A 57,671-nucleotide genomic window follows, 5' to 3' on the forward strand; every position below is an offset into this window, starting at 1 on the left:
GCGAGAGCGGCGGTCGTAGGCGACCCACAAGGCATCGCGACCGGGCGTCGAGTCATTGTGGAGCCAGGTCCCGACCCCTGGTTGGGTCGGGACCGGTCGAACGCAGGACGGCCGGGGCGCCGAAGGCAATACTCGTCGCCAATTTTTTGCTCCTTTTGGAGACTTGGAGGTCCCAAAAGGTTTCGTAAAAAATGGCGACGCAATCGTTGTAGAACGTTCTCGATCCGTTAACGGGAGCAGGAGCGGGGACTTATGATTTGGGTGATTTCAACGGCCGAGCAAAACGTCTTTGGCTTGATTGATCTTCGCTGCGAGATAGTCGGAGCCGCCCCGGTCGGGATGTATTCTCTGCATCAGGCGGCGATGGGCATCGATGATGATTTCGCGAGAGGAGCCAGAAGCGATGCCTAGGACACGATACGCTTCATCGGTTGTCATTTTGCCATGGTCATGGCCAGCGGTTCGGCTCTCATGCTCCTGCCAGGATGCGTCATGGACGCGCTCCATATAAGCCTTCAGCAGTGAAGCGGATTCTGGGTCGTTGCGGGCATAGTCGTCGTACAGTTCGTTCAGTTGCCCTAGTGTCAAATCGTGCAAGCTGCGGCCGGCATAAAGCCCCGTCAGCACTTCGCCCATGATTTCGCCGGTTATATGGTCGAGCCGCATGCGCAGAAAATGCGACTCCACAAACGAACTGTTACGGCCGCCGCCGGAAGCCGCCTGTTGGGTTGCGGTTCGTTGGTGCTGCCAGCGCCGTAACAGCGGCGCGTATTGAACCAAGAGTTGGACGAGAAGAGGCGCAAGCCGGAATACCGCAGCGATTAGAGCGCCAACCAGCGGAACCAGCCAGACCAGCCGTCCGGTTGCAGCCAGGAATAACAGCGCCAAAACCCCTGCCCAGAGCAGACCGCGCCGGAATTTCTTGGTTGGCGCGGCGGATGGCGTGGAGTCGAGAAAACGGCGGACCGTCAGCACCGCAAGAATAATGACAGCGATCAGCAGGGTGAGTTGAATCAAGGCTTTGCCATCTGATGGGTCAATTGCAGAACGACCCCGCCTCGGGTGCGGCCGAAGTTTTCCAAGGCTTTCAACCCGCCTGCGGCATAGACCGCCACGGCACTGAGCAGATCGCGGAGTTGCCGAGCGCTTCCGGCGTCGAAGCGGCAATGGGCGCCCTGAGTCAGCTTGGCAACCTGCTTGAACGCGAGTTCGGCGGTAGGATCGAAACCTTCCTGAAAGAGAAATGCTCTCATGCCTAGGATTCCCAACTCTCCCGCCGCCTTGCAAAGATAGTCGACGTTTTCTTCCATGCTGTCGCCGACGAATACCAAGGCGTCAACCTTGCTTTTCCGCGTTTCCTGCAAGGCATGCTCCAGAACCTTGCCGATCTGGGTGTATCCTCCGACGCATTCCACGTCAGCCATGCGTCGCCGCAATTCTTCGGCGCGGATTAGCCAAGGGAAGGCCTCGAAGTCCGCAATTCCCCTATAGAAGCAGAGCTGGATCTCCAAGCCGCCGAGAGCCGCCGCCGCATCGAACATCTCCGACTGGATGCGGCGTGCTTCCTGCCAGGTGGGTTCGCGGCTAGCCGTAGCGTCTAGGGCAAAGACAAGTCTTCCTTTGCGTCCTGCCGGTTTGACGTTAGGCGTTTGCGTGAGTTTTTTCAAAAATGCCTGGATGTCACTGCTGCTGGATTGTGACGGAAGCTTTTTCGAGTCGCTCATGGCTGGATTCGAGTGGCGCAGTACAACACGGATTATTCTATCCGGCACATAATCGTTCGGGGAAAATCGCGACCGGACAGGTTTTACTTGCGAACACTTAGACCATCCGGAAAAGGATTTGGCTGCAATAGCTCATGCGCGCATTTGTCGCGACCCCACATCGCAAATATAGCCATCAAGCGTGATAAAGTGGAGTAATTCTTACTCGCTCCGATAATGCTGTGGAGCTTACAAATTAACTGTTTGCATTGCGTTGACAACATGGTAATTTGCGCCTGCTCCATAGTGTTCGTTTATGAACCCCGGAGGCGATAAGAACTTAAGAGGAGGTAGAGCATAATGTCCGAAGATAATAATAACCCAAGTAAGGCGGTTCAAGGTGTCCTCGACACCTTGAAGAGCAACCCGAAAGCTCTTTATGCCGCGATCGGCGCAGTGATGGTGATCATCCTCGTTTTAGCAATGAGCGGTGGCGGCGAAGAGGTGCAGATCAAGACGTCTGTTTCCGTCGGCCAGCAGGTGACTCTGGATAACCCGAACGGCGGGGGTTCGCATTTGACGACCACGCCCGGGTTGGTGAGCACATCGGAAGCCGAAGAGGACCAGGAGCAAAGCGTATGCGTCACCAAGGCAGGGACCAAAGGAACGGTTGAAGAAGAAATGGTAGTCGGTCAATTGCCGTTCGTGAAAGTGAAAGTGCTGGACGGAGACTGCCAAGGGAAGAGCGGTTGGACGTCTAAAGTCAACGTCAAGGGCGGCTGATCGAAACGGCGATGAGCGCCACGGTCATTCGCCCATCGCCGTTTCATGTTTTCTCATACTCATAATTCTCGCAGCACGCGCATCGGGCTGTTTTTTACCACTGATCGCGTATTCATATAACCTGCCAGCCCAACCACCAGCGCTCCTAAAACGGGGGTGGCCAACCAGGTTTCCCAGTGGAACCGATAGGCCAAGTCAAACACCCGGCTGAACAATATCCACGAGATTACCTCGCTGATTGCCGAAGCCAGGATGCCGGCTAAAAATCCCAGCGCGGCGAATTCCACCCATTGCGCATTCCGTAACAAGCGCCGGTTGGCGCCCATGGTCCTCAGCAGTACGTCTTCGTGAATGCGCTCATCCATAGTCGCCCGAACCGCGGCGAATAACACGGTAAACCCTGCCGCCAAAGCCAGCAGCAAGACGTACTCGATGGCGTGTGTTACCTGCTGCAAAATCATTTGAAACTGTTTCAGCAGCGCGTCCACTTCCAGGATTGTCATGCTCGGGAAGGATTTGGTCAGCCGCCCCAGCACCGGCTTCAGGTCCGTCGGCACATAAAAGCTGGTGAGCCAGGTGTGCGGATAGGCATCGAGGCTTCCGGGCGAAAAAATCATGAAGAAATTGGGGGTCATGGTATCCCAGCGTACGCTGCGGGTGCCGATCGCAGTAGCTGCCAATGGTTGACCTGCAATGTTGAAAGTGAGTTTGTCACCCAGATCGATCCCGAGACTCTCGGCAAGCTCAGCCTCCACCGAAACGGTAAGCGGACCACTTCCATCTACCCATTTTCCCTGAACCACCCGGTTGTCCGGTGGCAGCTTCGACGCCCAGGTGAGGCTCAGCTCGCGATTGATGGAGGATTCGGCCCGTGAGTCCTTGTGCACGATCGCAAAGACGTCTTTGCCGTTGATGGCGGTCAGCCGACCGCGCACGATGGGGTAGTACTCGCTGCTGGCGATACCCTCTTGGCTCAAGGCCTCGCGGAATCTTTCCAGATCGGTGTCAAACAAGTTAAGGGCGAAATGATTGGGCGTGTTTGCCGGTAATTGCCGCTTCCATTCCTGCAGCAGCTCGGTACGGACCAAGAGGCTGACCAGCATGGCCACGAGGGTGATGCTGAAGGCCAGTATCTGACTCACCCCGAGCCGTGGGTGGCGGGTCAAATGCTGGAGGCCAAAGCGCCACGACAGTGAAACGTACGGCAAGAGTAAGCGGCCGAGACCCAGCAACCACAAGCCGATGAGGCTGAATACGGCCACCGCCGTACCGCCTATGGCCAGCACGCTGGCGGTCATGATCCAATCGCGGGTATAGCGCCAGAGGAGAGCGCTTAGGGTAAGAGCGGCGAACCCGTACACCACCCAGGCGCTGGACGGTAAAGGTTCGAGATCGCGTCGTAACACTCGCAAGGGAGCCAATCGCCTGAGTCTGAGTATGGGCGGCAGGGCGAAGCCGAACAGGATCAGGAGTCCGGTGGCCGCGCCGAACATCACCGCGTGCCAGTCGGGACTGGCCAACGTGTGCGGCAGCAGGGAGCGCAGTAAATGTATGACGCCTTCCTGGGCCAGATAACCTAAGGCACAGCCGAGCGAACTGGCGATGAGGCCGACAGCCAAAAACTGGCTCAAGTAAATCCATAGGATATCCCGTTCGCGAGCCCCCAAGCATTTGAACATGGCGGTCATGTCGTAGTGCCGTTCGGTATAGCGGCGCGCACTCATGGCAATGGCGACACCCGAAATCAACACCACCGCGATACTGGTCAATCCCAGATAGCGTTCGGCGCGGTTCAGGGCATTGCCCAGTTCGGGCCGATCTTCGTGCACGTCGAGGATGCGTTGGCCCGGATGCAGCTGGGGTTTGAGCCAGCGCTTGAATGCGCGTAGCGCTCGTTCGTCACCGGCAAACAATTCGTAATAATGAACGTGACTGCCGGGTTGGATGACCCGAGTTTCGGCGACATCGGCTTGGTTCATCAGTACCCGGGCCGAGAGGCTGTAGAGGTCGCCGCGACGGTCCGGCTCATGGGTGAGAATGCGAGTGACGCGCAGCGGCTTTTCACCCACGGTGATTTTGCTGCCCAGATTCAAACCCAATGTCGCCAGCACGCGCTGTTCCACCCAGGTCTCGCCGCGATTCGGGATCTCGCGGGTTTCGGTGGCTAGCGCGATGCCGCCCAGGGTGGTGCGAAGCGAGCCGCGCAACGGATAACCGTTTTCGACCGCTTTAACGCCTACTAAAAGCAACTCGTCGTTTTCGATCAATACGCTGGAAAACTCGGTGGTGCGGGCTGCTTGCAGCCCGTGCGACGATGCCTCCTGCCGCCAGGAATCCGGCGGTTCCTGATGACCACCGACAACGAGATCAGCCGCCAAGAACTCTGCCGTCTGGAGATTCATCGTGCGGACTAGCCTATCGCCCAGTAGGCTAACCGCGCTGGAGCTGGCTACCGCGATCAGCAGCGCCACCATCAGGATGGTCAATTCGCCGCTGCGCCAATCGCGTGCGACCAGTTTCAGGGCAAGTTTGAAATTTTTAGCCACGGCTGGATCTCGTCATTTTCAGCATGCCGGCGATGCTTGATAAAAGACAAATTTGCCGGAAATAAATTCGGACGCGCGAAGCATACCCGGCGGGGCTCGCGTCAGGAAAGAGTGCGGAATGCTAAGCTTTAACGAAGATAATCAAAAAGAGACAATCCCTGTACCTTGACATATGCCTGCTGAGCGGCCTGTAGCGCAACTTGCTGGATATTGAACCGGCTGATCGCTTCTGCGTAGTCCAGATCCTGGATATTGGACAAAGTCGCTTGAGTATCGACTATGAACCTGCTTTGCAGGTCTTCCTGCTCGTCCAGTGCGTTCAGCCGTGCGCCGACGCTTGCTCGGGTATCCAAAATGTTTTGCAGCGCCGCGTCGATATCGGTCAGTGCGGCATTAGCCGCATCGTGGAAAGTCAAGTCGGCGCCTGTGCTTGATTGCGGGTTGGTGAAGCCGAGGTCGGTCAGGACTCCATCGCTATCGTTACTGACGGTCACGGACGAGGTGGCCCCGGCGGTTGCCGAAACGAATTCAATCGACCCCGCTCGATGCTGAGCGGCGACCGTTCCGCTCAAAGCAGTGGCGCCGATGCCGGCATTTATGGCGGTGACGAGATCGTCGGCAGATGCATAGTTCGCGGCGGCGACGGACACCGTATCCGCCGCGCCGCCGTCGACCGCCAGATCGAAAGTCACAGCACCGCCGCTGTAGTCGATGCCGGAGGACAGATCCTGCGTTCCGAGGACAGCGCTGTGAGATGCGGTGAAGTTTCCGGTCAAGGCCTGGGTCAGGGAATGCAAGGTATTGAGTATGCTCTGCTTGCCCCCGGAGGCGGCTATGGCATTGGCTCCCGAGCTTGAAGAAACATTCTCGAATACGGCGAATCCGGAATCGCCATCGGCCATGGGCCGTTGCGGGCCGATTTGCAGGAGACGCTGATTCTTGTCGCCTTGATAGACATAGCTCGGCGGGGTCCGGCTATTGTCGAATGCGAATGGGACGGCGTCAGAGCGAAAGCCGGCGAAAATATATTCGCCGTTGGCGTCCCGCGTATTCGCCAGTCCGAGCGTTTCGTCCAAAAGCTGTTGCATTTCCTTTGCGATGGCCTGGCGATCGCTGGAGCTAAGCGAGTCGTTGAGGCTCTGGACAGTCAATTCGCGTGCACGCTGCAGCACGTTGTCCGCTCCCGCCAACGTGGACTCCTCAAATTCCAATCTTGACCGGGTTGCCTGAATGTTGGACTGAAACTGTCGGTTGCTTTCCAGCGATTCATTTAAGTCCAGTGCACGCACCGCGGCACTAGGGTCATCCGCGGGAGTCAGGAGGCGCTGGCCGGTGGAGAGCTGCAATTGCGTTTTGGAGAGCTTGGCTTGCTGGCCAAGGATCGCATTGATGCCGAACTGTTCCATCAAGGACGTTGAAATGCGCATGCTTATCTCCTCACGGCTCCGATCAGCGCATCGAACATATCGTTCATAGCGGGAATCAATTGTGCGGCGGCCTGATAGGCCTGTTGATACCGTAACAGGTTGGCCGCTTCCTCATCGAGATTCACGCCCGACACCGAATCGCGCGCCTGTTTCGCGTGGTCCAGCAATTGTCTCTGTGCAGTACTATCGATCTCAGCGGCGTGGGTCAGCGTGCCTACGTCGCCGACGATGTCGTTGTAGGCGTCCTGATAGGTGGCTTTCCCGCCCAGAAGGGATGGCGTCGTCTGTAGCTGAGCCAGGGCGCGGGCGTTGGTGTTATCGCCGGGTCCCGTGAAAGGCGATCCTGCCGCCGCGATTTCTCGCGGGTCGGTCAGCGAAGCGGCCAGATCGCCGGCCACTCGCCGGAACGGGCGAATGAGAAAGCTGTCGTTGGCCGCCGCGGAGCCGCTTCCGATGCCAATGCTCAAGCCGTCTACGGCGAAGGTTCCGGTGGCATTGGTGAACTGGGTGTTGTCGCTCAGACGGGTGAGGGTGTAATCGGTACCGTCATAATCCAACCGGTAATCGGTCGCCGTCAAATCGGCGGGACCGTTGCCGGCGCTGTTGTCGAAGGCGATAGACAACACGGCGTTGCCGCCATTCGTCTGCTTATTGAACGAGCTGTATTGGCCGATCGCCGGGTTCGTGACGTCGGTGAAAAAATTGGCACCGGCATTTCCGTTCAAGTCGGAGCCAGCCGAGTGCTGGGCGTTAAATAGGGCCGCGAGCCCCACGGCGATGCGCCCTAGCGCGTTTTGGGCCGGGTCGAGTATTTCGCTGCCGAAGCGCAATAATCCACCAATTTCTCCGCCGCTGATGGCGCTGGTAATAACAACGGCGCTAGAGCCTCCGACCGTAATGGCGATGTCTTTCTGGTCGGGATCGTAAGCCGAGTCTTGCAGGCTCAACTGGCTTGCCATCGAGCCCATGACCAGTGCCTGTCCGCTGCCGATAAAGACGTTCAAAGAGCCGTCCTTTTGTTCAAACAGGCTGGTGTTCACTTTCTGCGCCAATTGCTCGGCCAGCAGGTTACGCTGATCGAGCAGATCATTGGGCGGTTTGCCCGCTTGGCCATAGGCCACGACGATACGCTCGTTTAGAGCGGCGATCCCCTTGGCCAGGCCGTTGATCTCATCGAGATTGGTGCTCAAGTTTTGATTCACTTGGCTCCGCAGGTCGTCCATGCGGTCATTCAGAACATTAAAACGCCGTGCCAGCGTTTCGCCCTCGGTCAACATCACGCGCCGCGCGGCGATCGATGTGGGATCGTTGACCACGTCCTGGACCGAATTGAAAAACGATTGAAGCGAGGGCGACAGGCTGGCATCGGGATCCGCGATGAAGTTGTCGACCTGTGTGGCCATCTGGTGGTAAGTCTCCAATTCCGCATGGGTGGAGAGACTGCTCCGGAGCTGAGTGTTGAGAAAACTATCATAGGAGCGAGTGATAGACGCAATGTCGACGCCGTTTCCGACAAAACCCGCACCGGTAAACGAGGGCAAGCGTTCGACTTGCTCCGTTCTCTGCCGGCTGTAACCTTCGGTGTTAACGTTGGCGATGTTGTGCCCGGTCGTCGTCAGTCCGCGCTGAGCCGCCATCAATCCGGATGTCGCTATGCCAAGAAGTCCGCCAGCCATAATTAACCACTCGAATGAATAATGCTCTTACACTCGTTATCGGCACTGATCGTTCTAACTGAAGACCGAATCAGGCAACGGGTAACGTTTCAAACGCACGATGTTCCTCGTATATGGATAGAACCTTGCGTGCATAGTTGGGATCCGTGGCGTAGCCGGCCTTCTGCAAGGAAGCCATGAATTGTCGCGGATTATCGGTATGTTCCAACGCCGCCGCGTAACGGGGATTGGTCTTAAGGAAATTCACGTAATCCCGAAAACTCTCGGCATAGTCGTTGTAGGCGCGGAATGCCGCTCTGTCGCGTACGGCGATACCGTCGGCGTATTCGAGGGTCCGGGCGGTCACGTGCTGGCCGGTCCAGTGCCGATCGGCCTTGATGCCGAAGAGATTATGGCTGTGTCCGTCATTCCCTCGCGCCGCCATCGTTTTTCCCCAGCCTGTTTCCAAGGCGGCCTGTGCCAAGAGCAGCTTGGGATCGACGCCCAGTTCGGCGGCAGCTTCCTGAGCGTGAGGCCAGAGCGCGGTTACAAATTCCTTGGGATTGGCGAACGGTTCGGTTTGGGGTGAGCTTTGGGCGGTCCGAAGCCGAGCGGTCGCTTTATCGGTCATCTTGGCTGCGGTTCCGTACTCCACTTTCAAACCTTCGGCTGTCATGTGTTCAGATGGCCCCGCATCAATCCTGGGAAGCGCATTATCGCGGTATTCGTCGAGGCTCATGCCGGGTTTTGGGTCACTGGAAGATTTGTCGCCGCCCAGCTGCTGAACCAGCATATCGGAAAAGCCGAGGCTGGACCGCTTGCCTAGTTCCACTGCCAATTGCTGATCGTACATATCGCGAAACATCTGGGACTGCTTGCCGTCCATTAGCCCGCCCTTGGGCACGGCCTCTCGCATGCTCTTCAAGGCCATTTGAATGAACAGCGACTCGAATTGCCGGGCGGTTTCACCGAGTGCTGCCTTCGGGTCATGCTTAGCCTGATTCTTGAGCTGGGCGGTGCCCTTGAAGTCGGTATACACATCGGCCATGCCCGTTTGCTTTATCATGCCGGTTCTCCTAAATCACGATCAGCTCGGCGCGGAGTGCTCCGGCGCTTTTCAAAGCTTCCAGGATGGCGACGAGATCGCTTGGCGCAGCGCCTACGCGATTGACAGCTTGCACGATTTCATCGAGCGATACCCCGGGATTGAAAACGAACATACGGTTCGCTTCCTCGTTTACGGTCAAGTCGGATCGGGGCACCACGGCGGTCGAACCTCCGGAGAGGGGCGGGGGCTGGCTGACGATGGGTTTTTCGCTGATGGTGACCGAGAGATTGCCGTGGGTCACGGCGGCTGGTTGAACCCGGACATGGCTGCTGATCACGACCGTGCCGGTGCGTGAATTGACGATGACCTTGGCGGGGGCCTCAGCCGGGCTGACTTCCAGATTTTCGATCATGGACGTGAACGAGACCCGCTGGGCCGGATCGCGCGGCGCGTTGACCTGAACGGATGCCGCATCCAACGGACGCGCCACGCTTCCGCCATAGGTTCGGTTGATGATGTCGGCTACTTGGTTGGCGGTGGTGAAATCGGGCGTATGCAAGTTGAGCATCAGATTGCTGCCTTGGGCGAAACCCGTCGGGACTTCGCGCTCCACCGTGGCGCCATTTGGAATTCTGCCGGAACTGGGCACGTTGACGGTGATCTTGGAACCGTCCTGACCCTGCGCGCTTAGCCCCCCGACCACGAGATTGCCTTGGGCAAGCGCATAGATCTGGCCGTCGGCGCCCTTGAGCGGCGTCATCAAGAGGCTGCCGCCGCGGAGACTCGTGGCGTCGCCCAGCGATGAAACATTGACGTCGATCGTCTGTCCGGGCTTGGCAAAGGCCGGCAGATCGGCCTGTATGGAAACGGCGGCGATATTTTTCGATTTGAGGTCGATGCCGGGTGGCACGGTCACGCCTAGTTGGAGCAGCATATTGCGCAAGGTTTGGCTGGTGAACCGGTTCTTGTCGCCGGTGCGGTTCAAGCCGACGACCAGGCCGTAGCCGATCAACTGGTTGCTGCGAACGCCGGCGACCGAGGCGATATCTTTAACCCGCTCCGCCATCGCCTGGGATTGCGGCAGGGCAAAGGCCAGAAGACCGATCTTAAAGACTGCGCGCAGAGAGAACATACCCACGGCCTTACCTCAATCGATCAGAAGGGAAACAGTATGCTGGTGAAAAACCGTTGCAGCCAACCCATACGGTTGACGTCGGCCACTACGCCTTCTCCGTTGTAAATAAAGGTCGCATCGGCAACTTTTGTGGAGTCCACGGTATTGCTAGTATCGAGGTCCACCGGGCGCACCAGTCCCGAGAGCTTGATGTATTCATTGCCCTGGTTCAGGCCCACGCGCTTTTCACCCTGCACCCGGAGATTGCCGTTGGGCAGCACTTCCACCACGGTAACGCTGATGTTCCCGGTCAAGAGATTGCTCTGATTGCTCTCGCCTTTGCCTTCGAACTTGTGCGTCGATTCCAGGCTGCTGGATACGTTGTAACCGAGGATTTCAGCCGCTTCCTGCCCCATCAGCATGGGGGCTTTTACCTGGGTGGTCGCCGAACGGTCGGCCTTGGTATCCGCGTCTTTCTGGGCATTCGTTCTTTCCACCAGCCGGATGGTGAGGGTGTCGCCGACCCGTCGCGCCTTATGGTCTTCGAACAGCCGCATGTCGTAGCCCGACTGAAAAATCGCCCCGGGATTCTGCATGGGCGGCGTCATGTCCTCGGGACGGGCCGGCGCGTAGGCAGGATCCCGCCGCGGCGGCGGATTGAGGATGGCGGCACAGCCGTTCAGCGTCAGCAGGATGAGAAAGAGGGCCGTGGACTTCATCGAATCAGCACATCAGAGCGTATTAGAGGCAAAGCCCAGCATTTCGTCCGTGGTGGCGATGGCTTTGGAGTTCATCTCATAAGCGCGCTGGGTTTCGATCATATTGACCAACTCCTCCACGACGTTAACGTTCGAAGTTTCCAGAGAACCCTGGACTACTTTTCCGATTCCGTCTTCTCCCGGCGTGCCGACAATCGGGGCGCCGCTCGAGACCGACTCCCGGTACTGATTTTCTCCGATCGGTTCCAGCCCTGTCGGGTTGATGAAGTCCGCGAGCTGGATGTTGCCGATGACATTGGGCGTAGGGTTGCCGGGCTCCAGGACGGATACCGTGCCATCGTTGCCGATCGTGACGCTCAAGGCGCCCTGCGGCACGGTCATGGCCGGTTCCAAGGGATAGCCGCCGTTGGTGACGATTTGACCGGTGGAGTCGAGCTTGAACGAGCCGTCGCGGGTATAGGCGATATCGCCGTTCGGGGTAAGAATCTGGAAAAAACCGCGGCCGTTGATGGCAATGTCCAGAGAGTTCTGGGTCTGGAGGATATTGCCCTGCGTGTGAATTTTTTCCGTGGCGACTGTCCGAACCCCGGTACCCAGCTGTAAGCCGGACGGGAGCGTGGTGTTTTGCGTGGACTGCGCTCCCACCTGCCTGACGTTCTGATAGAGCAGGTCTTCGAAGAGCGCCCGTTCCTTTTTGAAACCGGTGGTGTTGACGTTCGCCAGATTGTGCGAAATCACCGACATATGGGTTTGCTGCGCATCCAGGCCGGTCTTGGCGATCCAAAGGGAAGGGGTGGTCATGGTCTTGAACCTCTCGGAGTGTCTTTAGCCGATCCGCATGAGTTCGGCGCTTGCGTTGCCGTTGTCTTCGACGGTCTTCATCATCTTGATCTGGTATTCGAACTCCCGCGCCAGTTCGATCATTTGCACCATTTCTTCCACGGTGCTGACATTGCTTCCTTCCAGCGAGCCGGTCACCAGTTGAACCTCGTTGGTGGCTTCCGCCGGAGCCCCGTCCTTGACCCGCATCAGCCCGTCCGTGCCTTTTTCAAGCTGGGATTTATCCGGTTTCACCAGCTTGATGCGGTCGAGCACCGCCAAGGCGGTGGCATTGGCGCCTTGCGGAATGATGCTGATCGTTCCGTCCACGCCGATTTCGACCTTTTGCGCGGGCGGAATGGCGATGGGTCCGGCGTTGCCGAGCACCGCCAAGCCGCTGCCGGTGACGAGTTGTCCCTCGGGCGTGATATGCAAATCCCCGGCCCGTGTATACGCCTCGCTGCCGTCCTTGGCTTGCACGGCCAGCCAGCCTTCGCCGTTGATGGCGACGTCGAGATCCCGCCCGGTGGTTTGCAACGAGCCAGTCGACAAATCGACGCCGGGACGCTCGGTCATGGCATAGACCCGGCTGGGGTACCCGTTCCCGAATACCGGCATCGTGCGGAGTTGCTCGAAATCGGCGCGAAAGCCCGGGGTATTCGCATTGGCCAGATTGTTGGCGTTGGATGCTTGGGCCAGCAGAATCTGCTTGGCACCGCTCATCGCGACATAAAGGCTACGGTCCATGGTCGGAGGTCCTGGCTATCGGGCGTTAACGAATATTGAGGAGCGTTTGGGTGATCGTGTTTTCCGTGGAAATGGTCTGCGCGTTCGCCTGATAAGCCTGCTGGGCGATGATGAGATTGACGAGTTGCTGCGCCAAGTCCACGTTGGCCCCCTCCAGTGCGCCGGCTTTGATGGAGCCGAAGCTGCTGGTACCGGCTACGCCATTGATCGGCACGCCCGAATTGGCGCTTTCTCCCCATTCGGTGTCGCCGAGCTTGGAGAGTCCTTGCGGGTTTTGGAAACGGACCAGGGCCACCTGCCCCAAAGGTTTGGAACCCCCGTTGCTAAAGCGGGCAAAAACGATCCCGGTGTCGTCGATGTCTACCCCCGTGAGTCGTCCGATGGTTAGGCCGTCTTGGGTCAAGGTGTTGACGCTAAATGCGCTGCCAAGCTGGGTGGAGCCGGCCAGGTCGAGCGTGAGCTGGATAGGCTGAGCACTGGGGTTGATGGTTACAGAGTCCGTCTGAAACTGGGTTGTCGCTGTGGAACCATTAACCTGGCTGAGCTTGCCATCGGAGTCGAACAATAAGGTAGTCGGGTCAGTGGTTGTGCCGCCCAGCATGTTTTGCCCGTCCACGTAGGCATGCAGTTCCCATTCGTTGGTGGTCGCGGTTTTGACGTAGTAACTGGTCGCGATGTGGGTATTCCCCAGTGAGTCGTAGATCGTGACCGAAGTGGCATGGGTATAGCTGGTGGGATCCGTCGGGTCGAAAGGCGTGGTGGCGGGCGGGGTTTGACGGGAATCGACATTGACGCCCATCGCTACGGAGCTCGTGGCTTTCGGCAGGCCTTGCGTCGAATCGAGCTGCAAGGTCTGGAATACGCCGGTACTGAAGCCTTCGGCCACTGTTTCGCCATTTGGTGCGTAAACCAGCAGCGGTTGGCCGAGGTGATTCACCACATAACCTTCTTGATCCATGTGAAAGGCGCCGGCGCGGGAATAGACCCGCTCATTGATGTTGTCGACGTTATCGCCGAGGACGAAGAAGCCTTCACCGCTGATCGCGAGATCGAGATTGTTCTCGGTGAATTCAAGGTTGCCTTGGTTGAACTGTTGCGCCACGTTAGTCACCCGTACGCCGGCGCCAGGCGTGATGGACGAAACGCCTCCCAAGCTGCTGGCATAGACGTCGGCGAATTCGGAGCGGGATTTCTTGAATCCCGTCGTATTGGCATTGGCGACGTTGTTGCCGGTTACCGAGAGCATATTGGACGCGGCATTCAAGCCACTTAAAGCAGTGTTAAAGGCCATGACTTACCTCGCTAGATGACAATAGTTATTAAAGGACAGCCCGAATATCGTTTAACGTGTAACGCCCGAGACCGCTGAGATGGACTTCCATGCCTTTCGATCCGCCCACGGTTACGCTTTCCACCGGAGCGGCGATTTGCGTTTCGAGCGCTGTGGTTCGGCCGGCAATAACGGCTTCGGCTTTGATCCTGTAAAGTCCGGGATCGGCAAAGTGCAGTTCGTCTTCCAGCTTGCCATCCCACTCGAACGACAACGGTCCTTCGGCTTGCGGCCCGAGTTCCAGCATTCGGATCAAATTACCGTTCTTGTCCGTAATTCGGACGTTAACCTGTTCGGCCTCGGACGGCACACTCAGCTCGCCCTCGATCTTGCCGTTGGCGGCCAAAATGCCTTTATCGGAAGCGATCAGCGCGGATCGCCCCACCAGGTTCGCGGCCATCAAGGCCTGTTCTTTGTTGGCGGATGCCGCAAAGTCGGAGAATGAGGATTGCAATTGCTGGATTCCCGTCACGGTGCTGAACTGGGCCAGCTGATTGACGAATTCAGTGCCGTCCTGAGGCTTGAGGGGATTCTGACTGGTCAGTTGGGTGACCATCAGCTTGAGGAAGTCCTCTTGACCCAGTTCGTTGCGTTTCCGAGTTGGCGACGCGGTTTCGGTCAGTCCGAGAGATTTAAGCGCGTTGACATCGATGCTCATGATCCGTCACCTCAGGCTTGTCCGAGACGCAAGGTCTGCAGCATCAGCTGCTTGGCGGTATTCGCCACCTCGACATTGTCCTGATAGGATCGGGATGCGGACATCATGTTGGTCATTTCTTCGATGGTGTTGACGTTCGGCTTGAAGATATAGCCATCGGCATTGGCCATCGGGTGATCCGGCGCATATTCCATGCGCAAAGGCGTTTGGCTCTCCACCACGCCGAGTACCTGCACGCCGACCGGTGCGTTACGCTTATCCGAGGCTTCCTGAAGCTGTGCCGCAAACACGGGCTGCCGGGATCGATAAGTCTGTTCGACGCTGCTGCTGACACTGTCCGCATTGGATAAATTGCTGGCCACCAGGTTGAGCCGCAGCGACTGCGCGGCCATTCCGGAGCTGGCGATATCAAAGATCTTGAACGACGACATGGTTATTCTCCCGTCAGGGCGATTCTCAAAGAGGAGATCTTGCCACTCAAAAAGTTGAGAGTGGCTTGGTATTGCACCGCGTTTTCGGCGAAACGCATCTGTTCTTGTTCGGTTTCCACCGTATTGCCGTCCAAACTAGGTTGCGACGGTACCCGATACGATGTTTCTCCCCGCGATCCGAAGGGCGTTGCCGTCAGATGCCCGGCCTGGGTAGCCGCGAGGTTGACGGGGGAGGGGGCGACGCTTTTCAGTACCGAACGGAAATCCAGATCGCGGGCTTTGTAGTTCGGCGTGTCGGCATTGGCCAAGTTGGAAGCCAATAACTCGGTGCGCTGATCGCGGAGTTTCAGCGCTAGGGGATGGATGCCGAGGGCATTATCGAAATTGATCGTCATAAACATATCCTCGTTGCCTGCTGTGCAGTACTAAGCACGAGGTATGCCACGTAAAAAGTGTCCGTCTAAACAGTAGCTTGTGAGTTATGGCTTGAAGACGGAAAAGATAAGCGGCAATTTTTCGCCACTTGGGGCGGTAAATTTGCCGGATAATGTCAGAGAGCTGGCTTTAAGCGGTAATAGCGGCAAGTGGCGCCGCGAACGATCTCATACGAATCAAGCCCGGACGGAAGGGATTCCGTGCTGCTCAGGAACAGGTAGCCGCCCGGATTGAGCACTTTGGCGATGCGCGCCAAGATATCGCGCTTCAATTCCTCGGAGAAGTAAATCAGCACGTTGCGGCAAAAGATAATGTCAAACTTCCCCAGCGCCGCGAAAGGCTTGAGTAAATTGAATTGCTGGAAGCGGACGCGATCGGCAACCTCCGGTTTGAGCTTCCATTTGTCCTGATAGCGCTCGAAGTAACGAGACTTTAGATTACCGTCCAATCCGCGCGACAATGCCATTTCGCTATAGACGGCCTGGGTGGCTTCGGCCAAAACTGATTCCGAAATGTCGGTCCCGATGATCTGTACGTTTCTTTTTATGCCGGTCCAACCGTAACGGAAGAATTCCTCGACACAGAGACCGATCGAATAAGGTTCCTGCCCTGAAGAGCAGGCTGCGGACCAAATTCTCAAGGGGCCTCCGGTTTTATTGGCCGCCCAAGCCGGCAAGAGAACGTTTCTAAGCTCCTCGAAATGGGAGTTGTCACGAAACCAAAAAGTCTCATTTGTGGTCATGGCGTCGATAATGCGGGTTCTGAGCTTCGAGGGGACGGCATCAATTCGGAGTGCGGCTATCAATTGCGCTATAGACGCATAATCACTCTCTTTCAAAAGTCCGGTCAAACGATTTTTAACCAGGTATTGCTTGCCATTGCTGAGCAATATTCCGCACGAGTCCACGAGGAATTTCTGGAAGACTGAAAATTCGTCGGGATTCAAATCCGGTTTCATGAATACTCCACTTGGCAGGCTTGTTTAACGGCTCGCGCGGCATTTCGCGCAATGATGTGCTTGCCTGGTTTCGCTTGATTCGGAACTTCTTATGTCCTTCTTGCTTCTTGGGTCGATAAAAGATGTTCTTCCAGGCGCTGTTGTACAACCCGCGCGAGATCATCCGGAACGTATTTGGCAAGAAACTTGTTGGCGCCGACTTTTTCAACCATCGTCTGATTGAAGACACCACTCAGCGAGGTATGAAGCAACACATATACATCTTTCATAGCGGGGTCTTTGCGCATCTTTGCCGTGAGCGTATAGCCGTCCATGCGCGGCATTTCCACGTCGGAAATTATCATGGCCAAGTAATCATTTAAATTTTTTCCTTCGGATACCCAGTGTTCGAGGATTTCCAGCGCCTCCTGGCCGTCTTTGGCAATCGTGCTCGTCACCTCGAGCTGGTCTAGTACACGCACGATTTGAGTACGGGCAACGACCGAATCGTCTACGACAAGCACACGCTGCTCAAGGACCTTGGTGTTCTCATCAATCACGCCGTCCGAAACGTGGTCGCTGCCACCTATGACTTCCTTCATTACTTTTTCCACGTCGATGACTTCGATGAGTTCCCTTTCGTATTGCGTCACGGCGGTAAGATAGCTTTCATTACCCGCGCCTTTCGGCGGCGGCTGGATTTGCTCCCAGCCCATATTGATGATGTGGTCGACCCCACTAACGAGGAATCCCTGGGTAGAGCGGTTGTATTCGGTGATGATGACATAGCCGCCGCCGTCGCGAGGCAGCGGGCGCGCGCCAATAGCCATGGAAAGGTCCATCACCGGTATGGTTTTGCCGCGCAAGTGGGCAACCCCGCAAATCACCGGATGGGATTTCGGCAGCTGAGTCAGGGGCGGACACTGAATGACTTCCTGCACTTTGAATACGTTAATTCCGAAGCGCTGGAAGCCACCGAGTTTGAACAGCAGCAGTTCGAGGCGATTGTGTCCGGCGAGCTTGGTTCTTTGGTCCACGCCTTCGAGTATGCCAGCCATTCTGAATCTCCGGGAAAAGTTGATCGTGACTAAAGTGTAGCGGCTGGCGGGTGATCCGCTTGAGTCCGGTTCGGCATATTACATGCATCCTCTATTTAATCATTGGAGATGTATGTATGCCAGGCAAACTAAAATTTTTGTTTCTACTCGCGTTGGCGGCTCCCGCGGCTTTCGCCGAGATTCGGCTACAGTCCCACGAGTCGATTTCGGCCGCGATAACGGCACTGATCGAGTCGGATTTCCGTCAGCGAAACCAGGAATACCAGGCGGAGCCGGTCAAGCTGGACATTCGTCTACAGCTGCCTCTGTGCGATCGGCCGTTGGATGCCTTCTTTCTTCCGGGGCGGCGCGAAAGCGGATTTCTTTCCGTCGGCGTGCGTTGCGAAGGCGGACGTCCTTGGACCATATACAACAAAGTTCAGGTCAAGGCTTTCCGGGAAGTTGTCATACTGAAAAATGCTGTGAGACAGGGTTCCGTTCTTACCGAGGCCGACCTTGGTTTGGAGAAACGAGACCTCGCGGAACTGCGCGGCGGTTATTTCACTTCTCTCGGGCAAACGGTCAATCGCCCTGTTAAGCGAACCTTGCCGGCCGGCACGGTGCTGAGCCCTGAATGGCTGTCCGTGTCGAAAATGGTTCGGCGTGGACAGAAGGTAATCATTCGGGCGGAGAGCAGTCATTTTGCCGTCAATATGTCGGGGCAGGCTCTGGCCGACGGGGAGGCCGGTCAGCGGATTCGCGTTCGCAACGACCAATCGGCGAGAATCGTGGAGGGTACCGTCATGGGACCCGGTCTGGTCTTGATCGGACTTTGAGGGCAGACAGAAAAAGGTGACTTGGCCCTAAAGTTGGCGGTCGGGGGGCCGATAACAATTTAAATGGTTCTGCCAAGAGGATGCGGTCATGGAAATTAAGCTTCAAAACACCATCAGCGGTCTCTCCACCGGGGCGACCCATAAAAAAACGAATAAAGAAACGCCGGCTGGCGTCGGGGAGTCCGATGCCTCGTCAACATCGATTGGCAGTGTGTCTCCCGAAACATCGCTTCGGCTCTCCGAGGTCACAGAGCGTTTGTTGACCGAGTCCTCGGTTGACGATGCGCGGGTGGCGCGGATTGCCGGCGCGGTTCAGTCGGGCAACTACGAAATCAATCCGCAGCGGGCGGCGGAGAAGCTCATCGCCATGGAACGGATGCTCCCTAGGTTCTCATGACCGCACACGCCCAAAAGCTTCGCGAGCTGTTCCGCCAAATGCTTGACGGACTCGGCGGAATGTTGAGCCTGTTGGAGAAGGAGTCGGAATGTCTCGCGGCGCGTGAGATCGAGGCAGTGGAGGCAGCGTCTTCGAAGAAGCAGAAACTCGCATTCCTGCTCAACGATTTAGCTGCTCGCCAGACCGGGTTTGTCCACGCGTACGGTTTGCCGTCCGACGCGGGCAACATCAATACGTTTCTGGACCGGCTCGATTCCGAACTGCCGGAGGTGGAGACCCTGCGGGCCGAGTGGCGCGAGATCGTGCGCCTGACTTTGGCCTGCAGAAGGCAGAATGAACTCAACGGCGCTTATATCGGCCTTTTGCGCCGCCACGTCGATTCCAGTTTAAATTTTCTTCACGGGTTCTCGTCGGCGGGTGCAACCTATGGGCCGGACGGATCAAGGTGCCGTGGAGAGATTTCGCGGCAGTCATTTTCGGTTTGACCCGCATGCTCGACAGGCTGAAGCGAATCTTGCGACGACCAGCCCTTAACGTAGCGGCAGAGAATTCGGATGAAGCTCCTTCGAGCCCGCGACCAATCGGCGATTACGTCATCGATCCCGTCCAGGTCTTTCGGGTTTTGAAAGATTTGCAGAAATGTCACGCGCTGCTCTCGGTTAGAGTGCCCGGAGTTCATCGGGCGTTTCTTTCATCGCTCTTGGACGTGGACGGCGAAGAAAATCTTATTGTTCTCGATGAGCTGAATCCGAACCGCGGTCACGAGCTGTTGGCGCGCCGTGATCACTTCGTGGTTGATGCCCTTCTACGAAAAGTGACGGTATCTTTTCGTGTCACCAATTTCCTCATAGGCGAACAAGACGGAATTCCGTTTTTGAAAGCCCGGATTCCAGAGGAAATTTACTACCCGCAACGGCGGAAAAGCCGTCGAATTACAGTCCATTCGGCGCTCAGAATTCCATTTCAAGCCAATTTAGCGGCAGAGCCTTACCGGCTTGACGGCAATTTGGCGAATCTGTCCGAAGGCGGACTCGCGGCTGTCGTTTCTTTGCCGCTCGAAGCAAAGCTGCCTAGAGAGTTGAAAAACTGTTACGTGTCATTTCCGGAGGGCGACGTTATCGGCTTCTCGCTTTCGATTCGTTATGAGAAGCGGATATCGAAGGAAAAACAAATGATCATCGGCGGTAGCTTCTCGGATATCGACCTGGTCGATTGTGCCAAAATTAAACAGTTTTTGGGGGCGCTGGAGCGGGATCAACTTCGGCATCGGGTTTATCCCGTTTGAAAGGCCATTCTTATGTATTGTAAAACAAGACGACCAGTCGTATAGTTAAGCCATGGCTCGAATCGGCAGCAAACAAATTACTCGCGAAAAGCTCTTGGACCAGGGGGTCGCCATGCTCATGGAGCACGGCTATCACGGCACGGGCTTGCAGGAGCTGCTGTCCAGCGTTCAGATTCCGAAGGGATCGTTTTACAACTACTTTCCCAGCAAGGAGGAATTCGGTGCGGAAGTTATTCGGCACTACATCGAGCCATTCATTCGCCAGCTGGATGATTACTTGAGTCGGCCGGAACTGGATGCGCTGTCCGCGATGAAGCGTTATTTCCGGGATTTGATCGAAGAACTGGAGCGGCGGCAGTTCAAGGGCGGATGTTTGTTGGGTAACCTGATCGGTGAGATCGGGGATACCAATGAGACGTGTATGGCCTCTCTCCGGGATGCCTTTCATCGTTACAGGGATAAGTACACGGAAGGCTTAGCTCGCGCCCAGGCGGAAGGGGCGATACGCGCCGATCTATCGGCCGAAACGATGGCGGATTTGCTCTCCGACAGTCTGCAGGGCGCTTTGCTGCGAATGAAGGTTGAGCAATCCGTGCGTCCGTTGGAGGTCTGCTTGAGCCATCTGCTCGACGATTATTTCAAACCTAAGAGTTCTTGAAAGCGAGGAGGTATGCAATGAAAAAACAGCGGATAAGAGAGAAAAAACTGATTCGGGCCTTGCGCGGTATGACGCTCGGATTGATGTCCGGATTGGCCTTAGCCGCGGTGGGTATGTCTTCCGTCAATGCGGATGAGACCTGCCTGTCGCCCTATATGGCAAAGATCACGGGCCAGGAAGATTACGTGTACGTTTGGACCCTGGGTGCAACGGGTATCGGCGACGAGCAGGACAAACTGGTGACCGTGGACGTCAATCCGAAGTCGCCCAAATACAGCAAGATCGTGGACAGTCTCTCCGTGGGCGGCCGTAACGAGGCGCACCATTCGGACTTTACCGATGACCGGAACTATCTTTGGGCGGGCGGATTGGACACCAGCAAGATTTTCATCTTCGACGTCCACTCCGATCCGGCCAAACCCAAGCTGCACAAAACGATTACCGATTTCGTCGCGAAAAGCGGCGGCGTGGTCGGACCTCACTCGTTTTACGCCTTGCCCGGACGCATGCTGATCACGGGCTTGTCGAACAACAAGGATCACGGCGGACGGACGGCGATGGTGGAATACACCAACCAAGGCGATTACGTCGCGACCCACTGGGTGCCCACCGACAGCGATATGCGCGGCGCGGTGAAGTCGGGCAAGTATGCCGACGGTTACAACTACGACGTGCGTGCGCTGCCGAGGCGCAACGTATTGGTTTCCTCGTCCTTCACGGGTTGGAACAACTACATGATGGACTTCGGCAAGATGCTGTCCGACAAGGAAGCTATGAAGCACTTCGGCAATACGGTGGTCGTCTGGGATCTGCACAGCCGCAAGCCGAAGAAGGTGTTCGACGTACCCGGCTCGCCTTTAGAAGTGCGCTGCGCCTGGGAGGAAACCCACAACTACTGTTTCACCACGACGGCGTTGACTTCCAAGATCTGGCTGATCTACGAGGATGACAAAGGCGAATGGCAAGCCAAGGAAGTCGCCGATATAGGCAATCCATCGAAGGTGCCGTTGCCCGTCGATATCTCCATTTCCAACGACGACAAGCGGCTTTGGGTGAATACCTTCATGGACGGCAACAGCCGTGCGTTCGACATCTCGAATCCGCATAAGCCGGTGCAAATCTATGAAAAGCACATCGGCGCCCAAGTCAATATGGTGTCATCGAGCTGGGACGGGAAACGGCTCTATTACACCTCGTCTCTGCTCGCCAACTGGGATAAGAAGGGCAAGGACAACGAGCAGTTCCTCAAGCTTTATCACTGGGACGGCAAGGAGCTGAAAGAGCAGTTCGCCATCGACTTCTACAAGGAGAAGCTCGGGCGTCCGCACCAGATGCGTTTCGGTGCTTACGCGCTGTACAAGAGTGTGGCCGAAGCACGGCCGGCGGAGCCTTTGGCGGAGCTTCGCCGTCGCTGACCCGGTGTATTCCGGAGCTGCGACGGCGGCTCCGGAACGCCGACGGTTTTTTGACGACTATTGATAATCAACGAGAGGAGGCTGCCATGCCCAAGTATTTAATTGAACGCGAAATTCCCGGTGCGGGAAAACTGTCTGATCAGGATTTGCACGCCATTTCGCAGAAATCGTGCAGTGTATTGAGCCGCTTGGGGCCGCAAATCCAGTGGGTGCAGAGCTATGTCACGGATGACAAGGTTTATTGCGTCTATATAGCGCCCAACGAGGAGATGATCCGGCAGCATGCCCAAGAGGGCGGATTTCCGGCCAATCGGATTTCGGAGATCAAGACGGTTATCGATCCGACGACCGGCGAGTGATGTATTTTTGCAGGGTGGGTTAGGCGCGCACATCAATCATTCGGATTTTCACCGTCCCTGTGCGCGCCGTAACCCGCCATTGGCGTGATTATTTGACCCGCATCCCCGGCTGCGCGCCCTCGTCGGGAATCAGCACGAACGGTCCGCCGCGCTCATCGCTCGCGGCAAGCACCATCCCTTCCGACAGACCGAACTTCATCTTGCGCGGCGCAAGATTCGCGACCATTACGGTTAACTTGCCTTCCAATTGCGCCGGGTCGTAGGCCGATTTGATGCCCGCGAACACCGTGCGGGTTTCGCTGCCGATATCCAAGGTCAGCTTCAGCAGCTTGTCGGCGCCTTCCACATGCTCGGCTTTAGCGATGCGGGCAATCCGCAGATCGATCTTGGCGAAGTCGTCAATCGATATGGTGTCGGCGATCGGTTGAATCGCGTGTTGCTGATGCTCCGCGTGGCGTTGCTGGGAATGAGGTTCCGGCTGGGCGGCGGCTTGCAGGTTCTGTTTGTTGGCTTCCACGAGAGATTCGATTTGTTTGGGGTCAATCCTGGTAATGAGATGTTTGTAAGTTTTTATTTCATGTGACAGAAGGCTTTGATTCAGATCTTTCCAAGTTAAAGGCTGAATATTCAGAAAAGCCTCAACATGTCCCGCTAGCCGCGGTAGGATCGGTTTAAGCATCAAAGTAAGCAGACGAAAAAGATTAAGTGCTGCGGTGCAAATTAGATGTAATTCTTCAATATTTTTCTCGTCTTTCGCTAATTTCCATGGCTCTTTATGGTTTACATACCTATTAGCGATATCCGCAAGTTCCATGATTACGCGAATAGCACGCCCATATTCCCGCTTCTCATAAGCGTCAGCGACATGCTCTATTGCAAAGATACGAAATCTATCAAACAAGTTTGTTTGGCCAGGAATTATTCCGCCGTCATCATTTTGTTCTTCCGCCAGTTGTTTGTAGTAGGGCTTCGGATCGATGATTGGTAACGTGTTAGCTAGTTTGCCTCCGAAGTTTTTTTCTATAAATCCCGCTGTCCGACTCGCAATATTGATGTACTTCCCCACCAAATCGCTATTCACCCGCAGCACGAAATCTTCCAAATTAAGATCAATATCCTCCATCGTCCCGTTCAGCTTGCAGGCGTAGTAATAGCGTAGCCATTCGGGGTTCAGTCCCTGCTGCAGATAGCTTTCGGCGGTGATGAAGGTGCCGCGCGATTTGGACATTTTCTCGCCATTCACGGTCAGGAAGCCGTGGGCGAAGATCTTGCTGGGGGTGCGAAAATCCGAGTGTTCCAGCATCGCGGGCCAGAATAGGGCGTGGAAATACAGGATGTCCTTGCCGATGAAATGGTAGAGCTCGGTGTTCGAATTCTTGTTCCAGTACTGTTCGAAATCGAGGTTCAGCCGCTCGCACAGATTTTTGAAGCTGCCCATATAGCCGATGGGCGCGTCCAGCCAGACATAGAAGAACTTGCCCGGCGCGTCGGGGATTTCGAAGCCGAAATAGGGCGCATCGCGGGAAATATCCCAATCGTTTAGGCCCGCCTCGAACCATTCCGCCATTTTATTGGCGGCTTCATCTTGCAGGTGTCCGGCGCGGGTCCAGGTCTTGAGGAACTCCTCGCATTTTCCGAGCTTGAAGAAATAATGCACCGATTCTTTCCGCACCGGGGCAGCTCCCGAAACGGCAGAATAGGGATTAATCAGATCAGTCGGCGAGTAGGTCGCGCCACAGACTTCGCAGGAATCGCCGTATTGATCCTTGGCGTGGCACTTGGGACATTCGCCCTTGATGAAGCGGTCCGGGAGAAACATTTCCTTGACCGGATCGTAGTACTGCTCGATCGAGCGCGCCTCGATCAGTCCTCGCTCTTTCAGCCGGCCGTAGATGGTTCCGGCCAGTTGCCGCGTTTCTTCCGAATGGGTCGAGTAATAGTTATCGAACTCGATATGAAAACCGGTAAAGTCCCGCAGATGTTCGCCGTGGACCCTTCGAATTAGCTCCTCCGGGGTAATGTCTTCTTTTTCGGCCCGAAGCATGATGGGCGTGCCATGGGTGTCGTCGGCGCAGACGTAATGGCAGGTATTGCCGCGCATTTTCTGGAATCGCACCCAAATGTCCGTTTGTATGTATTCGACTAGATGGCCCAGGTGAATCGGGCCATTGGCATAGGGAAGGGCGCTGGTGACGAGGATTGTTCGATTGGTGGTCATGAGACGAATGTAAGGGTTTCTGTTATGGCCGAATTATCCCACATTTCGGGTGGGCGTTCCGAGCCGCCCAACCGGGACAAAAGCTGCGAGGAAAGCCCGTAAGCCTCGAGTTATGCCTGGTTAAAAGGCTGCAGTCATTAAGGCTTCCCGGGCAATTGTGTAGAATAGCGGCTTATTTCGCCCGAGATGCCGGAGATTTGAATGCCGCTTACTCAATCTGACGTTGAGAATGCCCTTAAGACCGTGTTGGACCCCAATCTGGAGCTGGATCTGGTGTCCGCCAAATCGGTCAAGAAAATCGAAGTGGAGGATTCCCGTGTTCGGGTGAAAGTGGCTCTGGGCTATCCGGCGGCCAGTTTCCACGCTGAACTCAAGAGCCTGATCGCACAAAAGCTGCGTGCCGAAACCGGCGCGGCCGAGGTGACGGTCGAAATCGTCACGGATATCGTTTCCCACTCGGTTCAAAAGAATCTGAAGCCGATGTCGGGAGTGAAGAACATCATTGCGGTCGCCTCCGGCAAAGGCGGCGTCGGCAAGTCCACGACCGCCGTGAATCTGGCGCTGGCTTTATCAGCGGAAGGCGCGCGGGTGGGTATCCTGGACGCCGACATTTACGGGCCGAGCCAGCCGCTCATGCTGGGGATTTCGGGACGCCCGGAGACCGAAGGCGGAAACAGGTTGATCCCGATGGTCGCCTACGGCGTGCAATCCATGTCGATCGGTTATCTGATCGAGGAGGACGCGCCGATGATCTGGCGCGGCCCCATGGTGACTGGCGCCTTGCAGCAATTGCTCAAGGACACCAAATGGGACAATCTGGACTATTTGATTATCGATTTGCCGCCCGGCACCGGCGACATTCAATTGACCCTGGCGCAGCAGATTCCCGTATCCGGCGCGGTCATCGTGACCACGCCTCAGGACATCGCCTTGCTGGACGCCCAAAGGGGCCTGAAGATGTTCGAAAAGGTGGGCGTGCCGGTCCTCGGCATCATCGAAAACATGAGCATTCACATCTGCTCGAACTGCGGCCATGCCGAGCCGATTTTCGGTGAAGGCGGCGGTGACAAAATGGCTCGGAAATATGGCGTAGAGCTGCTCGGTTCCTTGCCGCTCGATATCGGCATCCGGAAAAACGCGGATGGCGGCCATCCCACCGTAGTCGCCGAGCCGGACAGCAAGCCGGCGCAAATCTACAAGGAAGTGGCCCGTAAAATGGCGGCCCGATTGGCTTTGAAAGCGAAGGATTACAGTGCGCGATTCCCCACCATCACCATCGTCAACGACTAACATGGGCATTAAATCAGACCGCTGGATCCGCCGCATGGCGGAGGAATATGGGATGATCGAGCCCTACGAGCCGCAGCAAGTTAGGGAGGTGCAAAATTCCCGCGTAATCTCCTACGGCACATCGAGCTACGGCTACGACATCCGGTGTTCGAGCGAATTCAAGATTTTCACCAACATCAACTCGGCCATCGTAGACCCGAAGAATTTCGACGAAAACAGTTTCGTCAACGTGATGTCGGACGTGTGCATTATCCCGCCCAATTCCTTTGCCTTGGCGAGAACCGTCGAATACTTCCGCATTCCGCGCGATGTGCTGACGATATGCCTCGGAAAATCCACCTACGCCCGCTGCGGAATCATCGTCAACGTGACACCGTTGGAGCCGGAGTGGGAGGGTCATGTGACCCTGGAGTTTTCGAATACCACGCCGCTGCCCGCAAAGATATACGCCAACGAAGGAGTGGCCCAGGTGCTATTTATCGGCGCCGACGAGATTTGCGAAGTCTCTTACAGAGACCGGGGAGGGAAGTACCAGGGGCAGACCGGGGTGACGTTGCCCAAGACGTAAAAATCAGCAAATCCAGGCAAGGCGGCATGACTAATATCGAAGAGCTTCTCGGCAAGAATCGGTTGTGTCTTCATGATCCACAGTTGTGCCGCCATTTGAGCTTAACGCTGACGGCACAGCGCGATCAGCAGTCGTTAACCGAGTGTTTGGCCCAATGGCTCGAACAACTGAGTTTGGCAGAGAGCTTTTCGATATACCGCCTGATCGAGGCTAGCCAAACTAGAGGCGGAGCTCATGTGGCGATAGGCGAATGGCGCATCGAGGGATTGTTTAATATCCCGAGGGAAAACAGTGTGGTTGCGGCTTCGGCGGTGGAAGGGGTAGTTTCTTGCCTCGAAAGAGGCGAGCCGGTCGAGATATCGAGAGACAATGGCGCGCTGCGCTACGTTCAGCCGGTCAAGGATCTTCGCAGTACCGCGCTTCTATTGGTATTCGACGGCTTCGTCGGTAATGATTCGGCCAAGGAGTTTCTCGCTGATTTGGCTCATCTGGTGAGTAATCTCAGTCTTCTTCATATGCAAAGCGAGCGCGACGCGCTCACCCGTCTGCTCAACCGACAGGTTTTCAATCGCAAGCTAAGCCAAATCCAACACGATCTAAGCCTTAGCGATCGTCGGCACATGGGTGAGGATTCGGGATACTTCCTTGCCCTGATCGACGTGGACCATTTCAAGCGGATCAACGATCACTACGGCCATCTTTACGGCGACGAGGTGCTCGTGGCGCTAGCCGATCTTATGGAGCAGACGTTTCGTCATACCGATTATCTGTTTCGCTACGGCGGCGAGGAGTTTGCGGCTATTCTGAGCCGGCTCAACGAGGGACAGGCTGAAAATGCCTTGGAGCGTTTTCGGCTCACGGTAACAAGGAAAATGTTTCCACGAATAGGCGGCATCACCCTCAGCATCGGCTATTGCCGAATGGAGCCCGGGGCATCCAGTCAGATGATCGAGCGTGCGGACAAGGCGCTTTATTTTTGCAAGAACAACGGGCGCAACCGTGTCGCCGAGTTTCGTAAGCTTTTGGCGCAAAATCTTGTGTATGAGCCGGTGAACGTTTCCGGCCTAGAGCTTTTTTAAGATTTATTGAGAGTAAGACTATGGCCGATGTGTCCGCATTGTTCGCGGAAGCTCAAACCTACATTCCGGGCGGAGTGAATTCGCCGGTTCGTGCTTTTAAAGGGGTCGGCGGAACCCCCGTCTTCGTGGAACGCGCCGAAGGGCCGTACCTTTTCGGTGTGGACGGACGCCGCTATATCGACTATGTAGGATCCTGGGGACCCATGATCGTCGGGCATGCTCACCCTGAAGTCGTGAAAGCCGTGCACGATGCCGTGGCTCGGGGACTGAGCTATGGTGCTCCTACGCCGATCGAAACGGCAATGGCGAAAAAACTGTGCGAGTTGGTGCCTTCATTGGACATGGTGCGCATGGTGAATTCGGGGACGGAAGCGACCATGAGCGCCATCCGCCTGGCGCGCGGCTACACGGGCCGCGACAAGATCATCAAGTTCGAAGGCTGCTATCACGGCCATTCGGATTCCCTCCTGATCAAGGCGGGTTCCGGAGCTCTGACGCTGGGTGTGCCGAGTTCGCCCGGAGTTCCGGCCTGTTTGGCCGAGTACACGATTACCCTTTCGTTCAACGACGGGGATGCGGTGCGCGAGGTATTCTCGCGTTACGGCGGGGAGATCGCCTGCATTATCGTAGAACCGGTGGCCGGCAACATGAACTGCGTACCTCCGAAACGGGGCTTCTTGGAGACCCTTCGGGAGGTCTGCGATACCCATGGATCGGTGCTGATCTTCGACGAAGTCATGACCGGATTCCGCGTCGCGCTTGGCGGAGCGCAGGCTCATTACGGTGTCTCACCCGATCTGACCACGCTCGGCAAAATCATCGGCGGCGGCATGCCGGTCGGCGCCTTCGGCGGCCGGCGGGAAATCATGGAAAAATTGGCTCCGCTCGGCCCGGTCTATCAGGCGGGAACCTTGTCCGGCAATCCGGTGGCCATGGCCGCTGGACTGAAGACCTTGGAACTGATTTCCGTCTCCGGCTTTTTTGATCGCTTGACCGAAAAAACCCGCTATCTCACCGAAGGCTTGCGGGAACGAGCCTTACAGTCGGGAATTCCATTGGCAGTCAATGGGGTCGGCGGCATGTTCGGTCTCTTTTTCACCGAAGAGAAAGTCATCGACAGCTTCAGGCAAGTGATGGTCTGTGATCAGGATCGTTTCAAGTGCTTTTTCCACGCAATGTTGGACGAGGGCGTCTATCTCGCTCCGTCCGCGTTCGAAGCGGGCTTTGTTTCGGCGGCCCATGATTTCGAGATTCTCGATCAAACCCTACAGGCGGCGGAGCGCGTATTTAATCGGCTTTGAGCTTTGAAACCGTTTACGCTTGGATTGCACTGCATCCCCATTATGCCGGCCTAGCAGTCTTTTTGATCGCCATGGCCGAGTCCTTGGCGGTGGTGGGACTGCTAGTCCCCGGCGTCGCCATGATGTTCGCCGCTGGGGCGCTTATTGGCGCCGGAGCCCTTTCGTTCGGTCTGACATGTGGCTACGCGATCGCCGGAGCCGTGGCGGGCGATGGCGTCAGTTTCTGGTTGGGATGGCGCTATCGCGATCGGCTCTCTTCCCTCTGGCCTTTTACGCGCTATCCCGCAATGATCGACCGCGGTATCGATTATTTTCGCCGCTACGGGGGGCGCAGCGTGCTGTTCGGGCGTTTCATCGGTCCCGTTCGGGCCGTGATTCCGCTGGTGGCGGGCATGCTGGCAATGCCGGCGCGGCGGTTCATCTACATCAATGTGCTGTCCGCCATCCTCTGGGGTCCCGCTTATTTGTTGCCGGGCATGGCCTTCGGCGCATCGCTCGATCTGGCATCGAAAGTAACCGGACGATTGGCGGCCTTATTGATCGCGCTGCTGGCGGTCTTATGGGTCGGGGCTTGGTTGAGCAAACATCTTTATCTTTACTTCCAACCCCGAGCGCATCAGCTCATTCTCGTGACTTTCGATCTTAGCCGAAAACACCCTCTGCTCGGACGTCTCACCGCTCCCCTCATCGATCCCCAGCAACGCGATTACGCCGGTCTAGCCGTGTGGGCCGCTATTTTGGGCCTGTCGAGTCTATTGGCATGTTACCTGGTGCCGGCGGATTTGGTTCCGGTATCCTTGGAGGCCTGGAGAAACCCCTGGGCCGATTATGCGTTGATCGTGTGCGAGGAACTGGGCGGGACTTTGGCCGTGTTGGCTTTCTCGGCGGTTGTTTTCGGCTGGTTGTTGATTCGGAAAAAAAGCATTGCCGGAGCACACTTCCTGGGGACGCTGGTTTTCGCGATAACGTTCGGGACGATTTGCCATTTCTTTGGCGATACCCCGCTGCTCGATAGCCATGTGCTGAACGGCGGCGCCGTATACGGCTTCGCCGCCGTGCTGACGGCGGATAGCGCGACACCGCGTTGGCGCTGGCTGATCTATTCCGCAGCGACCCTGCTGATCATTGTTATTGCATTTGCTCGAGTCTATGCGGATACGGGCGAATTTCTTGCGGTTTGTTTCACCTTATTGATTGTTCTGGTCTGGCTGATCCTGCTAGGGGTGGCCTATCGGCGCCATCGACACGGCGACTCGCCGATCGAGGGTTTGGCGTGGATAGTGATGGTTTCCTTGGTAGGCGTTGGATCATTCGGCTGGCATAGCCACTCGATGGAAGAATTTTTCTACCGGCAGCCGCTGCTAAGCGTGGACGAGCGGCAGTGGCTCGAAGACGGCTGGCGGTTTTTGCCCGCTTATCGAGTGGAAACTGTTGGCCGACCCGAACAGCCGCTAAGTATTCAATGGGCATCGTCCATCGAATCCATCCGTTCGGACTTGGTTAAACTCGGCTGGCAAGAGCCGAAGCCGTTAAATCTCTCCCAGACGCTGCACCTTCTGAATCCTCAGACAGAAATATCGAACTTGCCGGTTTTGCCTCATTTCAACCAAATGGAGGCGGATGCTCTCCGTATGATCAAGCCAACGTCCGACGGACGTTGGCTGATCGTCCGTTTCTGGTCCAGTGGACAACAGTTGCAGTCAGGAGCGATTCCGATCTGGTTGGGGAGCGTCGCCTTTTTGGAGGAGCATAGTCTCTTCGGTGTCCTGAAGTTCTCCGAAGAGGCCAACAATAGTCCGGAGGCGTTCAAAATTTTCACCAATGATCTTCGGTCGCTTCGCCCGTTCTTGCTGAGAACGGGCGAGAAGGGCCGGATGATCGCGCTGCTTCCCCCGTAAGGTCATAATAATCAACTCTTTTCCGGATAAATAACGCCGATGGATAAAATGTATTGGGTGGCGGATATGCGTAATGTTTCGCCTCTTTTCGCTCTGGCTGTCGGCATATTTCTGGGGTTGGCCATCGGATGGCTCATAGCATCCTTGCGCCACAGGGGGCATCATCCGGAATTGTGCCGGCGATCGGCGCAGGAGCAGGCCGAAAAAATGGCTGAATTAGCAAAGGAATTAGCTGCTCGCCAAAATCAAGTCTACTCGTTAAGCACGGGGCTGGCGGTCGCTGAAGAAAAAGCAGGACGCATTCCGTTGCTGGAAAGCGAACTGACCGAAAAAAACCAACGCCTTGAAACTCTGCAGACCGAGTGCGCCGAACTCAAGACGCGTCTGGAGAGCGAGGAGAAGAGTATGGAAGAAAAGCTGGCGCTGCTCCGTAACGCGGAGGTTCAATTGTTCGCGCAGTTCGAAAATCTGGCGCAGAAAATTCTGGAGGAAAAGACGCAGAAATTCACAGAGCAAAACAAGAGCCAGCTCGATGGCGTCTTGAACCCGTTTCGCGACCAGCTCGGTGACTTCCGGAAGAAGGTGGATGAAATGCATATCCATGACGCCAAGGACAGGGCATCGCTGCGGCAAGAGATCGAGAATCTCCGCCAGCAGACCCAGCAGATTAATCAAGAGGCGGTCAATCTGACCCGTGCGCTAAAAGGCGATAAGAAGCTGCAGGGCGCCTGGGGCGAATTGATCCTGGAACGGGTTTTGGAGCAGTCCGGCTTGCGCAAGGGCGTTGAATACGAGACTCAGGGCGGCTATCGCGACGGCGACAATCGGCTATTCAAACCCGATGTCATTGTGCATCTGCCGGAAGGCAAGGACGTCGTCATCGACTCCAAGGTCTCGCTGGTGGCTTACGACCGATGCTGCGCTCTGGATGATGGATCGGAACGGGAATTAGCGGTGCGGGAGCATGTTCAGGCGGTGCGCAACCATATCAGGACCTTGGCGCAGAAAGATTATTCCAGCTTGAATGGGCTGCGCTCGCTGGACTTTATCCTGCTATTCATGCCGATCGAATCGGCCTTCATGCTGGCTTTCCAGCATGACGACAAGCTGTTTTCGGATGCTTTCGCCAGCAATATCGTGGTGGTTACGCCGACCACGCTGTTAGCTACCTTGCGCACCATAGAAAACATCTGGCGCTACGAGCGTCGAAATGAAAACGCCAAGGCAATCGCCGACAAGGCGGGCTCAATTTACGATAAATTGCGTGGATTCGTGGAAGATTTGGAAAAATTGGGCATCCAACTCGGCAGCGCCCACAAAACTTATGATGATGCAATGAACAAACTGACTCGCGGGCGCGGCAATTTGATCCGGCAGGCCGAAAGTTTCGTGGAGCTGGGCGCTAAAGTGAACAAACGATTCCCCAAGAGCATTCTGGATAAAATCGATCTGGACGTCGAAGAAAACATGTATACCGCACTAAAGCTGGAACTTCCGGAGATAGGGGAAACGAGTGAGTCGCCGGAAGGATGATCGTGCGGTTTTTTTGAACTGAACGGTCCAGATCGGTTCGAGGAAAGAGACCCGTCTGGTCCTCAGCGCTTCATCATGTCGAAGAATTCGGCATTCGTCCTGGTATCCTTCAGCTTCCCCAGCAGGAATTCGCTGGCCGCCATTTCATCCATGGGTTGCAGGATTTTTCGCAGAATCCAGCATTTTTGCAATTCGTCCGCCGGAACGATGTATTCCTCGCGGCGGGTGCCGGACCGGTTGATGTTGATGGCCGGATAGACGCGCTTCTCGGCGATTTTACGCTCCAGGTGCAACTCCATGTTGCCGGTGCCCTTGAATTCTTCGTAGATCACCTCGTCCATGCGCGAGCCGGTGTCAACGAGCGCCGTGGCGATGATCGTCAGGCTGCCGCCTTCCTCGATATTTCGCGCGGCACCGAAAAACCGCTTGGGACGTTCCAGGGCATTGGCATCCACGCCGCCGGTCAATACCTTGCCGGACGATGGGATCACCGTATTGTAGGCCCTGGCAAGGCGGGTTATGGAGTCGAGCAGAATGATGACATCACGTTTGTGTTCGACCAGGCGCTTGGCTTTTTCCAAGACCATTTCCGCCACTTGAACGTGGCGCGCCGGCGGTTCGTCGAAGGTGCTGGATACCACCTCGCCTTTGACGCTCCGCTGCATTTCGGTAACTTCTTCCGGCCGTTCGTCGATCAGCAGGACGATCAGATAACATTCCGGGTTTCTTTCGGCGACCGAATGGGCGATATTCTGAAGAATCATGGTTTTGCCCGCTTTCGGTGGAGACACGATCAAACCGCGCTGCCCTTTGCCGATAGGTGCGACCAAATCGATGACGCGCGCCGTCAGATCCTCGGTCGTGCCGTTTCCCAGTTCGAGTGCTAAGCGCTCGACAGGGAACAGGGGTGTGAGGTTCGAGAATAGAATTTTGTGCTTGGCGTTTTCCGGCGGCTCATAGTTGATTTGCTCGACCTTGAGCATGGCGAAGTAGCGCTCGTTGTCCTTGGGCGGACGAATTTTCCCGGAAATCGTGTCTCCGGTGCGTAAGCTAAATCTACGAATCTGACTGGGGGAAACGTAAATATCGTCGGGTCCGGCCAAAAATGAGCTGTCGGCGGACCGCAGGAAGCCGAAACCGTCGCTCAGAATTTCCAGAACGCCGTCGCCATAAATGTCTTCTCCGCTTTTGGCCTGCTTTTTCAGGATCGAGAAGATCAAGTCTTGCTTGCGAGTTCGCGCGACGCCCTCGATATCGAGCGATTCGGCGATTTCAATGAGTTCGGAAACGGGTTTGCGTTTAAGATCGGTCAGATTCATAGACGTTAGTGAAGAGCAGAAATAAATGATCTAAGGATTGCGCTCGTATGGGAGACGAGCTTGGAGAGAACGGCCGGAAGCGGCTCGGTTAAGAGGACGACGTTTAGATTGATGCCAAAGTTAGCACAGCTGTGCGAGGCCGTCTAGTTAGGAGCGACCCGCACATGCCGGAGCCTCAAATATTGGCGTCAAGGAATGCTGCCAGTTGAGATTTGGCCAAGGCTCCTACCTTAGTGGCTTCCACTTCGCCGTTCTTGAACAGAATCAGCGTCGGAATTCCGCGTACGCCATAGCGTTGGGGAGTTGCCGGATTGTCGTCGATATTGATCTTGGCAACGGTCAGCTTACCTTCATAATCCCCGGCGATTTCGTCCAGAATAGGCGCAATCATCTTGCAGGGGCCGCACCATTCGGCCCAGAAATCGACCAGAACAGGGCCGCTCGCTTTGACGACTTTATCCTCGAATTCGGCATCTGTAACTTGAAGTATGCGTTCGCTCACAATGAACTCCTCGCTGTTTTGACGGGGGGATTTGAAGGGATTGGGGCGCCAACGGCCAGTACGAATGGTGTAGCTTTCCCTTGCGTGCTCCCATTTCAGCTTAAACGGGAAACAATTTCAAGCCCCGTGAATCCTTATACAATCACACCGCGCGGGGCCTAAGGGTGAATCAGGTCGTACGGATAGAAATATGTTCTTGAAGCTGCAAAGTGTTCGTGGTCCGGATGTGCGCCTGATGCGTCTAAAGGCTGTGTCTGAATGTGTCGGACGTAAGGGGTAAGGGATGCCGGTGCGATCACGAAGAGGTGAATGACGGCGCGATACCCCGAGTTTCGAACGCCGGAGCAGTGCCGCCGATTTCAGTCTGAGGGCATTAATTCGCGAAAGTCGTCTATGGCATTAAATTCGACAATGCTCTTTGAGGGTAGGCAGCTATCGGATTTTTTTATTGCAACCAAGTGGTGGATGCCGAACTGGCGGGCGGCGCGCAACACCGCTAGGCTGTCGTCAACCAGCAGTGTCTGTTCCGGCGAAAAGGGTTCTACCTCGCTTAGTGCCTGCCAAAAGGCGGGATTTTCCTTCGGAAGTCCAAGAGCATGCGAAGAGACGATTTCATCAAAAAAGGTGTGAAGACAGGTGCGCTCCATCTTCAGGCCCAGGCTTTTCGGATGCGCGTTGGTTACCAGAACGAGACGCTTCTTGCTTTTGCGAACGCCATCGAGGAAATCGGTTACATGGGGCAGTACCGCGATCAGTCCCGCGACTTCGGTCTTCAAGCCCGCAATATCCAGGCTCAATTGATCGCTCCAGTAATCCAGGCAGTACCACTCGAGTCTTCCTTCGGTTTGTTTGAACCGGGGCATCAATTCGGTCTTGGCGTCGCTTAGGGATAGCCCGTGCCGTTCGGCATAGCGCAGCGGAACGAATTCGAGCCAGAAGTGGTTATCGAAATTCAGGTCTAACAGCGTGCCGTCCATATCGAGAAACACGCTGCTAATGTTTCGCCAATCGATCATGAGTTAATATTCCGGTAGGTTGCTTCCAGTATTATCCTCGATTCCCCCATTTCAGCGTATCCAGTGAGTAGCTGCGGATTTCAAGCCATGCCCCTTAGAAAAGAACCATCCCGCTTTCTCGAGTCCGTAGTCGGTCTTGCCAAGGAGGCGGGGCGCCATATTCTCGAAATCTATGGATCGGATTTCCGTGTGGGCGTTAAAGAAGACAGTTCGCCGCTCACGGCGGCGGATCTCGCCTCGCATCATTGCCTGGTCGAAGGTTTGGGGACTCTACGTCCCGCCTATCCGATCATTTCGGAAGAGTCCAGAAGTTTGCCGTTCGAAGAGCGATATGAGTGGGAAACCTTTTGGCTGATCGATCCGCTGGACGGTACCAAGGAGTTCATCAAACGAAACGGCGAGTTCACCGTCAACGTTGCTTTGATTCACCGCCATCAACCGGTGCTCGGTGTCGTGTACGCGCCGGCAAAGGATCTTTGCTACTTTGCGTCCGAGGGTTGCGGCGCTTACAAACAGATTGACGATCTGCCTCCTCAAACCATCGAAGTCACGACGAGCGCCCTGCATCCGCTGAGGGTGGTCGGCAGCCGTTCGCACCAGACCGAAGATCTGGGGGTTTACCTGAATCGATTGGGCGAGCATGAGCTCATGTCGATCGGCAGTTCGCTGAAACTCTGCTGGGTGGCGGAAGGCGCGGCAGATCTCTATCCCCGTATCGGTCTGACCTCGGAATGGGATACGGCGGCGGCGCATTGCATCGTGAAGGAAGCCGGCGGCGAGGTGGCTGACCTGCGTGGGCAGCCACTGCGCTACAACACTAAGGCATCGTTGCTCAATCCTTATTTCCTCGTGTTTGGAGATAAATCCAGGGATTGGTGCGGCTATGCGGATGGAATCACGGGCTAAGTAAGTCGGGGAATATAGCTTATGAAGATGTCTTACTAATGATTGAGACATAGATTCCGTGGCTGGTTCTCCTCATAATTTTGCGGTCGCCAACAGAATAGGACAGGTTCTTGACGAGTTAATTGGAGGTAACGGAAAAGGTCGGTATATGCCTTTGTTCGGCCGTGCTGGCTTGACGGAATGCTTAAATCCGAGTACCGTTATCGACCATTTTTATTCTGTTGTCTCGACTGAAGCGGGCGTTTTTTTGAAACGCCTGATTCTTTTTTAGGGGTGGTAAAACCTGTGGAGCTTAGCGGCGCGGAAATCGTTGTCCAGTGTCTTAAAGACGAAGGGGTTGAATATATTTTCGGTTACCCTGGCGGAGCTGTATTGCATATTTACGATGCTCTGTTCAAACAGGACGACGTGAAGCATATCTTAGTGCGCCACGAACAGGGCGCAACCCATGCCGCAGACGGTTATGCGCGCTCGACGGGTAAGCCCGGCGTAGTATTGGTGACCTCCGGCCCTGGCGCGACCAATGCGGTAACCGGTATCGCGACAGCTTATATGGATTCGATTCCAATGGTGATTATTACCGGACAGGTTCCTCTGCCGGTAATCGGTAGCGATGCCTTCCAGGAATGCGACACCATTGGCATTACCCGGCCCTGCGTAAAGCACAACTTCCTGGTGAAGGACGTGCACAAGCTGGCGGAAACGATCAAGAAGGCATTTTACGTAGCCACCACCGGTAGGCCCGGCCCGGTGGTCGTGGATGTTCCGAAAGACATTACCGATCCCCATATCAAAATCCCTTACGAGTACCCGCGCTCGGTTTCGATCCGCTCCTACAACCCGCAAGTCAAGGGGCATCGGTGGCAGATCAAGAAAGCGGTCGATCTATTGCTCGCCGCTAAACGCCCCATGATTTATTCGGGGGGCGGCGTGATTTTGGGTAACGCGTCCGAGCAATTGACGGAAGTAACCCGGCTGCTCGGATTTCCCATCACTAGCACGTTGATGGGGCTAGGCGCCTATCCGGCTACGGATAGGCAGTTCCTGGGCATGCTGGGCATGCACGGTACTTATGAGGCGAATATGGCCATGCATGAGTGCGATGTGCTGTTCGCCATCGGAGCGCGGTTCGACGACCGGGTAACCGGTAAGCTTAGCCAGTTTTGCCCGCATGCGAAGATCATTCACATCGATATAGATCCCGCCTCTATTTCCAAAACGGTGCGTGTCGACGTTCCCATCGTTGGTGAAGTCGGTCCGGTTCTTAACGACATGATTGAGATGCTGCGGGGCAGCGAGAAGCGAGCCGATGAGGAGGCCCTCACCGTATGGTGGGATCAAATCGCGCGCTGGCAATCGTTAGACTGTTTGCGTTACGACAGCAGTAGTTCCGTTATCAAACCGCAATACGTTATCGAGCAGTTGTACGAAGTCACCAACGGTGATGCGTTTGTCACTTCCGACGTCGGACAGCACCAGATGTGGGCGGCCCAGTTCTACAAATTCGACAAGCCGCGCCGTTGGATCAACTCGGGTGGGCTCGGCACCATGGGGTTCGGTTTGCCGGCGGCTATCGGTGTTAAGCTGGCGCATCCCGATGCGGAAGTGGCTTGCGTGACCGGAGAGGCGAGCATTCAGATGTGCATCCAGGAGTTGTCGACCACCCTGCAATATCGCACCCCCATCAAGATCGTGAACCTCAATAACGGCTACATGGGCATGGTTCGCCAGTGGCAGGAATTTACGTACGAAAGCCGTTATTCCCATTCCTATATGGAGACGATTCCCGATTTTGTTAAGCTCGCCGAAGCTTATGGTCATGTCGGTATGCGCATCGAAAAACCGGCTGATGTGCGTCCGGCCTTAGAGGAGGCGTTCAGGCTTAAAGACCGGACCGTATTCTTGAATTTCCTGACCGACCCGACCGAGAACGTCTATCCCATGATCGAGGCCGGCAAGGCCCACCATGAAATGCGCCTTGCTCCCGGCATTACCGACGAAAGGGAGCTTGCCTGATGCGCCATATCATTTCCATCCTGATCGAGAACGAATCGGGTGCGTTGTCGCGGGTGGCAGGGCTTTTCTCCGCGCGCGGTTATAACATCGAGTCGTTGACCGTCGCGCCCACGGAGGATGCGTCGTTGTCGCGAATGACGCTGGTTACCACCGGCAGCGACGAAATCATCGAGCAGATCACCAAGCAGCTCAACAAGCTGATCGATGTGGTCAAGCTTATCGATATTTCCGAATCCTCCCACATTGAACGCGAATTGATGATGGTAAAAGTACGCGCCGTCGACAGCGCCCGCGAAGAGATTATTCGCCTGACGGACATCTTTCGCGGAAAAATCATCGATGTTACGCCAGCGAGCTATGTCATCGAAGTAACCGGCGAAAAATCCAAGCTGGACGCCTTTCTACAGACTCTCGATCAAGAATCGATCGTCGAAGTCGTGCGTTCCGGCACCACCGGGATTTTGCGCGGTGATCGAGGACTTCACGTCTAACCACTGTTGATTGACGAATTACTGAGCCAAAACGATAAATCACGAGGACCATTCATGCAGGTTTATTACGATAAAGATGCCGACCTTTCCATTATTCGAAATAAAAAGGTCGCCATTGTCGGCTACGGTTCGCAAGGCCATGCCCATGCCAACAACCTGAAAGATTCAGGCGTTTCGGTAATTGTCGCATTACGTCCGGGTTCGGCTTCCGCGATGAAGGCCGAGAACGCCGGTCTCACTGTTATGTCGATAGAAGAGGCCGTGAAGCAAGCCGACGTCATTATGGTGCTGGCCCCGGACGAGCACCAGGCGAAACTCTATTCCGAGCAAATCGAGCCGAATATCAAGAAAGGCGCGGCTTTGGCGTTCGCCCACGGGTTTAATATTCACTTCGAGCAGATTCAGCCGCGCGCGGATCTGGACGTCATCATGATCGCTCCGAAAGGCCCTGGCCATCTGGTGCGTTCCACATACACTCAGGGCGGCGGCGTGCCATCCTTGATCGCGGTGTATCAGAACGCTTCCGGGCAGGCTAAAGAAATCGCGTTGTCCTACGCTTCGGCTAACGGCGGTGGACGTGCAGGAGTTATCGAAACCTCGTTCCGCGAAGAGACCGAAACGGATCTGTTCGGCGAGCAGGCCGTATTGTGCGGTGGCGCAACGGCTCTCGTGCAGGCCGGGTTCGAAACCTTAGTGGAAGCCGGCTACGCGCCGGAGATGGCTTACTTCGAATGCTTGCATGAGCTGAAGCTGATCGTCGATTTGATGTACGAAGGCGGCATCGCCAACATGCGCTATTCCATTTCCAATACCGCCGAATACGGCGATCTGACCCGTGGCCCGCGCGTCGTCACGGAGGAGACGAAAAAGGAGATGAAGAAGATTCTCGGCGAAATTCAGCGCGGTGAGTTTGCCCGCGAGTTTATTCTGGAGAATCAGGCCGGTTGTGCCACGCTGAAGGCCAAGCGGCGCCTCGGGCGCGAGCACCAGATCGAACAGGTCGGCGCGAAGCTGCGTGACATGATGCCTTGGATCAAAGCCAACAAAATCGTCGATAAGAGCAAGAACTAAGTCTTGCTTCCGGTCGGGCCGAGCCGATTGGCTCGAGCTCGGCCTGCCAAATTGGCGACGGGTTATGCTAAGCTAGCCCGCATTACCGGTTGACCCATCTTAAACAGCGGGACTATGGAAGAACAAATCCCCCCTGCGAGGCGGCGGCGCGGCATTTATCTCCTGCCGAACTTATTCACTACGGCAGCGCTTTTCGCCGGTTTCTACGCCATTACCGCCGCTTTTAACGGGCGCTTTGAACTGGCCGCCGTGGCCATCTTCATCGCCATGATTCTGGACGGTCTCGACGGGCGCGTGGCTCGCCTGACCAACACGCAAAGCGCTTTCGGGGCCGAATACGACAGCATGGCGGACATGATTTCATTCGGTGCCGCTCCCGCCTTGGTCGCGTACATCTGGTCGCTGACTACATTGGGCAAAATCGGGTGGGTCGCCGCGTTCGTACACGCCGCCGGCGCGGCTCTCCGCTTGGCCCGCTTCAACACCCAGATTGCAACCGCTGATAAACGGTATTTTCAGGGCTTGCCAAGTCCTTCTGCCGCCGCGATTTTGGCCGGCTTTATCTGGTTTAGCGAAACGTATGGTTTGACTGGCGAATCCATGCGCTACGTTTCGCTCGGATTAGCGTTGATGACCGGTCTCTTGATGGTTAGTAACTTTCGTTACTACAGCTTCAAGGATGTGGATCTCCGGGGACGGGTGCCGTTCATGTGGGCTATCCTCACGATGCTGGTGTTCGCCTTCATCTTTACCAATCCGCCCTTGATGCTGTTTCTGATATTTACGGCTTACGCCGTTTCAGGTCCGGTGCTGACCTTGGTTGGTCGGCGTAAAATGCGGAGTGAGCGCCGAATCTGAGGGAGTGTGGGGCTGTTTGCTGCCAGCCCCATGCTTTTCCGATGGATAAGACGAAACTGTCCCCGTTTACAGCTATGGCGCTTGTACGATGCCCGGATGAGTAATATAGTTGCTCAAAAGGCAGTTTTAAATCCATGCATCGAATCATCATTCCACAATGCTGTAAGTTCGGCCGCGTCGCCGGCCGCGTCAGTGTTGTCTGCCGCTCTGAATTCCTCAGCCTTCTGAGTCTTCGTCTCCTGCCCTGAGGGGCAGTAGACTTGACGCATTCCAAAATCCTAGGCACGAATATACAGGTAGGCCCTCCTGAAGGGAGGCTACGAGAGATAACGAGGTTTTATCATGAGCGACAAACTCATCATTTTCGATACGACGTTGCGGGACGGCGAGCAAAGTCCCGGTGCTTCCATGACACGGGACGAGAAAGTCCGTATCGCCAAGGCTCTTGAGCGTCTGCGGGTGGATGTGATCGAGGCCGGTTTTCCGTCGGCGAGCCCGGGGGATTTCGATGCGGTGCAAGCCGTGGCGCGGGCGGTGAAAGAAAGTGCTGTGTGCGCTTTGGCGCGGGCTTTGGATAAAGACATCGATCGGGCCGGCGAGGCGCTTAAGGAAGCCAATCGGGCCCGTATCCATGCTTTTATCGCGACTTCGCCGATTCACATGCAGAGAAAGCTGCGCATGGAGCCGGATCAGGTGATCGAGTATGCGGTGAAGGCCGTGAAAAGGGCGCGGCAGTACACCGATGACGTCGAGTTTTCGCCGGAAGACGCCGGGCGCTCCGAGGAAGATTTTTTGTGCCGGATACTCGAGGCGGTGATCGATGTGGGCGCGACAACCTTGAATATCCCCGATACCGTCGGTTACAGCGTGCCTGAGCAATTCGGCCGTACGATCCGCCGCTTGCGAGAACGCATCCCCAATTCCGATAAAGCCGTCTTTTCCGTGCATTGCCACAACGATCTAGGCTTGGCGGTGGCCAATTCGCTGTCTGCCGTCATGAACGGCGCGCGGCAGATCGAATGCACTATTAATGGCTTGGGTGAACGAGCGGGCAATGCCGCGCTGGAGGAGATCGTCATGGCGGTCAAGACCCGCAAAGACGTGTTTCCGTGCCGGGTCGACATCGACACCCGTGAGATTGTGGCTTGTTCCAAGCTCGTCTCGAACATCACCGGTTTTCCGGTACAGCCCAATAAGGCTATCGTCGGGGCCAATGCTTTTGCGCACGAGTCCGGCATTCATCAGGATGGCGTCTTGAAAAGCCGCGAGACTTACGAAATCATGAGCGCGGAGGACGTGGGGTGGACCACCAACCGAATGGTGCTGGGCAAGCATTCCGGCCGCAACGCGTTTCGGACGCGTATGCAGGAATTGGGCATCGAGTTCGGATCCGAGAAAGAATTGAACGATGCGTTCCAGCACTTCAAGGATCTGGCGGACAAGAAGCATGAAATTTTCGATGAGGACCTTCAGGCCTTGATTACCGAAGCGGGCGTCGAAGCGGAGGACGAGCGCGTTAAACTGGTTGCGCTCAAGGTGTGCTCGGAAACGGGCGAGACTCCCTCTGCACGAGTGACCCTCAAAGTCGAAAACGAGGAAATGACCGGCACGGCCAAAGGCGGCGGCGTGGTCGACGCAAGCCTTAAGGCCATCGAGTCCCTCGTCCATACCGAATCCACTTTGTCGCTGTACTCGGTCAACAGCATCACCACCGGCACCGACGCTCAGGGCGAAGTGACAGTCCGTCTCGAAAAAGGCGGGCGCATCGTCAACGGCCAAGGGGCGGATACTGACATTGTGATCGCTTCGGCCAAGGCTTACATCAATGCGGTCAATAAGCTGCTGGCGCCTCGTCAACGCATGCACCCTCAAGTGGCGGGGGACGTTTGAGGATGCGCGAGTTTTGCAAGGGGGCGGTGTAAAAGCCGCCCCCGCGTTTCACCATGCCTCTCGACGAACGACAACGGGAATATCTCCGTTTAATGGGGATCCAAGTGTGGGTACCCCGGTTGCATATCCCATTCGGGGCTGTCGAGAACCCTAATCACTTTACCCCCATGCCGGATGACTTGCATGAGAGCGTAGATACGGTGGACGTACCGGTTCCCGGCACTGCTTCGACTTGTCCGCTTAACTGGGAGGATTTGGAAGCCCGAGTAGCGGGTTGTACCGCCTGCCCGTTACATCAGGGCCGCACGCAGACCGTTTTCGGCGTCGGCACTCGGGAGGCCGAATGGATGGTGATCGGCGAAGCGCCGGGAGAACAGGAGGATTTGCAAGGCGAGCCGTTCGTGGGGCGGGCCGGGCAATTACTCAATGAAATGATTCGGGCCGTTGGTCTAAAAAGGGAAGCCGTTTACATCGCCAACGTGATCAAATGCCGTCCGCCTAAGAACCGCGATCCGGCCCCGGAAGAAGCCGCGGCCTGCGAGGGTTATTTGAAAGGACAGTTGGCGTTGGTGAAACCCAAGATTATTCTGGCCGTGGGGCGTATTGCCGCACAAAATTTATTAAAAACCGCCACACCCATCGGTAAACTACGCGGTCAGGTGCATTATTACGAGCACATTCCGCTGGTGGTGACTTACCATCCCGCTTACCTGCTGCGTTCGCAATTGGAAAAGCGACGGGCTTGGGAAGATCTCAAATTGGCCATGCGGACCTTTCGACAACAAAATAGCTAGAGAATTTACGGCCGCTATGTCCGATTTGTTCGAACGTATCAAGAAGTTCATCAGTTATGACGCCGAAACCGAATTTTATTACCGACACTTCCCCAGCCTCGCGGAGAATGCCGAACTGATAATTCGTCCCATGCGGCGGTCGGACTTGAGCGTCGTGGCCGCCATCGAGCAACGCGCCTATGAATTTCCCTGGGAGCCGGCCACCTTCCGGGACTGCTACAGCGTGGGCTATTGCTGCTGGGTAGGCGAAAAGGCCGGTCAGGTCGTTAGCTATGGAATTGCGACGGTCGGGGCGGGGGAGTCGCATGTGCTCAATCTCTGCGTGTCGCCGCAAAATCAGGGGCAGGGCTACGGGCGATCGATGCTGGAAAAACTCATGGCAGTCGCCAAAGAACACTACGCCGAAACGATTTTCCTCGAAGTACGTCCTTCCAACAAACCCGCCATCAAACTTTACCATCAGTTGGGATTCAACGAGATCGGCACCCGCAAAGGCTATTATCCGGCCCGAAACGGCCGAGAAGATGCCCTGATTATGGCTCGGATGCTGTAACCGTCCGCCCGAGAAGTTTCATTCCCTCGGCTTAGAACGGATGGCTACTCCGGTTCGCCAAATCTTGGTGGGTCGCCGACGGCTTCGAACCGCCCGAATTTAAGCAGTATCGCCGGCAGCAGCAGCAGGTTGAGTATCGTGGAGGAGACCAGTCCGCCGATGATGATCGCGGCCATGGGACCCATGATCTCGCGGCCCGGATTGTCGCTGTTGACGGCGATGGGCAGCATCGCAAGCGCGGTGACCAGCGCCGTCATCAGGATCGAAGGGAGTCGTTCTTGCGCGCCCTGGATCGCCGTTTCCAGATTCCATGGCCGCTTTTCCCGCTCCACCAGATGCCGGTAGTGCGAAATCAGCATGATGGCGTTGCGCACGGTGATCCCGAACAGGGTGACGAACCCTACCATCGATCCGACCGAGAGCGTGCTACCCGTCAGGATCGCCGCGGCGACGCCTCCGGCCAGTGAAAAGGGAAGATTGCTCAAGGTCAAGAGCGTGTGGCGTACACTGCCGATGGCCAAAAAGATCAACAGCAGGACTCCAATGCCCGACAGGAGAGCATGGACTGTCAACTCCCAGCGTGCTTTACCTTGCTCCACGGCGGCTCCCGTGAATTCGGGATAGATTTCAGGCGGAAAGTCGATAGAGGCGAAGGTGCGCCGGCGAAGCTCTTCCACGAATGAACCCGGATCGCGTCCGGTCACGTTTGCCGTGACCGTCTGCACACGCTGTCCGCCACGATGCAGAATGTTGTAGCGTCCTCCGATCTGTTGGATATCCGCGATTTCCCCCAGTTCCACGACAAGGCCGTCCGGGGTGCGGAGCGGTATGTGCGCTACGGCTTCGGAGCGGCGCCGCAATTCCGGCGGCAGAATTACGGCCACGTTATAGGCGCGATTGTCCAAGTAATAGCTGCCAGCCACCCGGCCTTGCAAAGCCGTTTGCAGGACATCGGCCACTTCCAGCGGACGCAAGCCGTAGCTGGCCAGGTAATCCAGTTTCAGGCGAATCTGCAGCAGCGGCGTGCCGGGAGGCGATCGCAGCTGCACATCGGTGGCCCCGGGAAGATTTCGAATCAAGTTGGCGACCTGGCGCGCCTTCTGATCGATCTGGTCGAGGTCCGGGCCGTATAGATTGACCACTATGGGTGCCGTATAACCGGAGATGGTTTCGTCGACTCGCTCGGTTAAAAAGGTATTCGCTTCGAACAGGATTCCCGGAAAATCACCCAGGATCCGCCGGAGACGGTCCAGCACCGATTGCTGGCCTTCGCCGGACAGCGGCTTCAGGCGGACTTCGTACTCGCTGTAATGGCTGCCGTAAGTATCGGCTCCGCGCTCGGCCCGGCCGGCCCATTGCGAGACCGATTCGACTTCCGGCATCGTCAGAAATTGCCGGGTCAGCAGCCCGCCGATTCTGAGCGATTCGGCCAGCGACGTGCCGGGAAGGCTGGTGGTGTGAACGATGTAATGGCCCTCCCGAAGTTCGGGCAAGAATTCCCCGCCGAGGTTCGGCAGCGCCGCAAACCCGAGTCCGCAGATCAACGCGCTGATCCACAAGGCCGCTCTTGGCCGTTTCGCAATGGATCTCAGCAGGCTGGCGTATCTGGGCTGAAGCAGCCGGATCAACGGCGGGATGTTATTGGCCTTGCTGTTTTCCAAGAGAACATAGCAGAGCGCGGGCGTCACCGTCAGCGCCACGAGGAGGGACATCAGAATGGCGAGGATATAGGCATAACCGAGCGGGGCGAACAGGCGACCGGCAACGCCGTCGAGGGTCAGGAGCGGCAAGAACACCAGCGCAACAATAAAGCTGGCATAGATCACGGAGCTGCGCACCTCCATGGAGGCTTCGTAGACCACGTGGAGCGTCGGGCGCGGTGTCGGGCTCAGGCGGTTTTCGCGGAGGCGGCGGAAGATGTTTTCGGTGTCGATGATCGCGTCATCCACCACCTCGCCCAAGGCGATCGCGAGTCCGCCCAGGATCATGATGTTGAGATTGATGCCGAGATTCAGCAGCGTCACCACGGCAGCCAACAGCGAAAGGGGTATGGCGATGGCCGAGATAAATGCGGTGCGGAAATCGAACAGAAAGGCGTAAAGCACCAGAACGACCAGAAAACCGCCCATCAGCAGATGCCCGGCAAGATTCTGCAAGGATCGCTCGATGTAATCCGCCGGCCGGAATAGACGGGGATAGAAATCGATAGTCTGTTTGGCGAAAAGCTGCTCGAATTCTTGGAGCACGCTTTCGACGCTCCGCGAGACGCTCAGCGTATTGGCGCCGTACTGGCCGATCACCATCATGACGATGGCAGGCTTTCCGCCAACGGCGGCGGCGCCAATGGGCGGTCTGGGCGCTGTGGTGACGGTCGCCACATCTGCCAGAGTGATATTCGCGCCGTTTTGGCGCAGCAGCACGACCTGCTTCAAAGTTTCCTCGGCAGCCGGAAGGCCCACGATATTCAGGTTGATCCGCTGGTTGTCGTTCTCCACGAATCCGGCTCCGGGCATGCCCGTCGCCTGGCGAGCGGCGCGCACGACGTCCTCGGTAGCCAGGCCGTGGCGGCGCAGCCTGTCCGGGGCGATCTGAATCTGCAACTGCCGGATTTCGCCGCCGAACACGTTCACATCCGCAACGCCCGGCACGGCGAGAAGACGCGGTACGATGGTCCAGTCCACCAGATCGCGAAGCTCCATAAGGCTGCGGGAAGGCGAGCTAAGGCCGATGGTGAGAACCGTCGCGGAAGATGAGGACAGCGGTACGGTCACGGGCGGACCGGCGCCCACCGGCAGTTCGCCGGCAAGCACGGCCAGGCGCTCGCCGACGAGTTGCCGGTTACGGTAAATATCGGTGTCTTCCTCGAAAACGGCTGTCACCACCGAAAGGCCCTGGATCGACTCGGATCGGATGCTGTCCAGGCCGATCAAGCCGGCCAGGTGTTTCTCGATGCGCGAGGTGACGAGGGTTTCCGTCTGTTCGGCCGTGAGGCCGGGAGCTTCGGTTTGGATGACGACACGGGGTGCGGAAAACTCGGGAAAGATATCCAAACTCGCCTGGCCGAGACGGAGCGCGCCGTAGAACAGCAGCAGGAGGGCGAGCGCAATGACCACACCGCGCTGCTGCACGGAGAACCGAACGATGGCGGACAGCATCAGTCGTCGTCCTCGTCCGGAATATCTCCCCGGAACTCCTCCGAGAGCAACATCTGTCCGCCGGTTACGACGATCCTGTCGCCGGCTGCAAAGCCTTGATCGACGAACCATGAGTTGCCGTGTTCGCGATAGGCGGTGATCTCGGTGCGGGTGAACGTTTGATCGTCCGACTGGCGATAAACCCAGGGTTTTCCGGCATGCCAAACGATCGCCGACGGCGGGATGGCGACGCCGGCTAGCGGTGCACCGGAAACCGGTAGCCAAGCGTTGATTCTCATTCCGGCGCGCAGTTGATTGCTTTGGGCGTGAAAGAAATAAGTCTCGCCCTGTACAAGATCGTCGGTTTTTGGGGCGGGAGAAATGAATTCGGCCTGATGCGCCAAAGTCCGGTCGCTTTCCCGGGCAACGAACAGGGCCCGCTGATCGGACGGCATCGATTGGCCGCTGGGCACGGCGATCAAGAGCAGTACCCGGCTACGGCTCAAGAGCTCCCGAAATAGCCGCGATTCGCCGTCGAAAGCGAGATGGGTCAGTTGTTCGCCCCAGGATTGTTCGGCCTCATGTCGAATTTCCCGCATCAGTCGCCGGGCAGCCTCGAGTTTGGCGCGATCAGCCTGGTATTGCGCCTCGGCCTGAGCCAAATCGCGGCCGGCAACGATGTTCTCGCGGTGCAAGGTCATCAGCCGGTTCCGGTTTTTTTGAGCCAACTCGATTGCGGCGTTTGCGATTTCGACCTCGGTGCTGGCCGCTTGATAACGAACGTGCAAAGCCAACAAAGGCTGAATGTCGACCACCCTGCCGTAAGCCGCCATCTCCGGCTGAAAAGCAAACGCGTTCAGAACCTCGGTTGCCAAGCCTCCGGCTTTTTGTTGCTCGTCGCTTAGACGGACGGTCGCGGCTCGCCGGCGGGAATCCGGCTGACTCTTTACGGCTGGCGTCGATTCGTGAGCAATCTCTTCGGTCTGACCGTCGCCGTCATCGGAGAAAACGGGGAAGGCGAAAACGGTGAAAAACAGCGCCGTCAGGAAGGACAGACAGGAAGTCGGCTTCATTGAAAAAATCGTAACTACGCGGGATTAAAGCAAAAAATGCATGTATTCGAAGCCGGAGGACTATAACTCAGCTGGTTTGCGAAACACAAACGATGGAGCCGAATCGGCTGCCGTACAACACTGGCCGGATGTCCTCGATTGAAAATTGTTTGACATGGTATCGACCAAAAACCACAATGCGGATGGGATGCGTTCTTTCATTATCCGGAAAGCTATCCGATGGACAAGGCGTGCAGCGCATGCGTTGTCCGGGCGCTTAAATCCCACACATCCAATAAAAAAGAGGAAGAGCCAATGAAACTCAAATATTCGCTGTCTGCTCTGGTATTGGCGGCTGCGGCCGGTGCTGCAATCGCCGAAGAGGACGCGGCTATCGCGCGCACGGTCGACCAGGTCAAAATGCTTGATGCTCTTTATAAAACCGCCGTGGTGCTGATCACCGAGCATTATGTGGAAAATCCTTCGTCCATTTCGGCGGCCACCGCATCGAAGCTGTTGTTCTCGGAAATGAAAAAGAACGGGTTTCATGAGGCCCGCCTTCTAGGATTAACGGATCAACTGACCAACCCCGAGGAAAACACCCCAAAAGGGGATTTCGAAGAGACGGCCAAGCAAAAACTTATGTCCGGTGAACAGTACTATCAGCGAGTGATCAAGGAAGGCGACAAACGGTATCTTTACATGGCCACCGCAGTCCCGGTAGTGATGGAAAAATGTGTAATGTGCCACGCCAACTTCAAGGATAAAACCGGTCCTATCGGGGCACTGTCCTATAAAGTCGCGGTAATCGAATAAACCTTTTAATTTTCCAAAGCTGAGGAACACGGCCTTGAGCCGTGTTTCCTTTTTGGGGCTTCTCCATTGCGTTTGCCTTGTATCGGCAAGAACGGAAAAGTCTGCCTTCGGGAAACTCTGTAGGCAGTTGCGGCGCTTCTCGTGGATCATTTATCCTGCAAGGACTTGCCAAGGAGTCCGCCTATGTTCGATTCAGCGCAATATGGTCCGGTTCTCAAGCCTTTACTCGCCGAGGAGCGGTTGAATTCGCTCGGTCCGGGTACGCCGAACGACAAGGTTTTCCCTTTGCTTCAGGCTTTGTCGGTTGAGCAAGCGTTTTTTCCGCACCCGATAAAAGATGCCGGCATGGCGAAATGCTGTCTTGCCGGTTTGTGGCTGTACCACGACTATCTCGACGAGAGCCATCGCATCAGTCAATCCGTCTCGACTTCCACGGGCAGCTATTGGCACGGCATCATGCACCGCCGCGAGCCGGATAGTTGGAACAGCAAATACTGGTTTGACCGGGTAAGGCAACATCCGGTTTTTCCCGCTTTGTGCGAGGCTGCGAAAAGCGTCGTAGAACAGGATTTACCGCTGCCCGAAACACGCTTCTTGCTGGAACAGCGGCAATGGGACCCCCATCGATTCATCGACCTTTGCGAGGCCTGCCGGACGGGGAAAAGCCAAGCCGAAAACCTGTGCCGAATGATTCAACTGCGGGAATGGCAGTTGCTGTTCGATTATTGCTACAGGCAGGCTAGCGGGTTGCCCGTGTTTTAGGGCTTCACTCCAGCCGAAGCACTTTCGCCCCCCGAATGCGGTGCGTTTTAAGGTCTAGCAATGCGCGGTTAGCGTCTTCCAGCGCGTATTCTTCAACTTCGGGGCGAATGGGAATTTCGGCGGCCAAGGCCAAAAAATCGCCAACATCGCTTCGGGCGACATTCGCCACGCTTTTGATTTCCTTTTCCATCCACAGATGACTTGGATACTCCAGGCGTAGCAGATAATCCTTGTCCGCGTCTTCCTTGCGTATCGCGTTGATGACCAGTTTCCCGCCCGGGGCGAGGTGCTTGAGGGCTTCGACTACCGGCTTCCAGACTGGCGTCGTGTCGATGACGGCATTCAGCTTCGCCGGCGGTTCGTCGTCCGTGTCGCCGGCCCAGGCGGCGCCTAATTCCAAGGCGAAGACTCGCTCCTCGGGATTTCTGGCGAACACGAATACCCGCGTTTCCGGATAGCGGTGGCGAACCATCATCAAGACCAAATGAGCCGATGCGCCGAAGCCGGTGAGTCCCAGATTCTCGCCATCTTTAAGTTCCGCCAGTTTGAGCGAGCGATAGCCGATCGCTCCGGCGCACAGCAACGGTGCCGCTTCGACATCGGAGAACGTCTCGGGAATGGGAAACACGAACGCTGCAGGCGCCGCCATGTATTCCGCATAACCCCCACAAACGTCGCGTCCGGTTGCTTTGAATTGCGCGCACAGATTTTCGTTCCCTGCCCGGCAATAAGGACAGATTCCGCAGGCTGAATGAATCCAGGCGACGCCAACGCGATCGCCGACGGAAAAACCCGAGGTTGAGCTGCCGAGTTCGTGCACCCGGCCTACCACCTGATGTCCCAGGATCACCGGAAGCAGCGGTGGCGGCGTGCGGCCTTCGATCTCGTCCAACTCCGTGTGGCAGACGCCGCAGGCGGAGACTTTGATCAGCAGCTCATCGGAACGGGGAACCGGTTTCGGCCACTCCGCCAAGGTCAACGGCGCCGGATTCTCGGTCAGTTTGGAAATCCGCTCTAGGATCATCGCTTTCATGGCATCGCCCTGGGAGGAAGCCGCGCCGGTATTATCGATATGGATCGTACTCGTTGAGATAGGTCGCAATGGCGTAAGAAACCGGCCAGAACAAGGTCTCGATAGCACCGTTGAAAGGCAGCACAAGTCCCGCCATCGCGCGTTCGCTGAAGGTTGGTTCGATATACATGTCGAAATCTTTCCGGAGCGTGTCTCGATCTTTTGTCAAAAGCGCGTATTCCAACCGGGTATCGTGGAACGCCATGGGTCGGTCGGTTCCGGTCAGGCTCAGCGTAGCGCAGCCGGTTAAATTTATCGTCGCCATAAGAAAAAGCAGCACCCAGATAGAAAGCGTGTTCATTTTGCCTCCGGTTTACTCTTGAGAGTCGCGAGCCGACTAAATTCTCCGGGCACTGAATATTAATATCAAAAATCGTCATGCCGGTAGGAGGGACGCCCGGCGATGCTGTAGATCAGGGGCGATGAATGCTTTCGCCCCGCGAGATGCCGCCAGCAATGATATGGGCGGTGCGTAAGGGCTCCGGCAAGCGGCCGTGAACGGCAAGCGCTCGGATAAAGATCGCGGTTTCCTTGGCAGATAATCCGGCGCGTTGAACGTAAACGTCGGCCATCGGTTCCATTGGTCCGGCCTGTTCGATAAGCCGCCATTTCCGTTGCCCGCCGGGGACATGGTTGAGCAGAGCGTCGCGGATTTTTCCGAGATTCGGAAGATGGCGGGCAACGACGACAACCGGCCGATCCAATGCCTCATGCAACCGGTGTATATCCACGACGTTGAATCCGCCGAAGGCGATGCCCTGAAGCAAAATGGCCTGAAGATGAGGGTAAAAGCGCGAACTACTGACCAGATCAATCAAGACCCGGGTCGAATTGATCCCATCGCGGCGCACTTGCCCGGATAGGACTCCATCGAGACGATGTCCCGCATAGAAAGCGCCGACGATTATCACATCGCCCCGATGACTCCGCTCGAAAGGAGCGTCATCGAAACCGATTACATGGGAAAGATGAGGGTATGCCATTGAGCCTCGCAGTCGGACGAAAAACCGGATGCCAAGTCTCCGATTATCGTACGGTGCTCAACCGCAGGATATACACAGGCTGTGGTTGATTCTCGGTTTGCTTCTGGCGCTTGTAAAGCCGTTGCGCCCAGGCTTAGGCTAGATCCGTCTCGTTGATAACCAAGTTCCGTCCGCTGTCTTTCGCTTTGTAGAGGCAGCGGTCCGCTCGCCGCATCAGGTCGGATACGGTGTCGCCCGGATGCATCTGGGCTACGCCGGCGCTGATACGCACCGGTATGGCTTTGCCTTTGTATCGCAAGGGAATTCGGTCCAGCAAGGCACGAAGACGGTCCAGGACGAATGTGGCGCCCGACGCGTTGCCGCCGGGGAAGATGGCGACGAATTCCTCGCCGCCCATACGGGCGAAAATATCCTGTGGCCTCAACAGCCCGCGGGCGGCCATAACCAAATGTACCAGCGCCTGGTCGCCGGCATCATGGCCGTAGGTATCGTTGATATGCTTGAACAAATCGATATCGATCATGCCGATCGACATCTGGTCTTTTTGGCGCCGGGTTCGCGTGAATTCACGGGTCAAGATGATGTCCAGCCCACGCCGATTCAGCACACCCGTCAGCGGATCGACTTGAGCGAGGGTCCGGCTTTCCTTTAGTTCATCCTGCATGCGCTGGAGCAGTTGCTGAGTTTCCCGTAATTCGGCCTGGGAGTCGGCGACTCTTTGCCTAAGCTGGGAAATCGTCTTCATGATTTGCCCGAGCGCCTGCTCCATCGAAAATCCTGGCGCTTGCGTAGGTGCGTGCTTCTCGTTGATGAGGTTCTGAAAATGGCCATCGAAAGTCCCCAGTTCGGCCGTAAGACCGAACGTCGTGTCGGTGAGGATTTGCAGCACCATATCCATGGCGGCGGTGACCTCGGCTTCGGGGGTAGCGGCCGGCAGCAATGGCTCCGGCCTCTGCCCGGTAAGCTCGCCGGCGATCAGATAGTAGTGCTCCGCGTAGTGATCCGGCGTTGGAGGCAAACCGGATTCCGTCAGGCGTCGTAAAGCTTGTCGCGCTACCGCAACGGGCTGGGGAGAGATGGTCTCGGCTGTCATTTTGGAGCTTTGCTGGCAATCGGCTCAGGGTTTATAGCAAAAAAATAGACTAAATTCCGTGATTTAGTAAGTTTTAGGTGGGATGTACCCGGCGCCGGAATTCTTTACCGCGAGCAAAAAGGTCGGAAATTTAGGCATCGGCCATCCGCGATGCTTCCGGATAGTAGCGGCTTGCGACGGAAAATAGGGCGGCGGTGGCGAGCATCAGTGCGGAGAAAAACCAGAAATAATCGGCTCCCGCCAATATCGAAGTACCGTCCGGGTTCCGGATGAAAAAATTGACCGCGCTGGTGAAAAGATTTCCGGCGGCCACGGACACCATGAAGAAGGACATCACGAAAGACTTCATGGTGGGCGGCGCTTGGGTATAAGAGAACTCCAGGCAGGTGATCGACACCATGACCTCCGAGGCGGTCAGGACGACGTAATTGAGCAACTGCCAGCCGATGGACGGCGTGGCTCCGGCATCCAGAGCACGCTGAATCCAGGCCGCCAATGCAAACGAAAGAGCGGCCAGAAACATCCCCGTGCCGATTTTCCTTAGCGCTGTAAGGCGAATACGGCGTTCGATCCGCGGATAAATCCCGTAATAGAATAGCGGCGTCAAGATCATGATAAGCAACGGATTGGCGGCTTGAATCTGTGACGGCAGAATCCGGTAGCCCATGAACGTCTGCTCCATCTTTTGCGCCTGAAGCACCCAGGACGAACCGGTCTGATCGAACAGCGCCCAAAACATCGCCACGAAGGCGTAGATAACGCCTAGCTTGGCAAGGCTCCGCAATCCCTCGTGGCTCAAGGTTTCCCGCAGGAAAGCGACACCCCCGGCGGGTATGTGGGCGAACTGATAACGGCCCGACCAAAAAATCACCGTGGCGATAAGCATCAGGATTCCGGGTACGGCGAATGCCGTCGAAGGCCCGTAGTGTTCCAGCAGCCAGGGCGTCACGAGCATGGATGTGAATGCGCCCAAATTGATGGCGAAATAGAACCAGCTATAGACGCGGCTGAGCAAATGGCGATTCGTTTCCGCGAATTGATCGCCGACGTGGGCGGAAACGCAGGGCTTGATGCCGCCCGCCCCCAATGCAATCAGGCTCTGTCCGAGCAGAAGGCCGGCGCGGGTGTCGTCCAGCGCGAGAGCCAAGTGTCCCAAGCAATAAACCAGCGACAATACGATGATGGTGCGGTATTTCCCCAGCCATCCGTCGGCGAGAAGCGCACCCAGAATCGGCGTGAAATAAGTAGCCGAGACGAATAAGTGAAAGTAGCCCTTGGCTTCCTCCTCGCTCATCGGGTCGGGAGAGCCCGCAGGGTTCATGAGATATTGGCTCATGAACACCACCAATACCGCCCGCATGCCGTAGTAGCTAAACCGCTCGGCGGCCTCGTTGCCGACGATGTAGGGAATGCCGGGCGGGAGGCCGGGGATAGGGAGGGGTTTGGTACGGTACGGCGTCATGATTCCAGTCTCGTTTCTTCTGGGTTACCTGATGTTGCCATACCGAAAAAAGTGGTGTGCCGTCGATTCGAAATGCGATAAGTCGTAGCCGATCTCACTAATTCTTGATTTAGATCAATAAATGCCGAATTACCTTTCGTTACTGTTTACCCGCGAGCCGACTCGGCCGCAGTCACAAAAATAACTATTTTGAGGAAGCCATAATGGAAAATGAAAAAGATAACTTCTGGTTGTACATCGGCGGAGTTATTGTCGCTGTCGCGCTGGTCCTGGTAATGGTCAAAGGAAGCGAGCACGAAAAATACGCGACAAGTGCAAAGGCTATAGCCGAAGACTCCACCAACGCTTCTTACCGATAGAACACAGGATTAACTGCTGTTTTTGACTTTATAACCAAAAGTATTGAACAGCCGAAATGCAGCGGCAGGATGGGCGCTTAAACTTCGCCCATCCTGCTGATTTCGGGTGAGTCGAAAGACGAGCCACAAGGACGAGGCTTTCAACGGTAAACCGGTGTACACCACTCAAGAACAGCATGTCCGGCCGCTCTCCCTCCGCATATCGGCGGAACCCGCTTACGACAAACTCTTCATCGCCACTTCGTAGACATCTTTCGAAACGTTCTCGGTTCCGGCAATTCGTTGAAGCTGCTGGCGCATCAGTTTTTGCCGCTGCGCATCGTAACGCCGCCATGGCGTCAAGGCCGTCAGCATCCGTGCGGCCACTTGGGGATTCAAGACGTTCAATGCGATGACATGGTCGGCGAGAAACTCATAGCCCGCGCCGTCGGGAGCATGGAAATTGACCGGATTGGCCTGGGAAAAGGCGCCGATCAGCGAACGGACCCGGTTGGGGGTCTTCAAATCGAAAGCCGGGTGCGTGAGCAGTTCTTTGACCCGATCCAGCGTTCCGGGTAAATGGCAGGTGGCCTGCAGGGTGAACCACTTGTCGATTACCAGGTCCTCTTCTTGCCAACGCTCGTAGAACTCGGCCAGGCAGTCGGCTTTCTCCGGATTATGGCCGTTCACAATGGCGGACAGGGCCGAGATCTGGTCGGTCATCGTGCGCGCGTCGCGGAATTGCTTGGCGCTGAGTCGGTGCGCCTCGTTGGTCTCCTGCTCGCTGAGATAAGCCAGGCAGACATTTTTCAGCCGGCGCCGGCCCACGGCTTCGGCATCGAAGCGTCCCGCTTCGTCGGTGTGATACGTCTCGTACAGGCGGCGGAACTCCGATGCCAAAACGCCGGCCAGCTCCAGTTTCACGGCTTGCCGAGCGTTATGCACCGCGTCGGGATCGATGATCTTCATCGAGGCGCTGATATAGTCCTCGGACGGTAGGGTTAGCAACAGTGCCAGATAGGACAAATCGGACCAGTCTTGCGAAATCACCTTTCGATAGGCGTCGGTGAGATGGCTGTCGATGGTTTCCGGCGTCTCCCCTTTGGCAAATCGATTGACCAGATCGAGGATAGCCTGCGTGGCCAGTTCCTGCCCGGCATCCCAGCGGTTGAAAGGATCGGCGTCATGGGCGAACAGGAAAGCCAGCTCCTGATAGCCGCGGTCCATGCGCAGCCGGACGGGCGCGGAAAACCCGCGCAGCGCGGAGATCACGGGTTTTTCCGACAGATTGACAAACCGGAAGCGCTGTTCGCGCTCCTTTACATCCAGTACGCGGCTTTTTTGCGCATGGGATTCCGTTTCACCCTCGAGCTGCAAGGGCAATTCCGTGCCGTCGGGTGCCAGAAGCCCTAACGCCAAGGGAATATGGTACGGGTCCTTGGCTGGTTGACCCGGCGTGGGCGGGCAGGTCTGCCTGACGGTAAGGTTCAGCACGCGGTTTGCCGCATCGTAGTCCGCGGCAAGATGCAGTTCGGGCGTTCCGGCCTGGCTATACCAGCGGCGGAATTGCCCAAGATCGGTGCCGCTAGCCTCTTCCATGCATTTGACGAAATCGTCGCAGGTCACGGCTTGCCCGTCGTAGCGCTGGAAGTAGAGGTCCGTGCCTTTGCGGAAGCCTTCCTTGCCTACCAAGGTTTGGATCATCCGGACCACTTCGGCGCCTTTCTCGTAAACGGTCAGCGTGTAGAAGTTGTTGATCTCGATGTACGATTCGGGCCGCACGGGATGAGCGAGGGGACCGGCGTCCTCCGCGAATTGCCGGGTGCGCAGCATGTTGACTTCGTCGATGCGCTTGACGGCGCGGGACGTCCGGTCGGCGCTGAACTCCTGGTCGCGGAATACGGTCAGGCCTTCCTTCAGGCTGAGCTGGAACCAGTCCCGGCAGGTGATGCGGTTGCCGGTCCAGTTGTGGAAATACTCGTGGCCGATGACGCCCTCGACGTGCTCATAGTCGGCGTCCGTGGCGGTATCCGGCCGCGCCAGCACGTACTTGGTGTTGAAGACATTGAGCCCCTTGTTCTCCATCGCGCCCATGTTGAAGTGGCTTACCGCCACGATCATATAAAGATCCAGGTCGTATTCCCGCCCGTAGTTCTCCTCGTCCCAGCGCATGGCGTTCTTGAGGGACTGCATGGCGTGATCGCATTTGTCGAGGTCGTGCTTTTCGACGAAGATCTGCAAAGTGACTTCTTTGCCGGAACCCGTCACATAGCGGTCTTCCAGGCATTCCAGTTGTCCTGCGACCAGAGCGAACAAATAAGAAGGCTTTTTGAACGGATCTTCCCATTTCACCCAATGGCGGCCGTTTTTTAGCTCGCCGGTAGCAATCCGGTTGCCGTTGGACAGCAGCACCGGATAGCGCGATTTGTCCGCGACGATGGTCGTCGTGTATTTGGCCATTACGTCCGGGCGATCGGCGAAATAAGTGATCTTCCGGAATCCCTGGGCTTCGCATTGGGTGCAAAACATACCCTTGGAGAGATACAGCCCTTCCAAGGCCGTGTTCGCTTTAGGATTGATCCGGGTGACGATTTCCAGATCGAACGGGCGGTCGGGAACACCGGGCAAGACCAGGGATTCTTCGGTGAGGCGGTATTCGGGTGCGTTCAGGTTGCGGCCGTTCAGCCGGATCGATTCCAGCACGAGTTCCTCGCCGTTCAGTTCGAGCTCCCGGTGTTCTCCGGGCGATTCCGGATTCCGCCGCACGCGAAGCCTAGAGGTGACGCGAGTATTCTCCTCGTCCAACTCGAAAAAAAGATCGGCGGTCTCGATGAGATAGTCCGGTGGCGTGTAGTCTCTGAGATAAACAGTATTGGGTGTGTGTTCGCGCATGGTTGTCCCGACCTTGTGTCAACAATAGTGGAATGATAAGGCTTAGACCGGGGAAACGGGAGAGCTGTCGGCTTTTGACGCCTTTTTCCGATCTTGCTCAATGGCTGAATGTCGTCTAAAGCGGTTAACATGAGTGAATGACACGCTTTATTTACACTGCTTCAGGCTTGGCGGCCATGCTGCTGCTTCTCGGTTGCGGGCCGGACGAACCGAGTACCCGCGTGGTCGGCATTCTGGAATGGGACCGTGTGGAGCTGATTGCGGAGGCATCCGAGCCTATCGTCGAAATTCCGGCCAATGAGGGAGACTGGGTCGAACCGGGGCAAGTTCTCGTGCGGCTCGACCCGGCGCGGCTATTGGCTCGGCTGAACGATGCGGCGGCGTCGCGGGATCGGGCCGCCGCGAGGCTTCTGGAACTGGAGCGG

54 protein-coding genes (1 of these 54 running past the window's edge) are annotated in these 57,671 nt (G+C 56.4%); 26 read left to right on the forward strand and 28 right to left on the reverse strand.

The annotated features are described in order from the left end of the window. Positions 1–267 precede the first annotated feature (267 nt). Both VEB01_RS00565 and VEB01_RS00570 read right to left on the reverse strand, forming a co-directional pair. Positions 268–1,017: a J domain-containing protein gene (locus VEB01_RS00565; protein WP_324872156.1), complete on the reverse strand. Its 750-nt coding sequence runs from the start codon at positions 1,015–1,017 to the stop codon at positions 268–270. Then, complete coding sequence (locus tag VEB01_RS00570; protein ID WP_324872157.1) at positions 1,014–1,724, reverse strand: hypothetical protein; 711 nt, start codon at positions 1,722–1,724, stop codon at positions 1,014–1,016. Before VEB01_RS00570 ends, VEB01_RS00565 begins: the two co-directional genes overlap by 4 nt. A gap of 339 nt (positions 1,725–2,063) precedes the next feature. Between VEB01_RS00570 and VEB01_RS00575 the strand changes: the two genes are divergently transcribed. Further along, positions 2,064–2,486, forward strand: a complete 423-nt coding sequence (locus VEB01_RS00575) for a hypothetical protein (protein WP_324872158.1) — start codon at positions 2,064–2,066, stop codon at positions 2,484–2,486. Positions 2,487–2,545: 59 nt separating this feature from the next. Here VEB01_RS00575 and VEB01_RS00580 read toward each other — a convergent pair whose 3' ends face one another. The 14 genes from VEB01_RS00580 to VEB01_RS00645 all read right to left on the reverse strand — a co-directional run bounded on the left by VEB01_RS00580 (position 2,546) and on the right by VEB01_RS00645 (position 17,410). After that, positions 2,546–5,032 (reverse strand): ABC transporter permease, encoded by a 2,487-nt coding sequence (locus tag VEB01_RS00580; RefSeq protein WP_324872159.1) that lies wholly within the window; start codon positions 5,030–5,032, stop codon positions 2,546–2,548. 128 nt (positions 5,033–5,160) lie between these two features. Further along, a complete protein-coding gene (gene flgL / locus VEB01_RS00585; protein ID WP_324872160.1) occupies positions 5,161–6,459 on the reverse strand; it encodes a flagellar hook-associated protein FlgL in 1,299 nt (432 codons plus the stop codon). 2 nt (positions 6,460–6,461) lie between these two features. Further along, positions 6,462–8,135: a flagellar hook-associated protein FlgK gene (gene flgK / locus VEB01_RS00590; RefSeq protein ID WP_324872161.1), complete on the reverse strand. Its 1,674-nt coding sequence runs from the start codon at positions 8,133–8,135 to the stop codon at positions 6,462–6,464. Positions 8,136–8,205: 70 nt separating this feature from the next. Further along, positions 8,206–9,180, reverse strand: a complete 975-nt coding sequence (gene flgJ / locus VEB01_RS00595; RefSeq protein ID WP_324872162.1) for a flagellar assembly peptidoglycan hydrolase FlgJ — start codon at positions 9,178–9,180, stop codon at positions 8,206–8,208. Positions 9,181–9,190: 10 nt separating this feature from the next. Continuing rightward, positions 9,191–10,294, reverse strand: coding sequence for a flagellar basal body P-ring protein FlgI (locus VEB01_RS00600; RefSeq protein WP_324872163.1), 1,104 nt, complete (start codon positions 10,292–10,294; stop codon positions 9,191–9,193). Positions 10,295–10,317: 23 nt separating this feature from the next. Beyond that, entirely contained in the window at positions 10,318–10,995 is a 678-nt protein-coding gene (gene flgH / locus VEB01_RS00605; protein ID WP_324872164.1) for a flagellar basal body L-ring protein FlgH, read from the reverse strand. A 12-nt stretch (positions 10,996–11,007) separates the two neighbouring features. Then, entirely contained in the window at positions 11,008–11,796 is a 789-nt protein-coding gene (flgG, locus tag VEB01_RS00610; protein ID WP_324872165.1) for a flagellar basal-body rod protein FlgG, read from the reverse strand. 24 nt (positions 11,797–11,820) lie between these two features. Further along, entirely contained in the window at positions 11,821–12,561 is a 741-nt protein-coding gene (gene flgF, locus VEB01_RS00615; RefSeq protein ID WP_324872166.1) for a flagellar basal-body rod protein FlgF, read from the reverse strand. Positions 12,562–12,586: 25 nt separating this feature from the next. Further along, entirely contained in the window at positions 12,587–13,852 is a 1,266-nt protein-coding gene (gene flgE / locus VEB01_RS00620; RefSeq protein ID WP_324872167.1) for a flagellar hook protein FlgE, read from the reverse strand. A gap of 28 nt (positions 13,853–13,880) precedes the next feature. After that, positions 13,881–14,549, reverse strand: a complete 669-nt coding sequence (locus VEB01_RS00625; RefSeq protein ID WP_324872168.1) for a flagellar hook assembly protein FlgD — start codon at positions 14,547–14,549, stop codon at positions 13,881–13,883. An 11-nt stretch (positions 14,550–14,560) separates the two neighbouring features. Beyond that, a complete protein-coding gene (gene flgC, locus VEB01_RS00630) occupies positions 14,561–14,980 on the reverse strand; it encodes a flagellar basal body rod protein FlgC (protein WP_324872169.1) in 420 nt (139 codons plus the stop codon). 2 nt (positions 14,981–14,982) lie between these two features. Continuing rightward, positions 14,983–15,375, reverse strand: a complete 393-nt coding sequence (gene flgB, locus VEB01_RS00635; RefSeq protein WP_324872170.1) for a flagellar basal body rod protein FlgB — start codon at positions 15,373–15,375, stop codon at positions 14,983–14,985. A gap of 155 nt (positions 15,376–15,530) precedes the next feature. Next, a complete protein-coding gene (locus VEB01_RS00640; protein ID WP_324872171.1) occupies positions 15,531–16,373 on the reverse strand; it encodes a CheR family methyltransferase in 843 nt (280 codons plus the stop codon). An 89-nt stretch (positions 16,374–16,462) separates the two neighbouring features. Further along, positions 16,463–17,410 (reverse strand): chemotaxis protein CheV, encoded by a 948-nt coding sequence (locus VEB01_RS00645; protein ID WP_324872172.1) that lies wholly within the window; start codon positions 17,408–17,410, stop codon positions 16,463–16,465. 116 nt (positions 17,411–17,526) lie between these two features. Here VEB01_RS00645 and flgA point away from each other — a divergent pair, with 116 nt between their 5' ends. The 7 genes from flgA (at position 17,527) to VEB01_RS00680 (ending at position 22,339) form a co-directional block, all read left to right on the forward strand. Next, positions 17,527–18,225 (forward strand): flagellar basal body P-ring formation chaperone FlgA, encoded by a 699-nt coding sequence (gene flgA / locus VEB01_RS00650; protein ID WP_324872173.1) that lies wholly within the window; start codon positions 17,527–17,529, stop codon positions 18,223–18,225. Positions 18,226–18,313: 88 nt separating this feature from the next. After that, the gene (locus tag VEB01_RS00655; RefSeq protein WP_324872174.1) at positions 18,314–18,622 is read left to right on the forward strand and encodes a flagellar biosynthesis anti-sigma factor FlgM; all 309 of its coding nucleotides are present in this window, start codon (positions 18,314–18,316) and stop codon (positions 18,620–18,622) included. Next, entirely contained in the window at positions 18,619–19,107 is a 489-nt protein-coding gene (locus VEB01_RS00660) for a flagella synthesis protein FlgN (RefSeq protein ID WP_324872175.1), read from the forward strand. Before VEB01_RS00655 ends, VEB01_RS00660 begins: the two co-directional genes overlap by 4 nt. A 29-nt stretch (positions 19,108–19,136) precedes the next feature. Further along, the gene (locus VEB01_RS00665; RefSeq protein WP_324872176.1) at positions 19,137–19,907 is read left to right on the forward strand and encodes a flagellar brake protein; all 771 of its coding nucleotides are present in this window, start codon (positions 19,137–19,139) and stop codon (positions 19,905–19,907) included. Between the two features lie 52 nt (positions 19,908–19,959). Next, positions 19,960–20,565, forward strand: coding sequence for a TetR/AcrR family transcriptional regulator (locus tag VEB01_RS00670; RefSeq protein ID WP_324872177.1), 606 nt, complete (start codon positions 19,960–19,962; stop codon positions 20,563–20,565). A 68-nt stretch (positions 20,566–20,633) separates the two neighbouring features. Continuing rightward, the gene (mtoX, locus tag VEB01_RS00675; RefSeq protein ID WP_324872238.1) at positions 20,634–21,980 is read left to right on the forward strand and encodes a methanethiol oxidase; all 1,347 of its coding nucleotides are present in this window, start codon (positions 20,634–20,636) and stop codon (positions 21,978–21,980) included. 86 nt (positions 21,981–22,066) lie between these two features. Further along, positions 22,067–22,339: a DUF4242 domain-containing protein gene (locus VEB01_RS00680; RefSeq protein WP_324872178.1), complete on the forward strand. Its 273-nt coding sequence runs from the start codon at positions 22,067–22,069 to the stop codon at positions 22,337–22,339. An 88-nt stretch (positions 22,340–22,427) separates the two neighbouring features. On the opposite strand, the gene metG is transcribed toward VEB01_RS00680, so the two are convergent. Continuing rightward, positions 22,428–24,557: a methionine--tRNA ligase gene (gene metG / locus VEB01_RS00685; RefSeq protein ID WP_324872179.1), complete on the reverse strand. Its 2,130-nt coding sequence runs from the start codon at positions 24,555–24,557 to the stop codon at positions 22,428–22,430. Between the two features lie 201 nt (positions 24,558–24,758). On the opposite strand from metG, the gene apbC reads away from it, so the two are divergent. Genes apbC through VEB01_RS00715 form a run of 6 tightly spaced genes read left to right on the forward strand, consistent with a single transcriptional unit; the run spans position 24,759 to position 32,226 of the window. Then, a complete protein-coding gene (gene apbC, locus VEB01_RS00690) occupies positions 24,759–25,847 on the forward strand; it encodes an iron-sulfur cluster carrier protein ApbC (RefSeq protein ID WP_324872180.1) in 1,089 nt (362 codons plus the stop codon). A 1-nt stretch (position 25,848) separates the two neighbouring features. Beyond that, positions 25,849–26,415, forward strand: coding sequence for a dCTP deaminase (gene dcd, locus VEB01_RS00695; protein WP_324872181.1), 567 nt, complete (start codon positions 25,849–25,851; stop codon positions 26,413–26,415). Positions 26,416–26,441: 26 nt separating this feature from the next. Beyond that, positions 26,442–27,494 carry a GGDEF domain-containing protein gene (locus tag VEB01_RS00700; protein ID WP_324872182.1) on the forward strand — a complete coding sequence of 351 codons (1,053 nt, stop codon included), beginning with the start codon at positions 26,442–26,444 and terminating at the stop codon, positions 27,492–27,494. 20 nt (positions 27,495–27,514) lie between these two features. Continuing rightward, positions 27,515–28,795: a glutamate-1-semialdehyde 2,1-aminomutase gene (hemL, locus tag VEB01_RS00705; RefSeq protein ID WP_324872183.1), complete on the forward strand. Its 1,281-nt coding sequence runs from the start codon at positions 27,515–27,517 to the stop codon at positions 28,793–28,795. Next, complete coding sequence (locus tag VEB01_RS00710) at positions 28,792–30,693, forward strand: VTT domain-containing protein (RefSeq protein ID WP_324872184.1); 1,902 nt, start codon at positions 28,792–28,794, stop codon at positions 30,691–30,693. The genes hemL and VEB01_RS00710 overlap by 4 nt, the downstream gene beginning before the upstream one ends. A gap of 39 nt (positions 30,694–30,732) precedes the next feature. Next, complete coding sequence (locus tag VEB01_RS00715) at positions 30,733–32,226, forward strand: DNA recombination protein RmuC (RefSeq protein ID WP_324872185.1); 1,494 nt, start codon at positions 30,733–30,735, stop codon at positions 32,224–32,226. A gap of 62 nt (positions 32,227–32,288) precedes the next feature. Here VEB01_RS00715 and rho read toward each other — a convergent pair whose 3' ends face one another. The 3 genes from rho to yrfG form a co-directional block, all read right to left on the reverse strand. Further along, positions 32,289–33,545, reverse strand: coding sequence for a transcription termination factor Rho (rho, locus tag VEB01_RS00720; RefSeq protein WP_324872186.1), 1,257 nt, complete (start codon positions 33,543–33,545; stop codon positions 32,289–32,291). 175 nt (positions 33,546–33,720) lie between these two features. After that, positions 33,721–34,050, reverse strand: coding sequence for a thioredoxin TrxA (gene trxA, locus VEB01_RS00725; RefSeq protein ID WP_349255734.1), 330 nt, complete (start codon positions 34,048–34,050; stop codon positions 33,721–33,723). A 356-nt stretch (positions 34,051–34,406) separates the two neighbouring features. Further along, the gene (gene yrfG, locus VEB01_RS00730; protein ID WP_324872188.1) at positions 34,407–35,063 is read right to left on the reverse strand and encodes a GMP/IMP nucleotidase; all 657 of its coding nucleotides are present in this window, start codon (positions 35,061–35,063) and stop codon (positions 34,407–34,409) included. 87 nt (positions 35,064–35,150) lie between these two features. Here yrfG and cysQ point away from each other — a divergent pair, with 87 nt between their 5' ends. The 8 genes from cysQ (at position 35,151) to rimI (ending at position 43,642) form a co-directional block, all read left to right on the forward strand. Further along, positions 35,151–35,969: a 3'(2'),5'-bisphosphate nucleotidase CysQ gene (cysQ, locus tag VEB01_RS00735; protein WP_324872189.1), complete on the forward strand. Its 819-nt coding sequence runs from the start codon at positions 35,151–35,153 to the stop codon at positions 35,967–35,969. A gap of 285 nt (positions 35,970–36,254) precedes the next feature. Beyond that, positions 36,255–37,985 (forward strand): acetolactate synthase 3 large subunit, encoded by a 1,731-nt coding sequence (locus tag VEB01_RS00740; RefSeq protein ID WP_324872190.1) that lies wholly within the window; start codon positions 36,255–36,257, stop codon positions 37,983–37,985. After that, positions 37,985–38,476, forward strand: coding sequence for an acetolactate synthase small subunit (ilvN, locus tag VEB01_RS00745; RefSeq protein ID WP_324872191.1), 492 nt, complete (start codon positions 37,985–37,987; stop codon positions 38,474–38,476). Before VEB01_RS00740 ends, ilvN begins: the two co-directional genes overlap by 1 nt. 54 nt (positions 38,477–38,530) lie before the next feature. After that, positions 38,531–39,547 carry a ketol-acid reductoisomerase gene (gene ilvC, locus VEB01_RS00750; protein WP_324872192.1) on the forward strand — a complete coding sequence of 339 codons (1,017 nt, stop codon included), beginning with the start codon at positions 38,531–38,533 and terminating at the stop codon, positions 39,545–39,547. Between the two features lie 114 nt (positions 39,548–39,661). After that, entirely contained in the window at positions 39,662–40,405 is a 744-nt protein-coding gene (gene pssA, locus VEB01_RS00755) for a CDP-diacylglycerol--serine O-phosphatidyltransferase (protein WP_324872193.1), read from the forward strand. A gap of 342 nt (positions 40,406–40,747) precedes the next feature. After that, positions 40,748–42,295 (forward strand): 2-isopropylmalate synthase, encoded by a 1,548-nt coding sequence (locus VEB01_RS00760; RefSeq protein WP_324872194.1) that lies wholly within the window; start codon positions 40,748–40,750, stop codon positions 42,293–42,295. Between the two features lie 53 nt (positions 42,296–42,348). Next, the gene (locus VEB01_RS00765; protein WP_324872195.1) at positions 42,349–43,089 is read left to right on the forward strand and encodes a uracil-DNA glycosylase; all 741 of its coding nucleotides are present in this window, start codon (positions 42,349–42,351) and stop codon (positions 43,087–43,089) included. A gap of 16 nt (positions 43,090–43,105) precedes the next feature. Then, the gene (gene rimI / locus VEB01_RS00770) at positions 43,106–43,642 is read left to right on the forward strand and encodes a ribosomal protein S18-alanine N-acetyltransferase (RefSeq protein WP_324872196.1); all 537 of its coding nucleotides are present in this window, start codon (positions 43,106–43,108) and stop codon (positions 43,640–43,642) included. A 44-nt stretch (positions 43,643–43,686) separates the two neighbouring features. On the opposite strand, the gene VEB01_RS00775 is transcribed toward rimI, so the two are convergent. Together VEB01_RS00775 and VEB01_RS00780 are read right to left on the reverse strand one after the other, a co-directional pair. After that, on the reverse strand, positions 43,687–46,797 hold the full coding sequence (locus VEB01_RS00775) for an efflux RND transporter permease subunit (protein WP_324872197.1): 3,111 nt from the start codon (positions 46,795–46,797) through the stop codon (positions 43,687–43,689). Then, complete coding sequence (locus tag VEB01_RS00780; RefSeq protein ID WP_324872198.1) at positions 46,797–47,849, reverse strand: efflux RND transporter periplasmic adaptor subunit; 1,053 nt, start codon at positions 47,847–47,849, stop codon at positions 46,797–46,799. The genes VEB01_RS00775 and VEB01_RS00780 overlap by 1 nt, the downstream gene beginning before the upstream one ends. 294 nt (positions 47,850–48,143) lie before the next feature. Between VEB01_RS00780 and VEB01_RS00785 the strand changes: the two genes are divergently transcribed. Both VEB01_RS00785 and VEB01_RS00790 read left to right on the forward strand, forming a co-directional pair. After that, the gene (locus VEB01_RS00785; protein WP_324872199.1) at positions 48,144–48,644 is read left to right on the forward strand and encodes a c-type heme family protein; all 501 of its coding nucleotides are present in this window, start codon (positions 48,144–48,146) and stop codon (positions 48,642–48,644) included. A gap of 183 nt (positions 48,645–48,827) precedes the next feature. Next, the gene (locus VEB01_RS00790; RefSeq protein WP_324872200.1) at positions 48,828–49,406 is read left to right on the forward strand and encodes a hypothetical protein; all 579 of its coding nucleotides are present in this window, start codon (positions 48,828–48,830) and stop codon (positions 49,404–49,406) included. 4 nt (positions 49,407–49,410) lie between these two features. Here VEB01_RS00790 and VEB01_RS00795 read toward each other — a convergent pair whose 3' ends face one another. The 5 genes from VEB01_RS00795 to VEB01_RS00815 all read right to left on the reverse strand — a co-directional run bounded on the left by VEB01_RS00795 (position 49,411) and on the right by VEB01_RS00815 (position 54,016). Further along, positions 49,411–50,439 (reverse strand): zinc-dependent alcohol dehydrogenase family protein, encoded by a 1,029-nt coding sequence (locus VEB01_RS00795; protein ID WP_324872201.1) that lies wholly within the window; start codon positions 50,437–50,439, stop codon positions 49,411–49,413. 31 nt (positions 50,440–50,470) lie between these two features. Further along, entirely contained in the window at positions 50,471–50,779 is a 309-nt protein-coding gene (locus VEB01_RS00800) for a hypothetical protein (protein WP_324872202.1), read from the reverse strand. Positions 50,780–50,891: 112 nt separating this feature from the next. Next, the gene (locus tag VEB01_RS00805; protein ID WP_324872203.1) at positions 50,892–51,461 is read right to left on the reverse strand and encodes an endonuclease dU; all 570 of its coding nucleotides are present in this window, start codon (positions 51,459–51,461) and stop codon (positions 50,892–50,894) included. Between the two features lie 133 nt (positions 51,462–51,594). After that, entirely contained in the window at positions 51,595–52,554 is a 960-nt protein-coding gene (locus VEB01_RS00810; RefSeq protein WP_324872204.1) for a GGDEF domain-containing protein, read from the reverse strand. 130 nt (positions 52,555–52,684) lie between these two features. After that, on the reverse strand, positions 52,685–54,016 hold the full coding sequence (locus VEB01_RS00815; RefSeq protein ID WP_324872205.1) for a POT family MFS transporter: 1,332 nt from the start codon (positions 54,014–54,016) through the stop codon (positions 52,685–52,687). A 203-nt stretch (positions 54,017–54,219) separates the two neighbouring features. Here VEB01_RS00815 and VEB01_RS00820 point away from each other — a divergent pair, with 203 nt between their 5' ends. Then, positions 54,220–54,375, forward strand: a complete 156-nt coding sequence (locus VEB01_RS00820; RefSeq protein ID WP_324872206.1) for a hypothetical protein — start codon at positions 54,220–54,222, stop codon at positions 54,373–54,375. A 216-nt stretch (positions 54,376–54,591) separates the two neighbouring features. Here the strand turns inward: VEB01_RS00820 and pepN are convergent, their stop codons facing one another. Next, a complete protein-coding gene (gene pepN / locus VEB01_RS00825; protein ID WP_324872207.1) occupies positions 54,592–57,246 on the reverse strand; it encodes an aminopeptidase N in 2,655 nt (884 codons plus the stop codon). Between the two features lie 137 nt (positions 57,247–57,383). Here pepN and VEB01_RS00830 point away from each other — a divergent pair, with 137 nt between their 5' ends. Then, on the forward strand, positions 57,384–57,671 hold the 5' portion of the coding sequence (locus tag VEB01_RS00830; RefSeq protein WP_324872208.1) for an HlyD family secretion protein. It continues 693 nt past the right edge of the window; only the first 288 of its 981 coding nucleotides appear in the window; the start codon lies at positions 57,384–57,386; the stop codon falls past the right edge of the window.

This window comes from Methylocaldum sp., from assembly GCF_035627495.1.
GTDB lineage: Bacteria > Pseudomonadota > Gammaproteobacteria > Methylococcales > Methylococcaceae > Methylocaldum.

Coding starts and splice junctions, on each gene's coding strand:
- VEB01_RS00570 (WP_324872157.1), bottom strand. CDS start 1,724: ATGAGCGACTCGAAAAAGCTTCCGTCACAATCCAGCAGCAGTGACATC.
- VEB01_RS00575 (WP_324872158.1), top strand. CDS start 2,064: ATGTCCGAAGATAATAATAACCCAAGTAAGGCGGTTCAAGGTGTCCTC.
- flgL (WP_324872160.1), bottom strand. CDS start 6,459: ATGCGCATTTCAACGTCCTTGATGGAACAGTTCGGCATCAATGCGATC.
- flgK (WP_324872161.1), bottom strand. CDS start 8,135: ATGGCTGGCGGACTTCTTGGCATAGCGACATCCGGATTGATGGCGGCT.
- flgJ (WP_324872162.1), bottom strand. CDS start 9,180: ATGATAAAGCAAACGGGCATGGCCGATGTGTATACCGACTTCAAGGGC.
- VEB01_RS00600 (WP_324872163.1), bottom strand. CDS start 10,294: ATGTTCTCTCTGCGCGCAGTCTTTAAGATCGGTCTTCTGGCCTTTGCC.
- flgH (WP_324872164.1), bottom strand. CDS start 10,995: ATGAAGTCCACGGCCCTCTTTCTCATCCTGCTGACGCTGAACGGCTGT.
- flgG (WP_324872165.1), bottom strand. CDS start 11,796: ATGACCACCCCTTCCCTTTGGATCGCCAAGACCGGCCTGGATGCGCAG.
- flgF (WP_324872166.1), bottom strand. CDS start 12,561: ATGGACCGTAGCCTTTATGTCGCGATGAGCGGTGCCAAGCAGATTCTG.
- flgE (WP_324872167.1), bottom strand. CDS start 13,852: ATGGCCTTTAACACTGCTTTAAGTGGCTTGAATGCCGCGTCCAATATG.
- VEB01_RS00625 (WP_324872168.1), bottom strand. CDS start 14,549: ATGAGCATCGATGTCAACGCGCTTAAATCTCTCGGACTGACCGAAACC.
- flgC (WP_324872169.1), bottom strand. CDS start 14,980: ATGTCGTCGTTCAAGATCTTTGATATCGCCAGCTCCGGAATGGCCGCG.
- flgB (WP_324872170.1), bottom strand. CDS start 15,375: ATGACGATCAATTTCGATAATGCCCTCGGCATCCATCCCCTAGCGCTG.
- VEB01_RS00640 (WP_324872171.1), bottom strand. CDS start 16,373: ATGAAACCGGATTTGAATCCCGACGAATTTTCAGTCTTCCAGAAATTC.
- VEB01_RS00645 (WP_324872172.1), bottom strand. CDS start 17,410: ATGGCTGGCATACTCGAAGGCGTGGACCAAAGAACCAAGCTCGCCGGA.
- flgA (WP_324872173.1), top strand. CDS start 17,527: ATGCCAGGCAAACTAAAATTTTTGTTTCTACTCGCGTTGGCGGCTCCC.
- VEB01_RS00655 (WP_324872174.1), top strand. CDS start 18,314: ATGGAAATTAAGCTTCAAAACACCATCAGCGGTCTCTCCACCGGGGCG.
- VEB01_RS00660 (WP_324872175.1), top strand. CDS start 18,619: ATGACCGCACACGCCCAAAAGCTTCGCGAGCTGTTCCGCCAAATGCTT.
- VEB01_RS00670 (WP_324872177.1), top strand. CDS start 19,960: ATGGCTCGAATCGGCAGCAAACAAATTACTCGCGAAAAGCTCTTGGAC.
- mtoX (WP_324872238.1), top strand. CDS start 20,634: ATGACGCTCGGATTGATGTCCGGATTGGCCTTAGCCGCGGTGGGTATG.
- VEB01_RS00680 (WP_324872178.1), top strand. CDS start 22,067: ATGCCCAAGTATTTAATTGAACGCGAAATTCCCGGTGCGGGAAAACTG.
- metG (WP_324872179.1), bottom strand. CDS start 24,557: ATGACCACCAATCGAACAATCCTCGTCACCAGCGCCCTTCCCTATGCC.
- apbC (WP_324872180.1), top strand. CDS start 24,759: ATGCCGCTTACTCAATCTGACGTTGAGAATGCCCTTAAGACCGTGTTG.
- dcd (WP_324872181.1), top strand. CDS start 25,849: ATGGGCATTAAATCAGACCGCTGGATCCGCCGCATGGCGGAGGAATAT.
- VEB01_RS00700 (WP_324872182.1), top strand. CDS start 26,442: ATGACTAATATCGAAGAGCTTCTCGGCAAGAATCGGTTGTGTCTTCAT.
- hemL (WP_324872183.1), top strand. CDS start 27,515: ATGGCCGATGTGTCCGCATTGTTCGCGGAAGCTCAAACCTACATTCCG.
- VEB01_RS00715 (WP_324872185.1), top strand. CDS start 30,733: ATGGATAAAATGTATTGGGTGGCGGATATGCGTAATGTTTCGCCTCTT.
- rho (WP_324872186.1), bottom strand. CDS start 33,545: ATGAATCTGACCGATCTTAAACGCAAACCCGTTTCCGAACTCATTGAA.
- yrfG (WP_324872188.1), bottom strand. CDS start 35,063: ATGATCGATTGGCGAAACATTAGCAGCGTGTTTCTCGATATGGACGGC.
- cysQ (WP_324872189.1), top strand. CDS start 35,151: ATGCCCCTTAGAAAAGAACCATCCCGCTTTCTCGAGTCCGTAGTCGGT.
- ilvN (WP_324872191.1), top strand. CDS start 37,985: ATGCGCCATATCATTTCCATCCTGATCGAGAACGAATCGGGTGCGTTG.
- ilvC (WP_324872192.1), top strand. CDS start 38,531: ATGCAGGTTTATTACGATAAAGATGCCGACCTTTCCATTATTCGAAAT.
- pssA (WP_324872193.1), top strand. CDS start 39,662: ATGGAAGAACAAATCCCCCCTGCGAGGCGGCGGCGCGGCATTTATCTC.
- VEB01_RS00760 (WP_324872194.1), top strand. CDS start 40,748: ATGAGCGACAAACTCATCATTTTCGATACGACGTTGCGGGACGGCGAG.
- VEB01_RS00765 (WP_324872195.1), top strand. CDS start 42,349: ATGCCTCTCGACGAACGACAACGGGAATATCTCCGTTTAATGGGGATC.
- rimI (WP_324872196.1), top strand. CDS start 43,106: ATGTCCGATTTGTTCGAACGTATCAAGAAGTTCATCAGTTATGACGCC.
- VEB01_RS00775 (WP_324872197.1), bottom strand. CDS start 46,797: ATGCTGTCCGCCATCGTTCGGTTCTCCGTGCAGCAGCGCGGTGTGGTC.
- VEB01_RS00780 (WP_324872198.1), bottom strand. CDS start 47,849: ATGAAGCCGACTTCCTGTCTGTCCTTCCTGACGGCGCTGTTTTTCACC.
- VEB01_RS00785 (WP_324872199.1), top strand. CDS start 48,144: ATGAAACTCAAATATTCGCTGTCTGCTCTGGTATTGGCGGCTGCGGCC.
- VEB01_RS00790 (WP_324872200.1), top strand. CDS start 48,828: ATGTTCGATTCAGCGCAATATGGTCCGGTTCTCAAGCCTTTACTCGCC.
- VEB01_RS00795 (WP_324872201.1), bottom strand. CDS start 50,439: ATGAAAGCGATGATCCTAGAGCGGATTTCCAAACTGACCGAGAATCCG.
- VEB01_RS00800 (WP_324872202.1), bottom strand. CDS start 50,779: ATGAACACGCTTTCTATCTGGGTGCTGCTTTTTCTTATGGCGACGATA.
- VEB01_RS00805 (WP_324872203.1), bottom strand. CDS start 51,461: ATGGCATACCCTCATCTTTCCCATGTAATCGGTTTCGATGACGCTCCT.
- VEB01_RS00810 (WP_324872204.1), bottom strand. CDS start 52,554: ATGACAGCCGAGACCATCTCTCCCCAGCCCGTTGCGGTAGCGCGACAA.
- VEB01_RS00815 (WP_324872205.1), bottom strand. CDS start 54,016: ATGACGCCGTACCGTACCAAACCCCTCCCTATCCCCGGCCTCCCGCCC.
- VEB01_RS00820 (WP_324872206.1), top strand. CDS start 54,220: ATGGAAAATGAAAAAGATAACTTCTGGTTGTACATCGGCGGAGTTATT.
- pepN (WP_324872207.1), bottom strand. CDS start 57,246: ATGCGCGAACACACACCCAATACTGTTTATCTCAGAGACTACACGCCA.